The sequence below is a fragment of the Citrobacter werkmanii genome, assembly GCF_008693645.1.
GTDB lineage: Bacteria > Pseudomonadota > Gammaproteobacteria > Enterobacterales > Enterobacteriaceae > Citrobacter > Citrobacter werkmanii.
Genome location: NZ_CP044101.1, coordinates 3159470 through 3217140 on the forward strand (window position 1 = coordinate 3159470; position 57671 = coordinate 3217140).

General features: G+C 48.3%; 56 protein-coding genes, 2 pseudogenes and 1 other annotated feature (2 of these 59 running past the window's edge). Of the genes and pseudogenes, 25 read left to right on the plus strand and 33 right to left on the minus strand.

The features are described from left to right. The 14 genes from pduJ to FOB24_RS16085 all read left to right on the plus strand — a co-directional run. Nucleotides 1–14, plus strand: the end of a protein-coding gene (gene pduJ, locus FOB24_RS16020; protein WP_001057752.1) for a propanediol utilization microcompartment protein PduJ. The gene continues 262 nt to the left of window position 1, outside the view; only the last 14 of its 276 coding nucleotides appear in the window; the start codon falls outside the window, past its left edge; its stop codon occupies nucleotides 12–14. A gap of 24 nt (nucleotides 15–38) precedes the next feature. After that, nucleotides 39–503: a BMC domain-containing protein gene (locus tag FOB24_RS16025; RefSeq protein ID WP_150345154.1), complete on the plus strand. Its 465-nt coding sequence runs from the start codon at nucleotides 39–41 to the stop codon at nucleotides 501–503. Beyond that, nucleotides 503–1135 carry a phosphate propanoyltransferase gene (locus tag FOB24_RS16030; protein WP_038641680.1) on the plus strand — a complete coding sequence of 211 codons (633 nt, stop codon included), beginning with the start codon at nucleotides 503–505 and terminating at the stop codon, nucleotides 1133–1135. Before FOB24_RS16025 ends, FOB24_RS16030 begins: the two co-directional genes overlap by 1 nt. After that, nucleotides 1132–1623, plus strand: a complete 492-nt coding sequence (gene pduM, locus FOB24_RS16035) for a microcompartment protein PduM (RefSeq protein ID WP_150345155.1) — start codon at nucleotides 1132–1134, stop codon at nucleotides 1621–1623. The genes FOB24_RS16030 and pduM overlap by 4 nt, the downstream gene beginning before the upstream one ends. Nucleotides 1624–1626: 3 nt before the next feature. Beyond that, a complete protein-coding gene (locus tag FOB24_RS16040; RefSeq protein ID WP_042307565.1) occupies nucleotides 1627–1902 on the plus strand; it encodes a EutN/CcmL family microcompartment protein in 276 nt (91 codons plus the stop codon). 8 nt (nucleotides 1903–1910) lie between these two features. Then, complete coding sequence (gene pduO, locus FOB24_RS16045) at nucleotides 1911–2918, plus strand: two-domain cob(I)yrinic acid a,c-diamide adenosyltransferase PduO (RefSeq protein ID WP_150345156.1); 1008 nt, start codon at nucleotides 1911–1913, stop codon at nucleotides 2916–2918. Continuing rightward, nucleotides 2915–4300, plus strand: coding sequence for a CoA-acylating propionaldehyde dehydrogenase PduP (gene pduP / locus FOB24_RS16050; RefSeq protein WP_121529220.1), 1386 nt, complete (start codon nucleotides 2915–2917; stop codon nucleotides 4298–4300). Before pduO ends, pduP begins: the two co-directional genes overlap by 4 nt. Nucleotides 4301–4310: 10 nt before the next feature. Beyond that, a complete protein-coding gene (locus tag FOB24_RS16055; RefSeq protein WP_121529221.1) occupies nucleotides 4311–5423 on the plus strand; it encodes a 1-propanol dehydrogenase PduQ in 1113 nt (370 codons plus the stop codon). Next, a complete protein-coding gene (gene pduS, locus FOB24_RS16060; RefSeq protein ID WP_150345157.1) occupies nucleotides 5420–6775 on the plus strand; it encodes a cobalamin reductase PduS in 1356 nt (451 codons plus the stop codon). The genes FOB24_RS16055 and pduS overlap by 4 nt, the downstream gene beginning before the upstream one ends. A 2-nt stretch (nucleotides 6776–6777) precedes the next feature. Then, the gene (gene pduT, locus FOB24_RS16065; protein WP_003030201.1) at nucleotides 6778–7332 is read left to right on the plus strand and encodes a propanediol utilization microcompartment protein PduT; all 555 of its coding nucleotides are present in this window, start codon (nucleotides 6778–6780) and stop codon (nucleotides 7330–7332) included. Continuing rightward, entirely contained in the window at nucleotides 7332–7682 is a 351-nt protein-coding gene (gene pduU, locus FOB24_RS16070) for a propanediol utilization microcompartment protein PduU (RefSeq protein WP_032939586.1), read from the plus strand. The genes pduT and pduU overlap by 1 nt, the downstream gene beginning before the upstream one ends. Before the next feature lie 4 nt (nucleotides 7683–7686). Next, the gene (gene pduV, locus FOB24_RS16075) at nucleotides 7687–8139 is read left to right on the plus strand and encodes a EutP/PduV family microcompartment system protein (RefSeq protein ID WP_061381983.1); all 453 of its coding nucleotides are present in this window, start codon (nucleotides 7687–7689) and stop codon (nucleotides 8137–8139) included. Further along, a complete protein-coding gene (locus FOB24_RS16080) occupies nucleotides 8124–9338 on the plus strand; it encodes an acetate/propionate family kinase (RefSeq protein WP_137347758.1) in 1215 nt (404 codons plus the stop codon). The genes pduV and FOB24_RS16080 overlap by 16 nt, the downstream gene beginning before the upstream one ends. A gap of 92 nt (nucleotides 9339–9430) precedes the next feature. Beyond that, nucleotides 9431–10297, plus strand: a complete 867-nt coding sequence (locus FOB24_RS16085) for a GHMP family kinase ATP-binding protein (RefSeq protein WP_085047966.1) — start codon at nucleotides 9431–9433, stop codon at nucleotides 10295–10297. A gap of 39 nt (nucleotides 10298–10336) precedes the next feature. Here FOB24_RS16085 and FOB24_RS16090 read toward each other — a convergent pair whose 3' ends face one another. From FOB24_RS16090 to phsA, 7 genes are all read right to left on the minus strand, one after another. Beyond that, nucleotides 10337–10672, minus strand: a complete 336-nt coding sequence (locus FOB24_RS16090) for a DUF496 family protein (RefSeq protein ID WP_032939582.1) — start codon at nucleotides 10670–10672, stop codon at nucleotides 10337–10339. A gap of 238 nt (nucleotides 10673–10910) precedes the next feature. Beyond that, the gene (locus tag FOB24_RS16095; protein ID WP_038641701.1) at nucleotides 10911–11969 is read right to left on the minus strand and encodes an FUSC family protein; all 1059 of its coding nucleotides are present in this window, start codon (nucleotides 11967–11969) and stop codon (nucleotides 10911–10913) included. Between the two features lie 86 nt (nucleotides 11970–12055). Continuing rightward, nucleotides 12056–12523: a DNA gyrase inhibitor SbmC gene (gene sbmC, locus FOB24_RS16100; RefSeq protein WP_085047965.1), complete on the minus strand. Its 468-nt coding sequence runs from the start codon at nucleotides 12521–12523 to the stop codon at nucleotides 12056–12058. 124 nt (nucleotides 12524–12647) lie between these two features. Then, the gene (gene dacD / locus FOB24_RS16105; protein WP_069323527.1) at nucleotides 12648–13820 is read right to left on the minus strand and encodes a serine-type D-Ala-D-Ala carboxypeptidase DacD; all 1173 of its coding nucleotides are present in this window, start codon (nucleotides 13818–13820) and stop codon (nucleotides 12648–12650) included. A gap of 139 nt (nucleotides 13821–13959) precedes the next feature. Continuing rightward, nucleotides 13960–14727 (minus strand): thiosulfate reductase cytochrome B subunit, encoded by a 768-nt coding sequence (gene phsC, locus FOB24_RS16110; RefSeq protein WP_085047964.1) that lies wholly within the window; start codon nucleotides 14725–14727, stop codon nucleotides 13960–13962. Beyond that, a complete protein-coding gene (gene phsB / locus FOB24_RS16115) occupies nucleotides 14724–15302 on the minus strand; it encodes a thiosulfate reductase electron transport protein PhsB (protein WP_085047963.1) in 579 nt (192 codons plus the stop codon). Before phsB ends, phsC begins: the two co-directional genes overlap by 4 nt. Before the next feature lie 14 nt (nucleotides 15303–15316). Beyond that, a complete protein-coding gene (phsA, locus tag FOB24_RS16120; RefSeq protein ID WP_150345158.1) occupies nucleotides 15317–17590 on the minus strand; it encodes a thiosulfate reductase PhsA in 2274 nt (757 codons plus the stop codon). Nucleotides 17591–17982: 392 nt separating this feature from the next. Between phsA and sbcB the strand changes: the two genes are divergently transcribed. Beyond that, nucleotides 17983–19407, plus strand: coding sequence for an exodeoxyribonuclease I (gene sbcB / locus FOB24_RS16125; RefSeq protein WP_150345159.1), 1425 nt, complete (start codon nucleotides 17983–17985; stop codon nucleotides 19405–19407). Between the two features lie 59 nt (nucleotides 19408–19466). Here sbcB and plaP read toward each other — a convergent pair whose 3' ends face one another. The 4 genes and pseudogenes from plaP to FOB24_RS16145 all read right to left on the minus strand — a co-directional run bounded on the left by plaP (nucleotide 19467) and on the right by FOB24_RS16145 (nucleotide 22893). Further along, a complete protein-coding gene (plaP, locus tag FOB24_RS16130; RefSeq protein ID WP_003030167.1) occupies nucleotides 19467–20828 on the minus strand; it encodes a putrescine/proton symporter PlaP in 1362 nt (453 codons plus the stop codon). Beyond that, a complete protein-coding gene (gene yoeI / locus FOB24_RS24660; RefSeq protein WP_110498811.1) occupies nucleotides 20818–20880 on the minus strand; it encodes a membrane protein YoeI in 63 nt (20 codons plus the stop codon). Before yoeI ends, plaP begins: the two co-directional genes overlap by 11 nt. A 162-nt stretch (nucleotides 20881–21042) precedes the next feature. Beyond that, nucleotides 21043–22027 (minus strand): annotated as a pseudogene (locus FOB24_RS16140) (LysR substrate-binding domain-containing protein). A gap of 41 nt (nucleotides 22028–22068) precedes the next feature. Then, nucleotides 22069–22893, minus strand: a complete 825-nt coding sequence (locus FOB24_RS16145) for an SDR family oxidoreductase (RefSeq protein WP_038641716.1) — start codon at nucleotides 22891–22893, stop codon at nucleotides 22069–22071. A 174-nt stretch (nucleotides 22894–23067) separates the two neighbouring features. Between FOB24_RS16145 and hisL the strand changes: the two genes are divergently transcribed. The 9 genes from hisL (at nucleotide 23068) to hisIE (ending at nucleotide 30298) form a co-directional block, all read left to right on the plus strand. Further along, the gene (gene hisL / locus FOB24_RS16150; protein ID WP_100250077.1) at nucleotides 23068–23115 is read left to right on the plus strand and encodes a his operon leader peptide; all 48 of its coding nucleotides are present in this window, start codon (nucleotides 23068–23070) and stop codon (nucleotides 23113–23115) included. Further along, nucleotides 23091–23213: a sequence feature (His leader region), on the plus strand. It overlaps the preceding gene by 25 nt. Before the next feature lie 45 nt (nucleotides 23214–23258). Beyond that, a complete protein-coding gene (hisG, locus tag FOB24_RS16155) occupies nucleotides 23259–24158 on the plus strand; it encodes an ATP phosphoribosyltransferase (protein ID WP_038641718.1) in 900 nt (299 codons plus the stop codon). 5 nt (nucleotides 24159–24163) lie between these two features. Next, nucleotides 24164–25468 (plus strand): histidinol dehydrogenase, encoded by a 1305-nt coding sequence (hisD, locus tag FOB24_RS16160; protein WP_150345160.1) that lies wholly within the window; start codon nucleotides 24164–24166, stop codon nucleotides 25466–25468. Then, nucleotides 25465–26544 carry a histidinol-phosphate transaminase gene (hisC, locus tag FOB24_RS16165; protein WP_121529232.1) on the plus strand — a complete coding sequence of 360 codons (1080 nt, stop codon included), beginning with the start codon at nucleotides 25465–25467 and terminating at the stop codon, nucleotides 26542–26544. Before hisD ends, hisC begins: the two co-directional genes overlap by 4 nt. Continuing rightward, entirely contained in the window at nucleotides 26541–27608 is a 1068-nt protein-coding gene (gene hisB / locus FOB24_RS16170; protein ID WP_150345161.1) for a bifunctional histidinol-phosphatase/imidazoleglycerol-phosphate dehydratase HisB, read from the plus strand. The genes hisC and hisB overlap by 4 nt, the downstream gene beginning before the upstream one ends. Continuing rightward, nucleotides 27608–28198 (plus strand): imidazole glycerol phosphate synthase subunit HisH, encoded by a 591-nt coding sequence (hisH, locus tag FOB24_RS16175; RefSeq protein ID WP_038641727.1) that lies wholly within the window; start codon nucleotides 27608–27610, stop codon nucleotides 28196–28198. Before hisB ends, hisH begins: the two co-directional genes overlap by 1 nt. Continuing rightward, complete coding sequence (gene hisA / locus FOB24_RS16180; protein ID WP_150345162.1) at nucleotides 28198–28935, plus strand: 1-(5-phosphoribosyl)-5-[(5-phosphoribosylamino)methylideneamino]imidazole-4-carboxamide isomerase; 738 nt, start codon at nucleotides 28198–28200, stop codon at nucleotides 28933–28935. The genes hisH and hisA overlap by 1 nt, the downstream gene beginning before the upstream one ends. Next, a complete protein-coding gene (gene hisF / locus FOB24_RS16185) occupies nucleotides 28917–29693 on the plus strand; it encodes an imidazole glycerol phosphate synthase subunit HisF (protein WP_038641731.1) in 777 nt (258 codons plus the stop codon). The genes hisA and hisF overlap by 19 nt, the downstream gene beginning before the upstream one ends. Beyond that, nucleotides 29687–30298 (plus strand): bifunctional phosphoribosyl-AMP cyclohydrolase/phosphoribosyl-ATP diphosphatase HisIE, encoded by a 612-nt coding sequence (gene hisIE, locus FOB24_RS16190; protein WP_038641733.1) that lies wholly within the window; start codon nucleotides 29687–29689, stop codon nucleotides 30296–30298. Before hisF ends, hisIE begins: the two co-directional genes overlap by 7 nt. A 76-nt stretch (nucleotides 30299–30374) precedes the next feature. On the opposite strand, the gene wzzB is transcribed toward hisIE, so the two are convergent. Then, on the minus strand, nucleotides 30375–31355 hold the full coding sequence (gene wzzB, locus FOB24_RS16195) for an LPS O-antigen chain length determinant protein WzzB (protein WP_121529233.1): 981 nt from the start codon (nucleotides 31353–31355) through the stop codon (nucleotides 30375–30377). A gap of 402 nt (nucleotides 31356–31757) precedes the next feature. Here wzzB and FOB24_RS16200 point away from each other — a divergent pair, with 402 nt between their 5' ends. Then, the gene (locus FOB24_RS16200; RefSeq protein ID WP_150345163.1) at nucleotides 31758–32762 is read left to right on the plus strand and encodes an NAD-dependent epimerase; all 1005 of its coding nucleotides are present in this window, start codon (nucleotides 31758–31760) and stop codon (nucleotides 32760–32762) included. A 199-nt stretch (nucleotides 32763–32961) separates the two neighbouring features. On the opposite strand, the gene FOB24_RS16205 is transcribed toward FOB24_RS16200, so the two are convergent. The 21 genes and pseudogenes from FOB24_RS16205 to wcaJ form a co-directional block, all read right to left on the minus strand. Continuing rightward, nucleotides 32962–33387 carry a MaoC family dehydratase gene (locus FOB24_RS16205; RefSeq protein WP_110497527.1) on the minus strand — a complete coding sequence of 142 codons (426 nt, stop codon included), beginning with the start codon at nucleotides 33385–33387 and terminating at the stop codon, nucleotides 32962–32964. A gap of 3 nt (nucleotides 33388–33390) precedes the next feature. Continuing rightward, the gene (locus FOB24_RS16210) at nucleotides 33391–34044 is read right to left on the minus strand and encodes an acetyltransferase (protein ID WP_110497526.1); all 654 of its coding nucleotides are present in this window, start codon (nucleotides 34042–34044) and stop codon (nucleotides 33391–33393) included. Nucleotides 34045–34313: 269 nt separating this feature from the next. Next, entirely contained in the window at nucleotides 34314–35480 is a 1167-nt protein-coding gene (gene ugd, locus FOB24_RS16215) for a UDP-glucose 6-dehydrogenase (protein ID WP_150345164.1), read from the minus strand. A 536-nt stretch (nucleotides 35481–36016) separates the two neighbouring features. Continuing rightward, nucleotides 36017–36232, minus strand: a pseudogene (locus FOB24_RS24465) (IS3 family transposase); the annotation flags it as partial. Between the two features lie 343 nt (nucleotides 36233–36575). After that, nucleotides 36576–37703 (minus strand): glycosyltransferase, encoded by a 1128-nt coding sequence (locus tag FOB24_RS16220; protein WP_150345165.1) that lies wholly within the window; start codon nucleotides 37701–37703, stop codon nucleotides 36576–36578. 2 nt (nucleotides 37704–37705) lie between these two features. Beyond that, complete coding sequence (locus tag FOB24_RS16225) at nucleotides 37706–39016, minus strand: hypothetical protein (RefSeq protein WP_150345166.1); 1311 nt, start codon at nucleotides 39014–39016, stop codon at nucleotides 37706–37708. Beyond that, nucleotides 39003–40178: a hypothetical protein gene (locus FOB24_RS16230; protein ID WP_150345167.1), complete on the minus strand. Its 1176-nt coding sequence runs from the start codon at nucleotides 40176–40178 to the stop codon at nucleotides 39003–39005. Before FOB24_RS16230 ends, FOB24_RS16225 begins: the two co-directional genes overlap by 14 nt. 253 nt (nucleotides 40179–40431) lie before the next feature. Continuing rightward, nucleotides 40432–41841, minus strand: coding sequence for an NADP-dependent phosphogluconate dehydrogenase (gndA, locus tag FOB24_RS16235; protein WP_150345168.1), 1410 nt, complete (start codon nucleotides 41839–41841; stop codon nucleotides 40432–40434). A 107-nt stretch (nucleotides 41842–41948) separates the two neighbouring features. After that, entirely contained in the window at nucleotides 41949–43865 is a 1917-nt protein-coding gene (locus tag FOB24_RS16240; RefSeq protein ID WP_150345169.1) for a polysaccharide biosynthesis protein, read from the minus strand. Nucleotides 43866–43948: 83 nt separating this feature from the next. Beyond that, complete coding sequence (locus FOB24_RS16245; protein WP_150345170.1) at nucleotides 43949–45124, minus strand: DegT/DnrJ/EryC1/StrS family aminotransferase; 1176 nt, start codon at nucleotides 45122–45124, stop codon at nucleotides 43949–43951. A gap of 256 nt (nucleotides 45125–45380) precedes the next feature. Further along, on the minus strand, nucleotides 45381–45983 hold the full coding sequence (locus FOB24_RS16250; RefSeq protein ID WP_110497518.1) for a sugar transferase: 603 nt from the start codon (nucleotides 45981–45983) through the stop codon (nucleotides 45381–45383). Between the two features lies 1 nt (nucleotide 45984). Beyond that, complete coding sequence (locus tag FOB24_RS16255) at nucleotides 45985–47193, minus strand: glycosyltransferase family 4 protein (RefSeq protein ID WP_190971839.1); 1209 nt, start codon at nucleotides 47191–47193, stop codon at nucleotides 45985–45987. Nucleotides 47194–47248: 55 nt separating this feature from the next. Then, nucleotides 47249–48379 carry a non-hydrolyzing UDP-N-acetylglucosamine 2-epimerase gene (gene wecB, locus FOB24_RS16260; RefSeq protein ID WP_150345172.1) on the minus strand — a complete coding sequence of 377 codons (1131 nt, stop codon included), beginning with the start codon at nucleotides 48377–48379 and terminating at the stop codon, nucleotides 47249–47251. A gap of 3 nt (nucleotides 48380–48382) precedes the next feature. After that, nucleotides 48383–49495 (minus strand): UDP-2-acetamido-2,6-beta-L-arabino-hexul-4-ose reductase, encoded by a 1113-nt coding sequence (gene wbjC / locus FOB24_RS16265; RefSeq protein ID WP_150345173.1) that lies wholly within the window; start codon nucleotides 49493–49495, stop codon nucleotides 48383–48385. A gap of 1 nt (nucleotide 49496) precedes the next feature. Then, entirely contained in the window at nucleotides 49497–50531 is a 1035-nt protein-coding gene (gene fnlA, locus FOB24_RS16270) for a UDP-N-acetylglucosamine 4,6-dehydratase/5-epimerase (RefSeq protein ID WP_150345174.1), read from the minus strand. Nucleotides 50532–51050: 519 nt separating this feature from the next. Further along, nucleotides 51051–51944, minus strand: a complete 894-nt coding sequence (gene galF / locus FOB24_RS16275; protein WP_087855963.1) for a UTP--glucose-1-phosphate uridylyltransferase GalF — start codon at nucleotides 51942–51944, stop codon at nucleotides 51051–51053. Between the two features lie 165 nt (nucleotides 51945–52109). Beyond that, nucleotides 52110–53504 carry a colanic acid biosynthesis protein WcaM gene (gene wcaM / locus FOB24_RS16280; RefSeq protein WP_150345175.1) on the minus strand — a complete coding sequence of 465 codons (1395 nt, stop codon included), beginning with the start codon at nucleotides 53502–53504 and terminating at the stop codon, nucleotides 52110–52112. A gap of 11 nt (nucleotides 53505–53515) precedes the next feature. Beyond that, the gene (wcaL, locus tag FOB24_RS16285; protein WP_085047930.1) at nucleotides 53516–54736 is read right to left on the minus strand and encodes a colanic acid biosynthesis glycosyltransferase WcaL; all 1221 of its coding nucleotides are present in this window, start codon (nucleotides 54734–54736) and stop codon (nucleotides 53516–53518) included. Next, complete coding sequence (gene wcaK / locus FOB24_RS16290) at nucleotides 54733–56013, minus strand: colanic acid biosynthesis pyruvyl transferase WcaK (protein ID WP_150345176.1); 1281 nt, start codon at nucleotides 56011–56013, stop codon at nucleotides 54733–54735. The genes wcaL and wcaK overlap by 4 nt, the downstream gene beginning before the upstream one ends. A gap of 23 nt (nucleotides 56014–56036) precedes the next feature. Continuing rightward, nucleotides 56037–57515: a colanic acid undecaprenyl disphosphate flippase WzxC gene (gene wzxC / locus FOB24_RS16295; protein ID WP_150345177.1), complete on the minus strand. Its 1479-nt coding sequence runs from the start codon at nucleotides 57513–57515 to the stop codon at nucleotides 56037–56039. Between the two features lies 1 nt (nucleotide 57516). Then, nucleotides 57517–57671 carry the end of an undecaprenyl-phosphate glucose phosphotransferase gene (gene wcaJ, locus FOB24_RS16300; protein ID WP_038641768.1) on the minus strand. The gene runs 1240 nt beyond the window's last position, so the window shows 155 of its 1395 coding nt (coding positions 1241–1395); the start codon falls outside the window, past its right edge; the stop codon is at nucleotides 57517–57519.

Here is a 57671-nt window from a genome sequence, read left to right on the forward strand (position 1 = left end):
CTAAATCCGCATAAGTCGTTGCAACCAAGGAGCACAGCGTGAAGCAATCACTGGGATTACTCGAAGTTAGTGGTCTGGCATTAGCCATCAGTTGCGCGGACGTCATGGCGAAAGCCGCCTCCATCACGCTGGTGGGCCTCGAAAAAACCAACGGTTCAGGCTGGACGGTGATCAAGATAATCGGGGATGTGGCCTCCGTGCAGGCGGCCATTTCTACCGGTGTCAGTTTCGCGGACCAACGCGATGGGCTGGTGGCTCACAAAGTCATTTCCAGACCAGGGGACGGAATCCTGTCACATAGCGTGACACCGGCCCCCGAGCCAACACCCGCCCCCATCCAGGTCGAGCCGCAAGAAGAGATGTTGGTGGACAGCACTGCGTCCGAAGCGCCGCAAAATGCGGAGTTGATTAGCTGCAATCTGTGCCTTGACCCAGCCTGTACCCGCCAGAAAGGTGAGCCTCGATCTCTTTGTCTGCACTCTGGCAAACGAGGTAAAGCGTGATGGATAAACAGCAACTCAAGTCAACGGTCGCCAAAGTTCTGGATGAAATGCGCGAGCGCCCTATTCCGCTGGGGATCTCTAATCGTCATATTCATCTTTGTACTGAAGATTACGTCCGTTTGTTTCCCAATCAGCCTATCAGCAAGAAAAAAGGGCTATTGCAGCCCGGACAATACGCTGCAGAGCAGACCGTCACGCTGGTTGGACCTAAAGGACAGTTAAAAAATGTGCGTTTACTCGGCCCGCTACGAAGCGCCAGTCAGGTTGAAATTTCACGTACCGATGCCCGTACGCTAGGTATTGCTGCCCCGCTGCGTATGTCGGGCAATATCCAGGGCACGCCGGGTATTCGCCTTGTCAGTCCATTTGCTGAACTGGACTTAACATCCGGCGTTATCGTTGCTCAACGGCATATCCATATGTCGCCGCTCGATGCCCTGATTCTGCGGGTTTCCCATGGTGACAAAGTCTCGGTCGCCATTAATGGCGATGAACGCCGGCTGATTTTCGATAACGTCGCCGTACGCGTTTCACCGGATATGCGCCTTGAGATGCATATTGATACCGACGAAGCCAATGCCGCAGGGGCGGATAATCCGCAGGCATTCGCCACACTGGTGACTTCACAATGAACAACGAACTGCTGCAACGCATTATCGAGGAGGTTGTTTCCCGATTAAAAAAACGCGCGGCAAGCACGATCTCCCTCAGCGTCGCGCAGTTACGGGAAGTAAACCCACGGATACTATGCTGCCAATACTCGTCACTGCACATTTTGCAGGCTGACCTGCTCCTGCTGGAGCAAATTGTCGAAAGCAGCTCTGCCAATATGTCGGTAGTCACGATCCACGAAGCGCTGGCATGCGGAGTCCGCGTGAAAATTTCACTACATCACCAATTGTTACCCGCAGTACCCGTGAAAAAACTCGCGCGTCTGCCGCTGGAGTTTGGTGACGAACTGGGGCGAGCCATCGTTCTGCATCCTGACAAACTTCTCAGTTACGCCGACGTCGCCCAATTGCACGATGCGGTTTTAGTGCTACGCCGTCGATGCGTCGTCACTGCGCTGGCTCAGGAAACTGTCAGTACGCGAAATGTCCAATTAATTAAGCAGGAGTGAGCTATGCATCTGGCACGGGTTACAGGCGTTGTTGTCTCTACGCAAAAGTCCCCCTCCCTGGTCGGGAAAAAGCTGTTGCTGGTACGTCGGGTGAGTGCTGACGGAGAGCTGCCAGCCTCCCCGACGACCGGGGACGAAGTCGCCGTTGATTCTGTCGGCGCGGGAACCGGCGAACTGGTTTTACTCAGCAGCGGCTCCAGTGCCCGGCACGTTTTCTCCGGCCCAAATGAGGCCATCGATCTGGCTATTGTCGGCATTGTCGACACGCTTTCTCGTTAGGAGGAACTATGGCGATTTATACCCGCACTGGCGATGCCGGCACAACGGCCCTCTTTACCGGGCAACGCGTAAGCAAAACGCATCCGCGCGTCGAGGCTTACGGGACGCTGGACGAACTCAATGCGGCGCTTAGCCTGTGTATTTGTGCGGCGAAAAGCCCGCAGCACCGCCAGTTACTTGAAAACATTCAACTGCAGCTTTTTTGGTTCAGCGCCGAACTCGCCAGCGAGAGCGAACAACCAAACCCAGAGCAGCGCTACATCAGTTCAGAAGAAATTGCAGCGCTGGAAACCGCCATCGATACCGCGATGGGGAGAGTACCGCCGCTGCGCAGCTTTATTTTACCGGGCCGCAGCGAAGCGGCCAGCCGTCTGCATTTTGCCCGTACGCTGGCTCGCCGCGCAGAGAGGCGACTGGTCGAGCTTTCTGCCGATATTGCTGTCAGACATGTGCTGATGCGTTACATCAATCGTCTGTCCGACTGCTTATATGCGCTCGCACGGGCAGAAGATCATGACGCCCATCAAAACGACATTATTCAGAAAGTGGCTGAGCGTTATCTCGCCGCCATCCGTACATCAGCCATAAAGGAGCCGACTATGTCTCTGTCTTTTCAGGAGCTCCACCAACTGACTCGCGCTGCGGTGACGAGAGCAGAAGAACTTCAGGTTCCGGTCGTCATCAGCATTGTTGATGCGAACGGGACCCAAACGGTGACCTGGCGTATGCCTGACGCATTGCTCGTCAGTAGCGAACTGGCACCCAAAAAAGCCTGGACCGCCGTGGCGATGAAAAGCGCCACGCATGAATTAACGTCAGCGGTGCAACCAGGCGCGGCGCTTTACGGTCTGGAAAGCCATATGCAGGGAAAAGTCGTCACTTTTGGTGGCGGATACGCATTATGGCGAGAGGGTCTACTCCTTGGGGGTCTTGGCATCAGCGGGGGAAGCGTTGACCAGGATATGGACATTGCAGAAACGGCCATTGCGGCGATTAACGTGAGAACACATCAATGAATACTTCAGAACTTGAAACCCTCATCCGTAACATTTTGAGTGAACAACTCGCCCCGGCAAAAACAGAAACCAAAGGAAACGGAATTTTTCCGTCCGTGGGTGAAGCTATCGAAGCCGCGCATCAGGCTTTTTTACGTTACCAGCAATCGCCATTAAAAACTCGCAGTGCCATCATTCACGCCCTGCGAGAAGAACTGACCCCTCATCTTGCTTCCCTGGCCGCTGAGAGCGCAGCTGAAACAGGAATGGGCAACAAAGAGGATAAATTCCTCAAGAATAAAGCTGCGCTGGACAATACTCCAGGGATCGAAGATCTCACCACCACGGCACTGACCGGTGATGGCGGCATGGTGTTATTCGAGTATTCACCGTTTGGCGTGATTGGCTCCGTCGCCCCCAGTACCAACCCGACGGAAACCATAATTAACAACAGCATCAGTATGCTGGCTGCGGGGAACAGCGTTTATTTTAGCCCGCATCCGGGCGCTAAAGTGGTCTCACTGAAACTGATTGCCATGATTGAGGATATTGTTTTCCGCTGCTGCGGGATCCGTAATCTTGTCGTCACGGTCACAGAACCCACTTTTGAGGCTACCCAGCAGATGATGGCACACCCTAAAATCGCAGTTCTGGCGATTACCGGTGGCCCAGGCATTGTTGCTATGGGTATGAAAAGCGGGAAAAAAGTCATTGGCGCAGGCGCAGGCAACCCTCCCTGTATTGTCGATGAAACAGCCGACCTGGTTAAGGCGGCGGAAGATATCATCAACGGCGCATCTTTTGATTACAACCTCCCCTGCATTGCTGAGAAGAGCCTGATTGTTGTTAGTGCCGTTGCCGAACGCCTGGTTCAACAAATGCAGTCTTTTGGCGCACTGCTTCTCACGAGCGAAGAGGTAGACAAACTGCGGGCAGTCTGTTTGCCCGAAGGCATGGCCAATAAAAAGCTGGTAGGAAAAAGCCCGGCCACCTTACTGGAAGCCGCAGGAATACCTGTTCCGGCAAAAGCGCCTCGATTACTGATAGGTATCGTCAAGGCTGACGACCCGTGGGTTACCAGCGAGCAGCTAATGCCAATGCTCCCCATCGTCACGGTGAGCGATTTTGACAGTGCGTTAACGTTGGCTCTGAAAGTTGAAGAGGGATTGCATCACACCGCCATTATGCATTCACAGAATGTGTCGCGTTTGAATCTTGCCGCACGCACGCTTCAGACCTCCATTTTTGTGAAAAATGGCCCCTCTTACGCCGGGATTGGCGTGGGTGGTGAAGGCTTTACCACTTTCACAATTGCGACGCCGACCGGTGAAGGAACAACATCGGCACGTACTTTCGCACGTTCTCGTCGTTGCGTGCTGACAAACGGTTTTTCTATTCGCTAATGGGGCCGTTATGAAAAGCTTTTCACTGCAAACTCGATTATTCAGCGGCCAGGGAAGCCTGGATGTGCTCAAGCGTTTCACGAATAAGCATATCTGGATTATCTGCGATGGTTTTCTGGCGCGTTCTCCTGTGATTGAAAAGCTGCGCAACACGCTTCCTGCGGATAATCGCATCAGCATTTTCAGCGATATTACCCCCGACCCAACCATTAGCACGGTGGTGCAAGGGATTGCGCAAATGCAGTCCCTGCGACCGGATGTTGTCATTGGTTTTGGCGGAGGCTCAGCGCTGGATGCCGCGAAAGCCATCGTTTGGTTCAGCCGACAGTTCGGTATTGAAATCGAAACCTGTGTTGCTATTCCCACCACCAGCGGCACAGGCTCGGAAGTGACCAGCGCCTGCGTGATTAGCGATCCGGATAAAGGCATTAAATATCCCTTGTTTGATAATGCGCTTTACCCGGATATGGCCATCCTCGATCCAACGCTGGTTGTCAGCGTACCTCCTGCCATCACCGCGAATACCGGCATGGACGTCCTGACGCATGCGCTGGAGGCTTACGTGTCCACGAAGGCCAGCGACTTTACCGACGCGCTGGCGGAAAAAGCGGCACAAATCGTCTTCCAGTACCTTCCCGTCGCCGTCAGCAAAGGCGAGTGTCTGGCAACCAGGGGGAAAATGCACAACGCGTCAACGCTCGCAGGAATGGCATTTAGCCAGGCGGGGTTGGGTATAAACCATGCGATTGCCCATCAGTTGGGCGGCCAGTTTCATCTGCCCCACGGACTTGCCAATGCACTGCTGCTGACCCCTGTTATTCATTTTAATGCCCGCGCCCCCAGGGCCGCGAAGCGCTATGCCCGTTTCGCTAAAGCCTGCCATTTATGCCCGGATAACGCGAACGATACGGCTGCGCTGAATGCGCTCATTCATCACATTGAGCTTCTCAAAAAACAGTGTGCGTTACCTTCTTTCGTTGACGCACTCAAAGACGGAAAGCAAAACTGGTCACAGCGTATACCGTCGATGGTTCAGGCCGCGCTGGCTGATGTCACGCTGCAAACCAATCCTCGTGTTGCCGACGCCAGTGCCATGCAGGAACTGCTTGAGGAATTATTATGAATACAGCCATGACGGCAGAGTCCACGCTTTATGATGCGCAGACGATACGCGAACGCGTTCGGGCTGCTGGCGTTGTTGGAGCCGGCGGTGCTGGCTTTCCTGCGCACGTAAAATTACAGGCGCAGGTCGATACATTTCTGGTGAATGCCGCCGAATGTGAACCGATGTTAAAAGTTGACCAGCAATTGATGAGCGTCCAGGCAGGTCGACTTATTCGCGGCGTTAAATATGCCATGACGGCTACCGGAGCCAGTGGCGGTATTATTGCGCTCAAAGAAAAATACCAGAAGGCTATCAATGCGTTAGCTCCTCTGCTACCTGCCGATATCCGGTTACACATTTTACCTGATGTCTACCCGGCCGGTGACGAGGTGCTGACCATCTGGATGGCAACAGGCCGGAGGGTCCCACCTGCCGCACTGCCGGTCAGCGTCGGCGTGGTGGTTAATAACGTCCAGACCGTGCTCAACATCGCCAGAGCGGTTGAACAGCAATATCCCGTTACCCGTCGTACGTTGACCGTCAACGGCGCAGTAGCCAAACCCATCACACTCACTGTCCCTATCGGGATGTCACTTCGCGAGGTGCTGGCGCTGGCGGGAGGCGCAACCGTTGACGATCCAGGATTTATTAATGGCGGCCCGATGATGGGCGGTCTGATTACCTCCCTGGATACCCCCGTCAGCAAGACCACCGGTGGGTTGCTGGTTTTACCAAAATCTCATGCGCTGATTCAGCGGCGAATGCAGGATGAACGCACCGTGCTTTCCGTCGCAAAAACCGTATGCGAGCAGTGCCGTTTGTGTACGGATTTGTGCCCAAGGCACTTAATCGGCCATGAATTATCACCACATCTGCTGGTTCGCGCGGTTAATTATCAGCAGGCGGCCACACCACAGCTGCTGCTCACGGCCCTGACCTGTTCAGAATGCAATGTCTGTGAAAGCGTTGCCTGTCCGGTTGGAATATCGCCGATGCGAATCAACCGCATGCTTAAACGCGAACTACGGGCGCTCAACCATCGTTATGAAGGGCCGCTAAATCCTGAGGATGAAATGGCGAAGTACCGGTTGATCCCGATTAAGCGCCTTATTACCAAACTGGGTCTTAGCGACTGGTATCACGATGCGCCACTGGCTGAGACTGATTTTTCCACCGATGAAACGACGCTGTTGCTACGCCAGCATATTGGCGCCAGCGCCATCCCATGTGTGCAGCAAGGCGATCGCGTTGTTCGCGGTCAATGCGTTGCCGATGTGCCGACGGGCGCATTAGGTGCGACTGTCCACGCCAGTATTGACGGTATTGTCAGCGAAATCACTGAGCAATCCATCACGGTAATAAGAGGTTAATCATGTCTCAGGCTATAGGGATCTTAGAACTCACCAGCATTGCCAAAGGAATGGAAGCTGGCGATGCCATGTTAAAAAGCGCGAATGTGAATTTACTGGTCAGCAAGACCATCTGCCCGGGAAAATTCCTGCTCATGCTCGGTGGTGACGTAGGCGCAGTACAACAGGCGATAGCCACTGGTACATCTCTTGCTGGCGATATGCTCGTCGACAGTCTGGTACTGCCTAATATTCATGCCAGCGTACTCCCGGCAATCAGCGGGTTAAATAGCGTGGATAAGCGTCAGGCCGTCGGGATTGTTGAAACATGGAGCGTGGCGGCTTGTATCTGTGCTGCGGATCGCGCTGTTAAAGCTTCCAACGTCACACTGGTACGCGTGCACATGGCATTTGGTATTGGCGGCAAGTGCTACATGGTTGTCGCTGGCGATGTATCCGATGTGAATAACGCAGTAACGGTTGCCAGTGAAAGCGCGGGTGAAAAAGGCCTGTTGGTTTATCGCTCCGTTATACCTCGCCCGCATGAAAGCATGTGGCGGCAGATGGTGGAGGGATAATGGAAAGACAGCCCACCACGGATCGTATGATCCAGGAATATGTTCCTGGCAAGCAGGTCACGCTGGCGCATCTTATCGCCAATCCCGGAAAAGATTTGTTCAAGAAACTGGGATTACAGGATTCAGTATCCGCAATCGGGATTTTGACGATTACCCCCAGCGAAGCCTCAATTATCGCCTGCGATATCGCCACGAAATCCGGAGCGGTAGAGATTGGTTTTCTCGACCGATTTACCGGCGCAGTGGTACTGACGGGCGACGTCTCCGCCGTTGAGTACGCGCTGAAACAGGTAACCCGAACGCTGGGCGAAATGATGCGTTTTACCGCTTGCCCCATCACCCGGACGTAATCTCATGAAACGCATCATGCTAATCGGACCCAGCCAGTGCGGAAAAACGTCGCTCACACAATGCATGCGGGGAGAAGCGCTTCACTATCAGAAGACCCAGGCCATAGTCTGGTCGCCCACAGCGATAGATACACCGGGCGAATATCTTGAAAACCGCTGTCTGTATAGTGCGCTGCTGGCCAGCTCCTGTGAAGCAGACATCATCGCGCTGGTCCTCAATGCTGACGCGCCGTGGTCGCCATTTTCTCCCGGTTTCACCGGCCCAATGAACCGACCCGTCATTGGCCTCGTCACTAAAGCCGATTTAGCCAATCCGCAGCGCATTTCCCTCGTTGAGAGCTGGTTAGTCGAGGCTGGCGCGCAAAAAGTGTTTGTCACCAGTGCGCTGGAGAATACAGGTGTCGATGAGATGTTCATTTTTCTGAATGCAAAGGAACTTTCATGTCTCACAAAATAATGGCCATTAATGCGGGGAGTTCCTCGCTCAAGTTTCAGCTTCTGGCGATGCCACAAGGTGAAATGATTTGTCAGGGGTTGATCGAGCGTATTGGTATGTCTGATGCTCAGGTCACCCTTAAAACGCCTGCGCAAAAATGGCAGGAAACATTGCCCGTAGCCGATCATCGTGAAGCAGTGACGCTGCTCCTGGAAAAACTGCTCAACCACAATATTATCAGCAGTCTGCAGGAGATCGACGGCGTGGGGCATCGCGTCGCACACGGCGGGGAATCTTTTAAAGATTCCGCACTGGTAACCGATGAAACGCTGGCGGAAATTGATCGCCTTGCGGAACTGGCCCCGCTACATAACCCGGTAAATGCGTTGGGAATTGCAGTATTTCGCCAGCTATTACCCGAAACGCCGGCCGTGGCGGTTTTTGACACCGCTTTTCATCAGACGCTTGACGAGCCTTCTTTCATTTATCCCCTGCCCTGGCGTTACTATTCAGAGCTGGGTATTCGTCGTTACGGATTTCATGGCACCAGCCACAAATATGTCAGCGCCCAGCTTGCTGAAAAGTTAGGGGTGCCCCTCAGCGCCCTGCGCGTCGTTTGTTGTCATCTTGGCAACGGCAGCAGCATCTGCGCCATCAAAGGTGGTCAATCAGTTAATACCTCTATGGGGTTTACGCCACAGTCTGGCGTGATGATGGGCACGCGAAGTGGCGATATTGATCCGTCTATTTTGCCGTGGATTGCCCTGCGCGAAGGCAAGACACCGCAGCAGCTCAACCAATTGCTCAACAATGAATCCGGCTTACTCGGCGTTTCTGGGATCTCACCTGACTATCGCGACGTTGAACATGCCGCAGATACGGGCAATCATCAGGCTGCGCTGGCGTTGACGCTTTTTGCCGAACGAATTCGCGCCACCATTGGTAGCTATATTATGCAGATGGGCGGTCTGGATGCGCTGGTGTTTACCGGAGGCATAGGAGAAAACTCAGCGCGGGCGCGCGGCGCAATTTGTCACAATCTGAATTTCCTGGGACTGGCCGTCGATGAAGAAAAAAATCAGCGAAACGCCACCTTTATTCAGACAGAAAATTCGCTGGTCAAAGTGGCGGTGATCAATACCAACGAAGAGCTGATGATAGCGCAGGACGTTATGCGTTTAGCGATAGCGGAAACTGTGACGTTGGGCATTCCAGCTTAATCCTGCCGCACTGCAAATTGCGGCAAATCATGGTAATAGCGCGATCGCCATGACACTATGCGCCGAGGATTGCTGATCACAAAGGTGAATACGTGGCTATTGCGCAATGTCCCGCATCATGCGGTGAACTTATCCAGGGCTGGATTCTGGGCAGTGAGAAATTAGTCTCCTGCCCGGTCGAATGGTATAGCACCGTTGAGGTCACTTCAGGCTCACCGCTGGCAGAGGAACGTCCACTTTCACGGGCGATGGTTAATCGGCTATTGCAGCACTGGCAATACCCGCCGCAGATGAGTGAGGATATCCGAATTGATGTCCAGTCAACTATTCCTATCGCTAAAGGAATGGCCAGCAGCACTGCAGATATTGCCGCCACTGCTGTCGCCACGGCACATCACCTGGGCCATCACCTGGATGAATCTACGCTGGCGCAACTTTGCGTTTCGCTGGAGCCTACCGACAGCACCGTTTTTCGTAAGCTTACCCTTTTCGATCATAACGACGCCTCCACGCAAATTGCCTGCGAAGCCCAGCCTCAACTCGATCTGCTGGTTCTCGAAAGCCCGGAAACATTGCGCACTGCTGATTATCACCGTATTCCGCGTCATTCCGGGTTACAGGCAGGTGCTCCGGCCCTCAAACGAGCATGGGAAAAGGTACAGGAAGCTTGTATCAGCCAAAATCCTTACCGGATGGGCGAAGCTGCCACGCTAAGCGCAACCGCCAGCCAGTTGCTGTTACCGAAACCAGATTTTGATTCGCTATTAGCGCTGGTAGAGGAATGTGATTTATACGGCGTTAACGTTGCGCACAGCGGCAGCGTTGTCGGCCTGATGCTGGACAGAACGCGTCATGATGTGGATTACATAAAATGGATGCTGACACAGAAAAAACTGACGGTTCACTGGCCGGAACAGCATTTATTGCGAATGGTCGCAGGCGGAGTTGAACTGCAATAAGGGTCGCCGCACAGCAGCGACCCGGACAAGCATAAATCGTTACTCAGCTTTGGCTTCGCCGTTTTTCAGTTCACCCATGGCTTTCAGCTTCTTAGAAATATCGCGGCGCTCTTTTGAGATCTCAGCATTTTTGATGATGTAATCATCAACGCGATCTTCGTAATCGCTTTTCATGCTAGCGATAATGCCCTGAATCGCTTCCACGCTCATGCCTGGCTTGATGTAGTCGCTCAGGTTGTCCAACAGCAGGACACGTTTCTGGTTGTCACGGATCTTTTTCTCAACGTCCTGGATTTCACGTTGCAGTTTGTTTTTACGACGGAACAGACGAACAAATTCCAGCACGTCCTGGAAAGAAGGCTTGGTAGTTTCCATTTTTACACCCCTGATAATGTGAGATTCGGATTCGTTTAAACAACGGCTAAAGTGGGTCAACATTACTTTCATGCCCGCCATACTTCAAGTTGCATCTGCATCGACAATGCATGGTTAAAACCTGAATTATCGAGGGTAAAGCCATTGCAGTTACCAATGGTTTTAGCCTTTTTCAGTATCATACCTCTAATCGTTGCTGAATCGAAGCAGCAGTAGAACCAATCCCCTCATCTGCTTTTTATTTGCGCAGCGCGCGACAGATTAAATGAGAAAGTAACTCCAGCTGTCGCGCCATCTCCATATTCAACCAAACGTAGCCGTGAATAGGCGTTTCTGCGACATTATCGCCCTTATGCTCAGCGATAAGCTGACGTAGCTCTACCACGGTATCATTGAGCTTCTCCGTATTGGCAAGTACTGGCTGCGGATTACCTTCATACAATGCATGCGTTATCGTCAGTAGCGCCTGCTGCGTCCTGAGCTGGGTTTCACGCAAAGTATGCGCATTCAACATAACAAAGTGACTGGTACGGCTGGCCCAGAGCGCATTGATTTGCAACTCGAGCATGCAGACGAGGTTACGATTAACCGTCTGAATAGCTTCAAAAATGGATTTTTGAATGTGGGTTTCTTTACTGGCAGGGACGATGAGCCCGCGCATTTTGACAACCTCGCTCAACAGCTGTTGTAAATGCTTCTCCAGTCGCGGTTGTTCAAGCAGATTGGGGGAGAGCGCCGCCTGGTACACCCGATTGTACCCCGTGACGCAATGCGCCAGTTGAATACGCCAGTGTATAAATGCCCGTTGTGGCCACACGCCGGTAAACAGCATCGCCAGCAACGATCCAAGAATAACGTCGCCGCCACGCCATAACGCCGTATTCATATCCCCAGCGGGAGCACCCACTACAACGGCAAGCGTAATACCAATCAACAGCGCCTGATACGGTTTTTTGCCCAATGCCAGCCAACCGCAGAGAAACATCGCCACCGCGCACCATATCAGCATCAGCGGAAGCGAAAAAAGCTCCAGACGCAGGGCCACCAGCCCAAGCACCGATCCCAGGATCGTGCCGCCAATACGTTCAAAAGCTCTGGGAACAACGTTCCCCCAAAAAGAAATAGGCCCCATGATCACCACCAGCGTGATCAGAGGCCATGTACCTTCAGGAATGTTTAACAGGCGTACCAACAGAAAAGTGAGAATAAACGCAAGCGCAATGCGAATACCGTGCACTACACGATAATGACGATACAAACGAATTTCAAAAGGGCTCAGTGACTTATTGGCACGCACTCATGCACTCCGTCAGCGAATAGCAAATAACAGAATTGTACTCGTTTTTTGCCTGAAAATATCATCCTGATTTGCATCAAAAACAGTTACTTCGACTGTACCGGTATGTACATTTCAATGTCCCAGTAGTCATCCTCGATGCCATTGTTCATGTACACTTCAAAGCAGGGTTTAGCAGCTATTTCGAAAGTCGTATCTTGCATCAGGCAGTCAAAAAACTGGTACCACGGCGTCGCAAAGTCATGATTTTCTACACGCGCAACGGCAACAGCATAGTCGCCACCCGCCACTTCGGTCAGGATCACCCCTTCGCTGTTTTCCGGGATCGCAAAATCTTCAGGCACAGATACCACGGTATCGCAACGCAGTTTCTCCGCCGGGACAACGTCAGGATTGTCGTAATAAACGGCTATCCATTCCAGCGGAACAATTTGCTTCCCGTCGACCCACTTCATTAACTGCTCAAAACCTTGCTTTACCGTTTGTTCCCACGGACCAACCATGTGAAAACCGGCAATCCTGCGTTTATCGACCTGTTTAATCTCGTACTCCATATAACCTCCGTGATTACACTGTATGTATATACAGTGTAATTTTTAGGTATTTCGGCCACAAGTAAATAGTGATTATTATGTGAGCAGATTCGCACTCTTGCCAGTCAGGCATTCCAGGAAATAACTACGCCTTGTGGTGGAAATAATCGCTCAGACGCGAGAAAACGCCACCTTCGCTGACGGACTCCAGCGTAACCAGAGGCCAGTGCGCCACCAGCTTATCCCGATCGTAGAGTTCAATTTCACCCACACGCTGATGTGCCGCGATTGGTGCAACCAGTTCTTTCTTATCAAGGACATATTTTGCTTTAATGTTAGCCACTTCCGCTTTAGGCAGGGCCATCCAGAAATCCTGCTCGGTGCCCAGGCTGATTTTTTCTTTGTCGCCATACCAGATCCGTTCAGTACCGACCTGCTTACCGCTACGCAAAACCTGCACCGTATCGAAGTTTTGTTGTCCCCATTGCAGCAGCTTACGCGCCTGGTCTTCGCGCCCTTTCGCACTCTCTGCTCCCATCACAACCGCAATCAGTCGACGCTGTCCATCAACGGCGGAAGCGATCAGATTGAACCCGGCACCGGACGTATGCCCTGTCTTCAGACCATCCACGTTCATGGTTTTATCCCACAACAGGCCATTACGGTTTTGCTGCGTGATTCCGTTCCAGGTAAGGCTTTTCTCACTGTACATATGGTAGAAATCCGGTTCACCATGGATGATAGCTCGCGACAATACGGCCAGATCGTAAGCAGAGCTATGCTGACCAGGCGCATCCAGACCATGGACCGTTTCAAAATGGGTATCCTGCAGGTTCAGCTTTTGCGCATAGTTGTTCATCATCGCGACAAACTGCGGTTGTCCCCCGGCGATGTAATCAGCCAGCGCCACGCAGGCATCATTCCCGGAATCAACAATTAGCCCGCGGCTGAGGTCGCGCACCGAAACGCGATCGCCTTGTTTCAGGAACATCAAGGATGAACCGACGAATACCGGATTGTCTTTCGCCCAGGCATCGCGCCCAACAGTGACAATATCGGTTGGACTAATGCGCTTACTGTCGATTGCGCGGTCAACAACATAGCCGGTCATCAGCTTGGTCAGACTGGCGGGGTTACGTTGCTGGTGTTCATTACCGGCTGTCAGAATTTGGCCCGTGGTGTAATCCATTAATACCCACGCCCCGGCATTTATCGCAGGCGGCTGTGGGGCGAAGCTGGCGGCATCGGTCGCCCAGGCGGACGTAAAACTCATCGTGAATAGTGAAGCGGCAATAAACAAACGGCGTTTCAACAGCATGTCCTCAGAAAAGGGAGAAATAGCCGTTCTTTTTACGGAAGTTCTGTCGAACAAACTTGAATAAATTGCAAGAAAATGTGACATAAGGCACATTTTCTTGCTGTCATACAAGGCTGTCAGCGACAAACCGCGCGCGAAATTATCCTTTGCGTGGCGCAGTCTCTGCGTGATGGCTGCGATGGCGATGGTAGCCGTCGATCATACTGCGGAAAATTTGCCCTGGCGTGTCGCCCAGCGTGCACAGGTAAATATGTGCGCAGATAAACAGTAAGCCGACAATCGCTAGCGCCATATGCAGCACCAGCATTATCGGCCCTGCCCCTGACACCTGCGGGTAGAGGCATAACAACCCGGTGATGATCAACAGCGGAACCAGCGCGTACATAATGGCCAGGTAGGCCAGTTGTTGCAGTGGGTTAAATTTATCCTTTGCCGTTGCGGCAAACGGATGCGGCTCGCCTTTCATGATGCCATACAGATAAAAGCGCGTTTGCAGCAGGCAGCGTGATATTAACCCGTTTAACTTCACGCGATAATGGCAGCCGTTGCCGCTGGTTGCGTTTATTAACACAAAGCCAATCCAGAAGGCCAGCAATGCGAAGCCGCACCAGGTATGTACCTGCACCATCAACGCTACCGGTCCGACAGAGAAGTGGCCAAACAGGCCGCTCAGCAAAAGCAGAATAAAGAGCAGCGCATTTCCCCAGTGCCAACGGCGAACAGCCAGCGAATAGAGGTACTCCCGGTGCTCCTCTCCGGTTACCGTTTTCGGCGCCAGCATCCGACGTAACAGCGCGTGCGTGACCAGGCCCGCAATCATCAGCACAACAATAACGCCCGCATAAATGAGCCACAGCGGCCAGTAGTCCGGCGCATAGTTAAGTTCCGCTCCCCAGATAGAATTCATACTTTACCCTCCTGATGGATCTCTTTACGCCGATAAACACTCACCTGGCCACTACGCGTATCCTGCTGGCGATAAACCTCTTTTTGATTGATCCAGTGCTGGATTTCCGGGTCATCGCGACGACCAAACTTCAACGCATCCGTCGGACAAACGGAAACGCAGGCGGGCGACTGTTCAACATCCAGACGGGTATCCGCGCAGAAATTACATTTGTCTGCGATTCCCGTTTGTGGATTAAGGTAGCGCACATGGAACGGACAAGCAGCGACGCAGTAGTCACAGCCAATACAGCGGGACTTATCCACCTGCACAATGCCGTTTTCATCGCGGAATGATGCACCGGTTGGACAAACGCTGACGCACGGCGCATCTTCACAATGCTGGCAAGAAACACGAACAAACTGGAAATGGGAAAGCGCCTCGGGTTCATGTTCCGGTGAACGGATCTGCACCTGTAAGCGGCTAAAACCTTCAGGCACGTCATTCAGTACCTTGCAGGCAACCGTACACGCCTGACAACCAATGCAGCGTTTTTCGTCATGCAGCATGACATAAGGGTTTGTTGATTGATTCATGATGTACTCCTTTCTCATGCCCGACGAAGCGTAACGCCAGCGGTGTGGACCACCGTACCTGACACCGGACTGGTGACATGTGGAAGCAAATTACCGCAATGAATACCGTGCGTCGTCGCGGCTGTTTTGGCTCCTGCCTTGGCGCCAAATCCCATATAGACGAATAGCGTATCGGGTCGAATACCGGCGGTGACCAACGCTTTGCCTTTTTCCTTACCGGTTGCATTTTCCAGCCAGATGTCATCGCCGCTTTTGATGCCTTTTTCACGGGCCGTTTGCGGGTGGATCCACACCGCGTTGTCCCACATCAGCTCACTCAGCAGTGGCACATATTGCGTTGCGCCATTGGTATGAACCGCCACTTTCCCCTGAATAAAATAGAGTTCATTGTCGCCTTTGAGCGCAAAATTGCGGGCGCGAGGAACACCGTAGCCTGGCAGGAGTGTTTCCAGCTCGGCAGAGTAGAGTTCGATTTTTCCTGACGGGGATTTAAAACGCAGCTGCTCACCATAAGTGCCGTCGCTATCAACCGCTACCGCGCCCGGATAGCGTGCCACAAATTGACGCACCGCTTCGGGTTCGCGCAGCAATAGCGGAACGCCCCACTCGCGATACCCTTTCTGACGCAGCTCAGCAGATAACGCATGATCGCCATTAAGCTGGTACAGCTGGCGCGTTTGCATATCCTGCCATGGGTAGAATTGCCCAAGGCCTAACTGAACAGCCAGTTCTTTCCAGATTTGCCAGCTCGGACGCGCGTCACCGATAGGCTCAACCACCTGCTGACGCAAGGCATAGGCTGGATTCAGGCCCGACATATCAGAAACTTCTTCATCGCGCTCAAGGTAAGTACATTCAGGCAAAAGATAATCGGCATACGCCGCGCTTTCGCTTAAATAGACATCGCAACTGACCACCAGGTCGAGCTGTTCAACGGTCTTGACCAGGTCTGGTCGACAGGTCACGGTCTGGAAAGGGTTGTGTCGGGACATGATCCATCCCTTCACCGGATACGGCGTTTGCTTTAAGACGGCATCAATAATGCTTTGCACTACGCCGCCGCCGGCCGCGATGTACTTGAACTGCGGGGCCACCAGATCGATACGCTGCGCCGTTGGCTTGGGTAATTTGGCATCGGGTTTTGCCAGCACGGGAGCGACTTTCTCTCCGGCCAGCTTATTGTACGTTGCCGCCGCTTTTTTCTGATACAACCCACCCTCACGCTCAATATTTCCAAGTAACACATTGAGGGTGAAAATCATGCGCCTCATATCAATTTCTTCTTGCGAAAACGTCGCACGATGACCCGGACTGACAATGGCGTGAGGGGCGCTGGCTGCCATTTCGCGGGTGACCCGGATAATCACATCGGCAGGCACATCAGCGAGCTTTTGCGCCCATTCCGGCGTGGTCTCCTGGACCGCCTCAGCCAGTTGGTCAAACCCTGTGGTGTAGCGTGTAACAAAGTCTGCGTCATACAGCTTTTCTTTGATCATGACGTGACACATGGCCATCAGCACCGGTAGGTCGCCGCCAGGCTTAAGCGCATGCCATTCATCCGCTTTGCTGGAGAAGACGGACAAACGGGGATCAAAGCTGACCATTTTCGCGCCCTTTTCCTGCGCGGTCATCAGTTCATGGGTGTCGGCGACTTCAATACCTTCATAGAGGTTATGGCCAAAAGAGACCATATAACGGGTATTGACGATATCCATGGCTAAATCGCCACCCATCATAACTTTAGCGGCAATCGCTTTTCCGGCGGGGCATGTCGAGGCGTGAGTAAACGTGTTCGGCGATCCAAAAGCCGTCGCGAGGTGAAATAAATGGCCGGAAAGCGAACCGGACTTGGAAGAGAATACGACCCCCTCAGGACCATGCTGCGCTTTTATTGCCGTCATTTTTTCGGCAATTTCTTTATATGCCTGCTGCCAGCTAATTACCTGCCACTCACCGCTCCCGCGAGGTCCTGTGCGTTTCATCGGTTTAACAATACGATGCGGGTCGTTGACCAGGCTAACACCGCTGCCTCCGCGCGCGCAGACACGCGTCCCCTGCTGAGGCGCATTAGGGTTTCCTTGAATAAAAACCGTCTTATTATTTATTACCTGAGCCTGAATTGGGCAGCGAAAAGAACACATTTCGCACAAACTTGGCGTCAGGGATGTTTTCCCTTTTATGTGCTCGGGAGAATTCCGCGCCAGTGCGCCTGGTGGAAAACTGCCTATCGCACAGGCTGAGCAACCTATACCCACCCCTCGTAAAAAATTACGCCGACTTATGCTCATATAACCTCCTGTTATTAGATATATCCAATTATTATATGGAGTTTATATTATTAATTTTTAACCTCACTCACATTTTATTACAATGCATACAAGCGCATTAATAGAAATATAAGGTCGTTGTTTTTAAAAGACTTTTAAAACATCCAGAAAACAGAAAATGAAATAACAATAATGGTTATCAATTAACTTACTTCCCAGGGTGTGATTTTAAGAAAGTTTATTCCAGTAATTTCCTTTAACGGTAAGAAAATAATTAATCATTCGTTCGAAGCCGTGTTCAGCGCAATTTTCTTGCGTAGGCCATTCCGCATCGATAATCCTCTTGCTGATTACCTCGCTATTTTTTGGTATTCTTGGATAAGCGCTAAATTGATCCCGGACATAACTGAACAATGAATGACGGCAAGCAGCAACCTGGTTTTCTCTTCCACGATTACGAGACTTTTGGTACCCATCCGGCGCTGGATAGACCCGCGCAATTTGCGGCTATCCGCACAGATAATGACTTCAACATTATCGGTGAACCTGAAGTCTTTTATTGCAAACCCGCAGATGATTATCTGCCACAGCCCGAGGCGGTGCTGATTACCGGCATCACCCCGCAAGAAGCACGTGAAAAGGGAGAAAATGAAGCTGCTTTTGCTGCGCGTATTCACGCCCTGTTTACCGTACCGAAAACCTGTATTCTGGGCTATAACAACGTGCGCTTCGATGATGAAGTGACGCGAAATATCCTGTATCGCAATTTCTATGATCCCTATGCCTGGAGCTGGCAGAACGATAATTCGCGCTGGGATCTGCTGGATGTCATGCGTGCCTGCTATGCCCTGCGTCCTGAAGGTATTAATTGGCCGGAAAACGACGATGGCTTGCCCAGCTTCCGCCTGGAACATTTGACCAAAGCGAATGGGATTGAGCATGCCAATGCCCACGATGCAATGGCCGATGTGTATGCCACGATTGCGATGGCGCAATTAGTCAAGTCACGCCAGCCTCGTCTGTTTGAGTATCTCTATAGCCATCGTAATAAGCACAAACTGGCGGCGCTAATTGATGTGCCGCAGATGAAGCCGCTGGTCCATGTCTCGGGCATGTTCGGCGCATGGCGCGGTAACACCAGTTGGGTGGCGCCACTGGCCTGGCATCCGGAAAATCGCAACGCGGTTATCATGGTCGATCTGGCCGGTGATATTTCACCGCTGCTCGAACTGGACAGCGACGCGCTGCGTGAGCGGCTCTATACCGCTAAGGCAGTTCTGGGAGATAACCCCGCAGTGCCGGTTAAACTGGTGCACATCAACAAATGTCCGGTACTGGCACAGGCGAACACCCTGCGCCCGGAAGATGCCGATCGTCTCGGTATTAACCGCCAGCATTGTCTGGATAATCTCAAAATTCTGCGCGAAAACCCACAGGTACGCGACAAAGTCGTGGCTATCTTTGCCGAGGCGGAACCCTTTGCGCCATCGGATAACGTAGATGCCCAGCTGTACAACGGTTTTTTCAGCGATGCCGACCGCGCCGCGATGAAAATCGTTCTGGAAACCGAACCGCGCAATTTACCAGCGCTGGATATCACCTTTGTCGATAAACGCATTGAAAAGCTGCTGTTTAACTACCGCGCGCGTAACTTCCCTGGAACGCTGGATGAAGCCGAACAACAGCGCTGGCTAGACCATCGTCGTCAGGTATTCACGCCGGAGTTTTTGCAAAATTACGCCAATGAATTACAGATGCTGAGTCAGCATTATGCGGATAACAAAGAGAAGCTGACGCTGCTGAAAGCACTCTGGCAATATGCGCAAGAGATTGTCTAAATCCCACGTATAAAAAAACGGAGAACATGTCTCCGTTTTTTTTCAGCTAAATGCAGTTATTACGCGATATCTTCGTCGTACTGCGGTACCGGGTTGCGGAAGCTTTTGGTCACGCACGCCAGGTAGATCAGACCGATACCCGCCCAGATCAGGCCCAGAACCATTGAGCTTTCTTCCAGGTTCACCCACAGCGCGCCAACGGTCAGCGCACCGCACATTGGCAGGAACAGGTACTGGAAGTGATCTTTCAGCGTCTTGTTACGCTTCTCACGGATCCAGAACTGGGAGATTACCGACAGGTTAACGAAGGTAAACGCCACCAGCGCACCAAAGTTAATCAACGCCGTCGCCATCACCAGGTCGAAGTTGATTGCCAGCAAAGCAATCGCCCCAACCAGAATGATGTTCATGGACGGAGTACGCCATTTCGGGTGTACATAACCGAAGAAACTTTTCGGGAATACGCCGTCACGACCCATCACGTACATCAGACGCGCAACGCCTGCATGCGCCGCCATACCGGACGCCAGTACGGTAATGGTAGAGAAAATCAGCGCGCCGACCTGGAAGAACTTACCAGCAACATACAGCATGATTTCCGGCTGCGAAGCATCCGGATCCTTAAAGCGCGAGATATCCGGGAAGTACAACTGCAACAGATAGGTGGAGACGATAAAGATCAGGCCACCAATCAGCGCAGTCAGGAAAATCGCACGCGGGATCACGCGTTCAGCGTCTTTGGTTTCTTCTGACAGGTTGCTGATACCGTCAAAACCGGTGAACGAGAAGCACAGGATGGTAGCCCCGGTGATCATCGGGATCACGTGCGCATCACCCGACCAGAACGGACGGCTGCTCGCCAGCGTACCGGCGCCTTCCCCTTCGAACACGCCATAAACGACCATGCCGAGGATCACTGCAATCAGCACCACCTGCAACAACACGATCACGGTGTTGAAATTAGCGACGGACTTGAGGCTACGCAGGTTGAAGGCGGTCATAAAGGCCACCAGCGCCACCACGAACATCCACGATGGAATCGAAGGCACCAGCGCTTCAAAATAAATTTTCGCCAACAGAATGTTGATCATCGGCGCGAACAGGTAGTCCAGCAGCGATGACCAGCCAACCATAAAACCAACGGTCGGGCTAATGGATTTCTGAGCGTAAGTGTAGGCAGAGCCTGCGGACGGATAGCGGCGTACCAGTTTACCGTAGCTTAGTGCGGTAAAGAGGATGGCGATCAGTGCGAAGGCGTAAGCTGTCGGGACGTGACCATCGGTCATTCCTGAGACGATACCGAATGTATCGAACAGCGTCATCGGCTGCATATAGGCAAGGCCCATCATGACAACCGGAACCAGCGTAAGCGTTTTACGTAATTCCACGCGAGAGGTGTTTGGAGTAGCGTTATGCGACATGGTTATCCTCCATTACGGCGAAAACCGTCGCGTAAGCAAAAAATTGCCCCATTTTTTGTTAATCCTCAGCGACAACAACTGTCGATTTTTAAGTAAGTATCTATCCGGTACGAAGCCCGGCCTCTTTTATGAATGATTGGTTTGATGCAAAAAAATAACCGACGCGTATTAAAACGTCGGTTAATGTCATTTTTTGCAAGCGGCGTATTTTGCACTAATTTGGGGAGAAATAACAAGAGATTGAAGCAACTGTAAAAAAATATTTTTTCTCAACTGATTGATTTATCAGCATCCGTTTTAACGTACACCCCGGCAATAGCACTATTTGCTAAAATCTCGTCCCGCCACCAGGCGCTGGCAAGCCCGGCGGTCTGTTCATTCCACCCTATCCACACGGGTTCAAACAGAATTTGTCCGACCACTTTCTTCTCAATCAGCGCGCCGCTGTCCAAAAATCGCTGCGCCAGATAACGGGGAATATATCCGCATCCCAGACCACTGATTTGCAGCTCCAGCTTGGTTTTGAAGTCAAAAACGGTAATCGCTTCCTGATCGTCCAACACCTGAACGCCGGAGATGTTCGCTTGATGCGCATTCTCTCCCACCACGATGGCGCGAAATCGTCGAATAGTACGCCGATTTAACGGTTCCTGTTCCTGCGCCAGCGGATGATGCGGCGCAACCACAAACACCTGTTCCAGCGCGCCAAGCCGCGCAAAACCAAATTCGCTCCCCGCCGGCGGTTCGTGCATAGCGCCGACAATAATATCCGCCCGCCCCTGAGTAAGTGCATCCCAGGAACCACCCAGCACGCCGTTAATAAACTTCAGGCGCGTCACACTGTGATGTTGATAGAAGGATTCGATAAGGGGGGCCAGCAGTGAAAAGGGAAATGTATCATCGACGCCGATGACCAGTTCATTCTCCCAGCCTTCATGAAGTTTAATGGCTTGCTTTTCGAGTTCGCGGACGGAGTGCAATACCTCTCGCCCCTTTTCCAGCAGCATTTGACCGGTGCGGGTAAACTTAGCCCGGTGCCCACTGCGATCTAATAACTGAATATTAAGATCGCTTTCCAGTTTATGGACGGTGTAGCTAAGCGCAGACGGCGTCTTATACAATTTTACCGACGCCGCCGCGAAACTGCCCTCTTTTTCTAACGCATCGAGGATGATAAGAACGTCCAGCAGTGGTTTCATACTCGCCCCCTGGCGGTATACAGCGACACTCTGCTGGCCTGTCACTCCATCGGCATCACCAGCGGATCGGGATACTGGTACTCAAATCCAAGCTCATTACAAATACGGCTGCCATCAATGACTTTACCTTTACCGTTATCCGCACCGCCGCGAAATTCCGGCGGTTCCATCCCCAACTGGCGGGCCATCTGCGGATAGAACACGTTACGCGCCGGATGCATAGGCGCACATATATTATAGATGTGTCCCCCTTTGGGCGCTTGCAGCAGCAACGTGATGGCAGAAACGACATCATCCAGGTGCACCAGATTGACGCCATGGTTTCCATCTGGCGCCGTCTTGCCAGCGAAAAAGCGGCCGGGATGTCTTCCCGGGCCAACCAGTCCGGCCAGACGCAGAATATCTACCGAGGTGCCAGGCAGGTTATGCAACCAGTCTTCAAGATCTTTCAGAACACGCCCGCTGGCGGTGACCGGGTTACGCGGCGTCCCCTCTTTCACGATACCCTGGACATCGCCATAGACCGACGTCGAGCTGGTAAAAATAATCCGCGGGATCCGGTACGCCAGCGCACTGTCAACCAGTTCCTGCATGGCCTGCAGGTAAAATGTCTCCCCCGGCCCGCTACGGCGCGCAGGTAGCGTTATAACCAGTGCATCAGCGTCCATGAGCGCGTCGAGATCGTCAGCCTCACAGACCAGTTCAGGCTCCAGGCGCAGCGAGTAACTCTCGATACCGCTCATACGGGCCGCTTCTACCCCATCTAGTGTGGTTTTGCTGCCGGTAACCTGCCAGCCTCTCGCCGCCAGCGACATGGCTAACGGCATGCCTAACCAACCTAACCCGACAATTGCGACCTTTTTCATGCCTTCTCTCCTGACTTTTGGCCTATAACGCAAGGCTACGCCAGCCCACGGTGGCTGACAATTCATAGTATCAATATGAAATGAATTAATGATCAAAAAAAGCCCTTGCTTTCCGTAGCTAAAGTGGTTTAGGTTAAAAGACATCAAATGAATAAACATTCATCGAGAAAATTTATGACACGCGCTCAATTTAAACACCATCATCACCATCATCCTGACTAGTCTTTCAGGCGATGTGTGCTGGGAGACATTTAAATCTTCCAGCGGTGCATGAGCGTATGAGAAAGCCCCCGGAAGATTTCTTCCGGGGGCTTTTTTTTGTGCGTGACCCAAACTGATTCAGACAGGATAACGAGGAACAAACAATGTTAGACAACACCCGTTTACGCATAGCTATGCAGAAATCAGGCCGTTTAAGCGACGATTCACGCGAATTACTGGCCCGTTGCGGCATTAAAATTAATCTTCACACCCAGCGCTTAATTGCGATGGCAGAAAATATGCCGATTGATATCCTGCGCGTGCGTGATGACGATATCCCAGGTCTGGTGATGGACGGCGTCGTTGATCTGGGCATTATTGGGGAAAACGTTCTGGAAGAAGAGCTGCTCAACCGTCGGGCACAGGGTGAAGATCCTCGCTATTTTACCCTGCGTCGTCTGGACTTCGGCGGCTGCCGTCTTTCGCTGGCGACGCCGGTTGATGAAGCCTGGGATGGCCCGGCAGAACTGAACGGGAAGCGTATCGCCACCTCTTACCCACACCTGCTCAAGCGTTACCTCGATCAAAAAGGGGTGTCATTTAAATCCTGTCTGTTAAACGGTTCTGTCGAAGTCGCACCCCGCGCGGGTCTGGCCGATGCAATCTGCGATCTGGTGTCAACCGGCGCGACGCTTGAAGCCAATGGTCTGCGTGAAGTGGAAGTGATTTACCGCTCTAAAGCGTGTCTGATTCAGCGCGATGGCGAAATGGCCGCAGCCAAACAGCAACTGATCGACAAACTACTGACCCGCATCCAGGGGGTTATTCAGGCTCGCGAATCCAAATACATCATGATGCACGCACCGAGCGAGCGTCTGGACGAAGTTATCGCCCTGCTGCCTGGCGCTGAGCGCCCAACCATTCTGCCACTGGCGGGTGATCAGCAGCGCGTGGCCATGCACATGGTCAGCAGCGAAACCCTGTTCTGGGAAACAATGGAAAAACTGAAAGCGCTCGGCGCCAGCTCTATTCTGGTGCTGCCGATTGAGAAGATGATGGAGTAACGACCATGAGCTTCAATACCCTGATTGACTGGAATAGCTGTAGCCCTGAGCAGCAGCGCGAATTACTGATGCGCCCGGCGATTTCCGCCTCTGAAAGCATTAGCCGTACGGTGGCCGAGATCCTTGAAAATGTCAAAAACAACGGCGACCAGGCATTGCGCGAATACAGCGCGAAGTTTGATAAAACCGAGGTCGGCGCGCTGCGCGTCACTGAGGAAGAAATTCAGCAGGCCGGGAATCGTCTGAGCGACGAGCTGAAACAAGCCATGCAGGCGGCAGTACGTAATATTGATACTTTCCACAGCGCGCAGATCCTGCCGCCGGTGGATATCGAAACCCAGCCGGGCGTGCGCTGCCAGCAGGTTACCCGCCCCATCGCTTCCGTGGGCCTGTATATTCCAGGGGGATCGGCACCGCTGTTCTCTACTGTATTAATGCTGGCGACCCCGGCGCGTATCGCGGGCTGTAAAAAAGTGGTGCTGTGCTCGCCGCCGCCGATTGCCGATGAAATCCTCTACGCCGCGCAACTCTGTGGCGTGAAAGAAGTGTTTAACGTGGGCGGCGCACAGGCCATTGCCGCGCTGGCACTGGGCACGGAGTCTATTCCAAAAGTCGATAAAATCTTTGGGCCGGGCAACGCCTATGTGACCGAAGCCAAGCGCCAGGTCAGCCAGCGTCTTGACGGCGCGGCAATCGATATGCCTGCCGGACCGTCCGAAGTATTGGTTATCGCTGACAGCGGCGCAACGCCGGATTTTGTCGCCTCCGACCTGCTCTCTCAGGCCGAGCACGGCCCGGACTCGCAGGTGATCCTGCTAACGCCGGACGCTAAGCTTGCCGAAGGCGTGGCCGAAGCCGTTGAACGCCAGCTCGCCGAGCTGTCCCGCGCCGACACCGCGCGTCAGGCGCTCTCCGCCAGCCGTTTAATCGTGGCGAAAGATCTGGCACAGTGCGTTGAAATCTCCAACGCCTACGGTCCGGAGCACCTGATCATTCAGACCCGCAACGCACGTGAGCTGGTGGAAGGCATAACAAGCGCCGGTTCGGTGTTCCTTGGTGACTGGTCGCCGGAATCCGCAGGCGACTATGCTTCCGGTACTAACCACGTGCTGCCAACTTACGGCTATACCACAACCTGTTCCAGTCTGGGGCTGGCTGATTTCCAGAAACGGATGACCATACAGGAATTAACACCACAAGGTTTCTCTGCGCTGGCCGCCACCATCGAAACCCTGGCCGCGGCTGAGCTGCTGACCGCCCACAAAAATGCCGTCACCCTGCGCGTTAACGCCCTGAAGGAGCAAGCATGAGCACTGACAACTTTCTCAGCGTCACTGATTTAGCCCGTAAGAATGTCCGCGAGTTAACGCCTTATCAGTCTGCCCGCCGTCTTGGCGGTAACGGCGACGTCTGGCTCAATGCGAATGAATATCCCACCGCCGTTGAGTTTCAGCTAAGTCAGCAAACGCTGAACCGCTATCCGGAGTGCCAGCCGAAAGCCGTGATTGAGAATTACGCGCAGTATGCAGGCGTCAAGCCGGAGCAGGTGCTGGTCAGTCGTGGCGCAGATGAAGGGATCGAGCTGCTGGTGCGCGCTTTTTGCGAGCCGGGTAAAGATGCGATTCTGTACTGTCCGCCGACTTACGGCATGTACAGCGTCAGCGCTGAAACGATTGGCGTTGAATGCCGTACCGTCCCGACACTTGACGACTGGCAACTGGATTTACAAGGTATCGCGGACAAGCTTGATGGTGTGAAGGTGGTCTACGTATGCAGCCCTAATAACCCAACGGGCCAGTTGATTAAGCCACAGGATCTGCGTTCGCTGCTCGATATGACGCAGGGTAAAGCTATCGTGGTTGCCGATGAAGCGTATATCGAGTTTTGCCCGCAGGCCACGCTGGCGGGCTGGCTGTCTGAATATCCGCACCTGGTAATTTTACGCACACTATCCAAAGCGTTTGCTCTCGCCGGTTTACGCTGCGGGTTTACGCTGGCAAATGAAGAAATTATCAATCTGCTGTTAAAGGTGATCGCCCCTTACCCCCTCTCTACACCGGTGGCGGATATCGCCGCCCAGGCGCTGACGCCACAAGGCGTTGCCGCCATGCGCCAACGCGTCCAGCAGATCCTGCAAGAGCGTCAGTACCTGGTGGAGAACCTGAAAACAATTCGCTGTGTAGAACAGGTTTTCGATTCTGAAACCAACTATGTTCTGGCGCGCTTCACCGCCTCCAGCAGCGTATTTAAATCTTTGTGGGATCAGGGCATTATCTTACGAGACCAGAACAAACAACCTTCGTTAAGCGGCTGCCTGCGTATTACTGTCGGAACCCGTGAAGAGAGCCAGCGCGTCATTGACGCCTTACGTGCGGAGCAAGTATGAGCCAGAAGTATCTTTTTATTGACCGTGATGGAACCCTGATTTCCGAACCGCCAAGTGACTTTCAGGTCGATCGCTTTGACAAACTGGCTTTTGAGCCGGAAGTCGTTCCCGTTTTACTGAAGCTGCAAAAAGCGGGTTTTAAGCTGGTGATGATCACCAACCAGGATGGACTGGGAACCCAGAGCTTTCCACAGGCCGATTTTGACGGCCCGCATAATCTGATGATGCAAATATTCACCTCTCAGGGCGTTGCGTTTGACGAGGTACTGATCTGCCCGCACCTGCCAGCAAACGAGTGCGATTGCCGTAAGCCAAAAGTGAAGCTGGTTGAGCAATATCTGGTTGAACAGGCTATGGACACCGAGAACAGCTACGTCATTGGCGACCGGGCGACCGATATTCAGCTCGCTGAAAATATGGGCATTAGCGGATTGCGCTATCACCGGGACACCCTGAACTGGGCGATGATCGGCGAGCAGTTGACCAAACGTGACCGCTACGCGCACGTTGAGCGCAATACCAAAGAAACGCAGATTGACGTCAAAGTCTGGCTGGACCGCGAAGGCCAAAGCAAAATCAATACTGGCGTTGGCTTCTTTGACCACATGTTGGATCAAATCGCCACCCACGGCGGTTTCCGTATGGAGATAGCCGTCAAAGGCGATCTGTATATTGACGATCACCACACCGTAGAAGATACCGGTCTGGCGCTGGGTGAGGCCTTAAAGCTGGCATTAGGTGATAAACGTGGTATCAACCGTTTTGGTTTTGTCCTGCCGATGGACGAATGTCTGGCACGTTGCGCGCTGGATATCTCCGGACGTCCGCACCTGGAATACCGCGCTGAGTTTACCTACCAGCGCGTGGGCGATCTGAGCACAGAGATGATTGAACACTTCTTCCGCTCACTCTCCTACACCATGGGCGTCACCCTGCACCTGAAAACCAAAGGAAAAAATGACCACCACCGAGTGGAAAGCCTATTTAAAGCCTTTGGCCGCACGCTGCGCCAGGCGATTCGCGTAGAAGGCGATACGCTACCCTCCTCAAAAGGAGTGCTGTAATGAACGTAGTGATCCTGGATACCGGGTGCGCCAACCTGAATTCGGTGAAATCCGCCGTTGCGCGCCATGGATACGACCCGGTTGTCAGCCGCGATGCGGATGTGGTGCTCCGGGCCGATAAGCTGTTTCTACCCGGCGTTGGTACTGCGCAGGCGGCTATGGACCAGTTGCACGAGCGTGAACTTATTGAACTAATTAAAGCCTGTACGCAACCGGTGCTCGGGATCTGCTTAGGCATGCAACTGCTTGGTCGCCGCAGCGAAGAGAGTAACGGTGTCTCCCTGCTGGGCATTATTGAACAAGACGTCCCCAAAATGACCGATTTTGGCCTGCCGCTGCCGCATATGGGCTGGAACCGTGTGTATCCACAAGCAGGCAATCGTCTGTTCCAGGGTATTGACGATGGGGCCTATTTCTACTTTGTCCACAGCTACGCGATGCCAGTGAACCCATGGACCATCGCCCAGTGTCATTACGGTGAACCGTTTACCGCGGCAGTCCAAAAGGACAATTTCTTTGGCGTGCAGTTCCACCCGGAACGTTCGGGTGCGGCTGGGGCGCAGTTGCTGAAAAACTTTCTGGAGATGTAATGATTATTCCGGCATTAGATTTAATCGACGGCACGGTGGTGCGTCTTCATCAAGGTGATTACGCACAGCAACGTGATTACGGCAACGATCCACTGCCCCGCCTGCAGGATTACGCGGCACAAGGCGCACAGGTACTGCACCTGGTCGATCTGACCGGGGCAAAAGATCCGCAGAAACGACAAATACCGCTGATTAAAACGCTGGTCGCGGGCGTCAATGTTCCGGTGCAGGTTGGCGGCGGTGTGCGTACTGAAGCGGACGTTGCGGCACTGCTTGACGCCGGCGTGGCACGCGTGGTGGTCGGTTCGACGGCGGTAAAATCCCCCGAGGAAGTGAAGAGCTGGTTTACCCGTTTTGGCGCCGACGCGCTGGTGCTGGCGCTGGACGTACGCATTGACGAACGCGGTAATAAACAGGTTGCGGTCAGCGGCTGGCAGGAAGATTCAGGGGTTTCACTGGAAGATCTGGTGGAAACCTATTTACCCGTTGGTCTGAAGCATGTGCTGTGCACTGATATCTCCCGCGACGGTACGCTGGCGGGTTCAAACGTCGCGCTTTATGAAGAAGTGTGCGCTAAATATCAGCAGGTGGCGTTTCAGTCATCTGGCGGTATAGGTGGAATTGAGGACGTAGCCGCCCTGCGCGGGACTGGGGTTGGCGGCGTGATCGTCGGACGAGCCCTGCTGGAAGGTAAGTTCACCGTTGAGGAGGCCATCCAATGCTGGCAAAACGCATAATTCCTTGTCTGGACGTTCGCGATGGACAGGTGGTAAAAGGCGTCCAGTTTCGCAATCACGAGATTATTGGCGACATCGTTCCGCTGGCAAAACGCTATGCCGATGAAGGCGCAGATGAACTGGTCTTCTACGATATCACCGCCTCCAGCGATGGCCGTGTAGTCGATAAAAGCTGGGTATCGCGCGTGGCGGAAGTGATCGACATTCCGTTCTGCGTTGCCGGTGGGATTAAGTCCATTGATGATGCGGCGCGTATTCTCTCCTTCGGGGCGGATAAAATCTCCATCAACTCCCCGGCGCTGGCTGACCCGGAGCTTATCACGCGTCTGGCGGACCGCTTTGGCGTACAGTGCATTGTGGTGGGTATCGATACCTGGTATGACGCCGCAACCGGTAAATATCACGTTAACCAGTATACCGGTGATGAGAGTCGTACCCGCATCACGCAGTGGGAAACGCTGGATTGGGTGCAGGAAGTGCAGAAACGTGGCGCAGGCGAAATCGTGCTGAACATGATGAATCAGGACGGTGTGCGTAACGGCTACGACCTGGAGCAGCTGAGAAAAGTGCGCGACGTTTGCCACGTACCGCTGATTGCCTCCGGTGGCGCAGGCACCATGGAACACTTTCTCGAAGCCTTCCGTGATGCTGACGTTGACGGCGCGCTTGCCGCTTCCGTTTTCCACAAACAAATTATCAATATTGGCGAGTTAAAAACGTACCTGGCAACACAGGGCGTGGAGATCAGGATATGTTAACGAAGCAACAATGTCGCGAGCTGGACTGGGAAAAAACCGACGGATTGATGCCGGTTGTGGTGCAGCATGCGGTATCCGGCGAAGTATTGATGCTGGGTTATATGAACCCTGAGGCGCTGGATAAAACGCTTGAAAGCGGTAAGGTAACCTTTTTCTCGCGGACCAAACAACGGCTGTGGACCAAAGGTGAAACCTCTGGCAACTTTCTTAATGTGGTTAACATCGCGCCTGACTGTGACAACGACACCCTGCTGGTGCTGGTTAACCCGATTGGGCCAACTTGCCACAAAGGCACCTCAAGCTGCTTTGCTGACACCAGTCATCAGTGGCTGTTCCTGTATCAACTAGAACAACTTCTGGCTGAGCGTAAAACCGCCGATCCGGCAAGCTCTTATACGGCCAAGCTGTATGCCAGTGGCACCAAACGCATTGCGCAGAAAGTGGGGGAAGAAGGCGTGGAAACCGCACTGGCCGCCACCGTGCACGATCGTTTTGAACTGACGAATGAAGCTTCTGACCTGATGTACCACCTGCTGGTTCTGCTACAGGATCAGGAGCTTGATCTGACCACCGTGATTGAGAACTTACGTAAGCGTCATCAGTAATCGGCAGACGTAAAAAAACCGGGCGCTGTGAACTGCCCGGTTTTTTTGTGCTCAGAATAAAACTGCCTTCGACCTGCTACGCTCTGGCTTTGTAACCACGCAGCGCATTTCGCCCCAGCACGATACCTGCACCAATCATTCCCCCCAGCAGAACGGCCAGTACCAGGGTAATGGCTTTTTTCGGACTGTCACGACGAATCGGTAACGTTGGTTTCATCACGTAGCGATAAGAGTGCAACTCTGCCCCTTCAAGCTTAAGATTTCTGATATCCAGCAGTTTTTGCTTGGTCTGGAAGTAGTTATCAGACAATATCAAAGGACGCGTAGCCTCGTGTTCAACCATAGATTTCAGGGCATCGCTACCCAGCAACAGCATGCTGTCCTGCGTAACATCCTGGGTTTGTTGAATTTGCGGCTTAATCACACCCGCCTGTTCAGCATAACGCAGCGCTTCCTGGATTTGCTTAATTCGCAGATCTTTTTGTTCCTGAGCGACCACTTCCTGAGTCTTCAGAGAATCTTCAAGAGTACTGGTTTGCAGCTTGATGTTATCAGCCAGGTCAAGCTCCAGCTCTTTAGCAACATTTTCATCTGTTTGTTGAATGTATTCAGCCAGCTGACGCTGAGCATCTTCTGGAGAACTCGCCACATAGGAGACCTCTAACGGCAACTGTTGGCCTTTAACAGACTGCTCAATCGACAGTTTCTGTGGTTTTTCCTGATTAGCAAGCGTTTCTGCCAATGCAGAAAAAGAGGTACTGAAACGACCAACCACATTTGTCTGAAGTTCAGTCGCCTTAGGCGCGTTAGTGCCATACAACACGTTGAGGGCATTGTTATAGGTGGCAATTTGTCCAACATCCGGTTGAGTAATAATTGCGGTAGAGGTCCATTTCTCTTTAGCAACCGCCAGATAGCCCACCGCCAGAACAATGGCAACAACAATCGCGACAACGATAGTGACTTTCCCACGCCATAACTGCATCAGCAAATCAATCAGATCAATCTGTTCCGGATCGTTACCGCGCCCGGACATGTTGTTATCACTTACAGACATAGATACCCTAATTAAGGAAGGAAGGACTTAAACTCGAATTAGTTTAGCTAAAAATTGAAGCAATTCCATAGGATTAATGATAAAAAATCAAATTGATTGAGAGATTTTGATTGGTATTTTAGTCACTTGAGAAAAAAGGAAGGAATTTAAAAAAAGTGTCAATACTGAATGGCCACTCTTTGCAGGAAAAGCGTCAAACAGCGGGTTAAATGTCATCAAGCGTAAATGCCAGACATTCTCGTTAATTAAAAATTCACGGCATGAATATTTATTAACTTACCACTAAAAATGGCATGCGTAAAAAGGATAACCATTAGCTTTTTTGCCATCTGACGGTATTATTTCACTTTTCGTCGCACCAGATAGTGCCTGGCTGCTTTTTAGCCGAAAAGAGGAACGAACATGAAATACCTGGTTACGGGGGCTGCTGGTTTCATCGGCTTCCATGTTAGCAAACGCCTCCTTGAGGCTGGCCATCAAGTCGTCGGTATCGATAATCTGAACGATTACTACGACGTGAGTCTAAAGCAGGCCCGTCTGGAGCTGCTGGTACACCCCGGCTTCCAGTTTCATAAGAGTGATTTAGCCGACCGGGAAAGCATGTCAGCACTCTTCGCATCCGGGCATTTTGATCGTGTGATCCATCTCGCTGCACAGGCTGGCGTACGCTATTCACTCGAAAATCCTCATGCTTACGCAGACTCCAATCTCACAGGTTTTCTGAACATACTGGAAGGTTGTCGGCATAATAAAATTCAGCATTTACTTTATGCCTCTTCCAGCTCGGTATACGGCATGAATCGCAAAATGCCTTTCTCAACGGACGATTCCGTCGATCACCCCGTATCCCTGTATGCTGCAACCAAAAAAGCCAACGAACTGATGGCCCATACGTATTCTCATCTGTACGGATTGCCCACAACCGGCCTGCGTTTCTTTACCGTATACGGTCCGTGGGGTCGCCCGGATATGGCGCTGTTCAAATTCACCAAAGCGATGCTGGAAGGGAAAAGTATTGACGTCTATAACTACGGCAAAATGAAGCGTGACTTTACCTATATTGGTGATATCGCAGAAGCAATTATTCGCTTGCAGGATGTCATTCCTGCGCCCAACGGGGAGTGGACTGTTGAAAGCGGTTCTCCGGCAACCAGCTCCGCGCCGTATTGCGTCTACAATATCGGCAATAGTTCACCGGTTGAACTGATGGATTATATCAAGGCTCTGGAAGAAGCTCTTGGCATCGACGCGACAAAAAATATGCTCCCGCTACAACCCGGTGATGTGCTGGAAACCAGCGCGGACACCAAAGCACTGTATGACGTTATTGGTTTTAAACCTACAACAACGGTTAAAGATGGGGTTAAGAACTTTGTTGACTGGTACCGTGTGTTTTATAAAGTGTAACGTAATGAAAGGTAAAAGCTAAGTATTTACTAAATCCCAAATACCCCTGATTGTGCAAAAATCCGTAGCCTCTATGGGATAACGGATTTTTGCTCTTTTGCATAGTCTGAATTCTATCTTATGATAAGCATTATTAATTTTCTCTGTACTTAGTTGTCTTTTTACATTCAGTACAAATTTAAGCTCTGAAGCATGTCCATTATTTCTTTTCAGGGATATAGATTTCTGCTTCTCCAGTAATTACTTTTTTCCTTCCAACTTGACAGATGGTATCAAAAGTAATCTTCCTCTTTTCTATATCAACTGATTTTACAGTGACAGTAGCTAGTACCGTATCACCAATAAAAACAGGATATTTGAAATTGAGTGTTTGTGAAGCATATACACAACCATAACCTGGTAATCTGGTTCCGAATAATGCAGAAAAGAACCCTGCTGATATTAAACCATGCGCAATCCGTTTACCAAACCTGGATTCTGAAGCATAGGTATCGCTGACATGTACAGGATTATGATCCCCAGATACTCCAGCAAACGCTTTAATATCAGCATCAGTTATAGTTTGAGTATAACTTGCGCTCATGCCAACTTCTATTTCCTCAATTGAAACACTATTACTAATCATTGTTCATCCCTTTCCAAGAGGCTTAGCTGGATTGCCAAAAACTGTAACCCCAGGTGGGACACTTTTAGTAACAACAGCCCCCATACCTACAATAGCCCCCTTCCCAATAACAATAGGACGCTTAGGAGTACCTTGTTTTATGACTACTCCAGTACCTATATACGCATGATCCTCTACGACAACACTGCCATTACATTTTACCGAAGGTGCAAAAGTAACGTAGTCTCCTATAATGCAATCATGAGCAACATAGGAATAAATATTGGCATGGAAGAATTTACCTATCTTCGCGTTTGATGTCACAGTAACGAACGGACATAATATCGAACCTTCACCAATTATTGTATTATCAAGAATAACAACATTATCATGAGCAATAGAGATAGCTTTGGCCCCTCTGGCGATCATTTCAGCCGAAATTCTTTCGCGTATCTGGCTATCGCCGATTGCAATATTGAATAACTTTTCTTCAAAATCTGAATCAAGGAAGTCCTTTAAGGACATAACATTATAACCATTGACCTTATCAAGTGCATCGTTATCATCAATAAAAACGAGCTCAGAGATTTCCCCTGAATCGTCGATCATTTTCTTTACAAGAGGAATAACTTCACGCCCAAAGCCTCCTGCACCCACAACGCCATAAATTTTTTTCATTGCCGCCTCCGTAAACCAACGATAACAGGATATTAAAGCCACTAACGAGTTATAACAAGTAGCAGCAAAAATGAAACCATGTTTAGAAATCATTTGTTTAAAATTCAAGCACTTTTTAGCCCTATTGACAGGGCTTTAAACGTGTGTTCATAACTACAGAAGGAGATGACCGCAACGTTAACCGTTGAGGCCATTTCTAAAAGTTGGTAAGACTCGCAAAAGGCATACCATGAGACCATCTGGTAGGATTGAAGGAAGTCTGCTCAGGTTTAGTCACTACCGAACAAATCGCGGGTATAGACTTTTTCTGCAACATCAGCCAATTCAGACGTCATTCGATTAGAAATAATAACATCTGCTTCATTTTTAAACGCGTTAAGATCGCGAACTACCCGAGAGTGGAAAAATTCATCCTCTTCCATGACCGGTTCATAAATAATAACGGGTACGCCCTTGGCTTTAATACGCTTCATGATCCCCTGAATAGAGGATGCGCGGAAGTTATCAGAGCCACTTTTCATGATCAATCGGTACACGCCAACCACTTTAGGCTTACGCGCCAGGATGGAATCTGCAATAAAGTCTTTACGCGTACGGTTAGCATCGACGATCGCGCCGATAATGTTATTCGGCACAGACGCGTAGTTCGCCAACAGCTGCTTAGTATCTTTCGGTAAGCAGTAGCCACCGTAGCCAAAGGACGGATTGTTGTAATGATTACCAATACGCGGATCCAGACATACGCCTTCAATAATTTGCCGGGTGTTCAGACCAAGACTTTCGGCATAGCTATCAAGCTCGTTAAAATAGGCCACGCGTAACGCCAGGTAGGTATTAGCGAACAGCTTGATGGCTTCGGCTTCAGTAGAATCAGTAAACAGCATCGGAATATCTTTCTTCACCGCACCTTCCTGCAACAGCGCGGCAAACCGTTCTGCACGTTCGGAGCGTTCACCTATAACGATACGCGACGGATGCAAATTATCGTATAGAGCACGACCTTCACGCAGGAACTCAGGCGAGAAGAAAATATTATCAATGCCAAACTGTTCTTTAATTGAATTGGTAAAACCAACCGGAATGGTGGATTTGATGACCATCACTGCATTTGGGTTAATTGCAACCACATCGCGGATAACAGACTCGACGCTGGAGGTGTTGAAGTAGTTAGTTTTCGGATCGTAATCAGTCGGTGTCGCGATGATCACGTAATCCGCAGCACGATATGCATCATACTTATCAGTCGTTGCACGAAAATTCAGCTGTTTTGTCGCCAGGTACTCTTCGATCTCTTTGTCAACAATCGGCGATTTTTTCTGATTCAGCATCTCGACCTTCGCCGGGACGATATCAAGAGCAACCACTTCATGGTGCTGGGCAATCAGAACACCGTTCGACAGACCTACATAACCGGTACCGGAAATTGTTATTTTCATTCGATAGTAACTTTTTTGAGTTAAACCACGATGACAGCCGATCGGCCACCACAAGAATGGTAGGTTTTGTACCTCTTACACCAAGTTAGTGTCAAGGAAGAGTCGCCCTAAGAGCTATAACGTGGCCCCCCAATTGACGGAGCACTATCTCAGCCATAACGCCCGATTTCAGAGATCTTGAGCGCAAAAAAGCTCTAAAATAAGCTTTGGGCCAAGAAAATTATGGATGATTAAATCGGATTAATCCACGGGTAACAGTTACGTAACAGTTCGCTGCGGTTTCGAACGTTAGACATCTGATCTTTTCACGACATTAGAAAGATACCAATCATAAGCAGCCTTCTTCGACGATACAGGCAGATACTTTATCGGCTTCAATAATATTTTGGCGTGTGTATAGCCCAGTCAAGGATAGCCTCATAATTATGACAGACAAGAGTTCATGCCGCATTATAAATATAATTGGTATCGCAAAAAACCAACTAAATTCACGTTGAAGCGTTTGGAGTGACCACGATACAGTAGACAGTGCAGTCTCACGGAGATGCCTTTTCGGAGGTATCCGGGCTGACACAACCGAGGTGGCTGTGCGTCAGGTAAGGTTGTGGTATATCGAAGATATCCGCATGGGCCATGTCCAAGGTTTTATATATCCGCTTCCTGATGCGCTCTTTGGTGAGTGAACTGAAGAATGATTCTGCACCCGCATTATCCCAGCAGTCACCACGACGGTTCATAATGGAGGCAAGATGCTCGTTGATATTGCGATACTTCAGCTTGACTCCCTTGCAATGTAACGCGCTGACTTTTACAGAATATCCCGTTCTTCCTCAGTGCGTTTAAGTTGCGCTTACAGTCTGAGAGTTTCTGTTCAGACATCCAGTAAATCCTATCCCTGCTGTCCAGAGCTATCAGGCTGAATTGATAAAGCAGGCATCCTTAGCAATAAGGGTTTTCATGCATATTCTCTATTGCAAAATTATTCTAACTCAAGCTGATGATAATTTCACATGGGAAGTTTTATTTCAACAAAAGTTAATTTAGTATTATAGCCAAGGGACAATCAAAAAGTGTCGCCACTTGATGAAAACATTATTAATCTAAAATTATCCAATCGGGTTTATTTGTTTTGCTAAACAACCATTCATAGCTAGCATGCATTTTTCCAACAACTCCACGCCAGCAAAAGTCACGTTGCATCCATTCTCTACCTGATATTCCCATTTCAGATAAAACAGTATTATCGAGTCGCATAGCTTTCTGCAAAGTCCTAACTAGTTCTTCAACACTATTATCAACCCACCAACCACAATTATTTTTTATAACATCTTCCCAAGGTGCCCCTTTTCCAACAACCACAGGAACACTACAAGACAAAGCCTCTGCTACCACTATACCAAAATTCTCTGAGAAAGTTGGCAAGATAAATAAATCAGAACTTAAATAGAGATTAATTTTATCAGTCCCATATACTGGCCCACAAAACTGAACTCTTTCCAAATCCAATTTTTTTGCCAAACATTTAACTTTATCAACATAATTCTCGTCGCCCTTCCCGACAATTTTCAAGTTCCAACAAGGAAATTCACCTTGTAATTCTTTCCAGGAAAGAAGCAAGTTATCAACACCTTTTTTCTCATGAATACGACTCAAAAAGAGAAGCGTTTTTGAATTCGAGCAAGATTTATCTTCGGCAAAGTCAGGAAGCGAAATCCCCAAATTAATGAGAGCTATTGGATTTTTAAATCCCAACCGACGAACATCCAAATATTCACTTTGGGAAGTAACATGGATTAATGAAGCATTTTCTAAAACTTGCCTCTGTAGAGGCCATAGAATCTTTTTTTTCCTAGCTGAGTGGTTCATCGCCCATTCTGTTAGTGTACCATGAGGAGAACAAACCAATTTGCATCCATGTCGAGGTATTAGATAGCCAGCAGCAATATTAACCGGGTTCCAAAGCCCATGATTGTGGATTATATCAAACTCATTAGAAAAGGTTTTTAATTTAGAGATCAATCCCCAATTAAGATCCCAGCGAAATAAATTAGTTGAATTTGCTGTTAAAGCCCCAGATGGAAGCATCCTATTATTTTTAGGTATTGCACATGCGAGTCTAGCATCGCACCCTTCATTCTGCATATTGTTAGTCAAATCTAACACCGCCGAAGCGACGCCATCAGCCTCTTCGTCTACTCGAGAAACTAATTGCAAAACTTTCATTTTTATTCCTTTGACTGCTGGCCCACTTTATTTGCGGACGATAATACTGCTATTTTTAAAACTAACATCACTAAAAGAATACTTATAAAAGTATACATTGATGAACGAAACGTACTACCAAAATCATTTCGGACAAGAACAAATGCTCCGGCGTAGACTGTTGATAAAAAGGCCAGACTATAAAAGCCACTTTGTATGCGTCTGATACTTGTTAGTAAATAGCCAAAGAACAGCATGGCCAGTAATCCGAAAGATACACCAAAGTTTAAGAGGAAGTCAGATGTAATAAAAAAGCCGAAGCCGCCTCCTGCATTAAAGTAATCCAGATCGATAGATTTTGCATATTCATTCGTCATAGGCTCAGCAAGGCCAAAGAAACTATTGAGAAACCCCGCCCCTCCCATAATGCCATTACTATCGATGTAATGCTTGGCAAAAATCATCGAATCTACCTGCCCCCCCAAACCGACAATCATATCGAGCAAACCAGTTCCGACACCACTTTCAGTTAAACTGCTATCACGAATTAACGCAATGCCAGCAAGGGAGATAACACCAATAACACCAATTAGAATAAGGCTTCTTAAACGTAATCTTCGTCCATGAACAAATAGCAACAACAATAAGTAATACATTAAAGGAGACCTTAGCTTATATAAAACCCCATAAACAAATATGAGAGCAAAGGTTAATAAAATTAGTTTCCATTTGTATTTATTAAAATCATCTTCTAAAACCCCTACAATAAAAACAATAGCACATGAGACATAGATGAATTTCAAACCATACCCCCACCCCCCGCCCCCATCAATATGTAACGCTACATAGGGCTGCGTTCGGAAATATGCAAAATAAGCAATTATAGATAATATAACTGGAAACCATGCGATGAAGAATAATTGCCCAATAATTTTCCTCGACAAATGAAGGGGGCGGTTAGCTTGAAATTCTCTATACATTTCTCGAGGCGGTGAGAAAAATACAGAAAGTAATCCACCCAATATTAAAGCATTTACAAAAAATAAACTCAGTAATGTTGCCTCGTACCGCTCAGATAACGTAGCCTTGAGAAGAAATGGCATTGGTACTATCGCATCAAACATTATGTGATACATTAGTATAAAAAAATAACTGAGACTGGCAAAAATGAGTGCCGCATTTTCTGTATAAGGGATTCCTCTTTTATTGGCTGAATACCCTAGTATTAAGAGGGCAATAGCACTTTCACATAAAAATGCGAGCAAACCACCATTATCAATTAGAGTAATGATAATTGTTACTAGCAACAGAATTACATAATTAATCAGAAACATTTTTCGTCAAATCTCTCTGAACAAAGAAGATCCGCGGCACCAATATTAGAGACGCAAACACAGATGAAAAAATCGCCGCAGCAAACATGCCAACATGCGACCATTGGTTTGAAGCAGTAAAATAAGCAATAGAAAGAGCTAACGGTAATAATCCTGCGGTCCACCACGCCAATTTCTGCACCATACTTTCTTCTAACCTCCGTTGAACATAGGCTGCTGCAGGAAAAGCAACAGCGGAGTATACAGTGTACCAACCTGAAACCAGAAGCCATATAGGAACAAAATCAGCTGATGATTTAAAATATGGAACCTGAACTATTTTATCAGTTATTGCAACCACTAAGATGATATATGTTGTATTAACAACAAGCAAAATAAGATTTTTTTTGAAAAGTGCTTTCAACGAAAACAAATCAAAATGAGAAATAATAAACTGTTGGTAAATATTCCCTATATACATAATAGGTACTGCCCATGTAGTAACAACTATATACTTTGAAAACTCGGTTGATACAAGATTCTGCTGAGCCATTAATCTATCAAGTATGATTGGTAACACTGCCACTCCATTTATAATAAAAAATGGCATACTTGCTTTAATTAGGTACTTGAAGTCATAATTTTTTTCATTTAATGAGACCTTAATATTCTTATTAACCAATAATAAGGAAACCGAAAAACCTATAATAGTCGCAACTCCATAAGACAATACTACTTCAACCTTCCACTTTAATAAGATAATTAGTGATACAAGCATAATACTTGAGCGCAGTAACCCATATAGACCATATATTAACGCTTGCCCCCTAAAAAGAAAGTAAGATTGATATACCGTAGAAAGTACAGTTGTAAATGCAATGCACCAGACAATTAATTTTTGTTCAGAAGTTGTGCCGGGAAATATAATAAAAAGTAATACCGAAGATATCGAAGTTGTCAGCAATATTATTTTCGTGACACGAACAATCGCAATATTAAATCTGGCACCTGCAATTTCCAACCCTAATCCACTAACTAATGCTAACATCTGCGAAAAGGTTAGAACCTTAGCAAAATTGGCATACGAATCAGCCGGCATTATATAAGGTAACAGGAATATAACTCCTGGACCTGCTAAGAAACCTACAGCTATCAACGAGAATTTTAAAATTATTCTCAGCATATAACTAAACCACCTTGTGCCGCAATGCTAAAATAAGAAAAAAAACGTTCGTCATTATATTGAAAGCGGATTTTTTAAGCATTTGTAGCCAAAGCTCATTAATATATGTTAATTAATAATAACTCCGACTACCGAGAATGATAACAATCAATATTTATATTTTATAAACCGAACTGAGAGATACTCTTGAAGGTAAAGTGCTATAAAGCAGCCAATAAGTGAATTTTCATCCACTTATTGGCTATATCACAAGTTAGTTCTGCAGCCACTCAGTGTGGAACACACCTTCTTTATCAGTACGTTTATAAGTGTGCGCACCGAAGTAATCACGCTGGGCCTGGATTAGGTTCGCCGGCAGTACCGCAGAACGGTAGCTGTCGTAGTAAGCTACAGCAGCGGAGAACGTTGGTACAGGAATACCGTTCTGCACAGCGTAGGCCACGACATCACGCAGCGCCTGCTGGTATTCGTCGGCAATGTTTTTGAAATACGGTGCCAGCAGCAGGTTGGCGATGCCTTTGTTTTCAGCATACGCGTCCGTGATTTTCTGCAGGAACTGCGCACGAATGATGCAGCCCGCGCGGAAAATCTTCGCGATCTCGCCGTAATTCAAATCCCAGTTGTACTCGTCAGACGCAGCACGCAGCTGAGAGAAGCCCTGCGCGTAGGAGACGATTTTGCCCAGATACAGCGCGCGACGCACTTTCTCAATAAACTCAGCTTTATCGCCAGCCAGTTTGGCCTGCGGACCGGACAGTACCTTAGATGCAGCCACGCGCTGATCTTTCAGAGAAGAGATGTAACGCGCGAATACGGACTCTGTTATCAAAGACAGCGGTTCGCCCAGATCCAGAGAGCTCTGGCTGGTCCATTTACCGGTACCTTTGTTCGCCGCTTCGTCCAGGATCACGTCAACCAGGTATTTACCGTCTTCATCTTTTTTGGTGAAAATGTCTTTGGTGATGTCGATCAGGTAGCTGCTCAGCTCACCTTCATTCCACTCGGTGAAGGTGGTTGCCAGCTCTTCGTTAGACAGGTTCAGGCCACCTTTCAGCAGAGAATAGGCTTCCGCAATCAGCTGCATATCGCCATATTCGATCCCGTTGTGCACCATCTTCACATAGTGACCCGCGCCGTCAGCGCCGATATATGTCACGCACGGTTCACCATCTTCCGCCACAGCAGCGATTTTGGTCAGGATCGGCGCAACCAGTTCGTAGGCTTCCTTCTGACCACCAGGCATGATGGACGGGCCTTTTAGCGCCCCCTCTTCACCGCCGGATACGCCGGTACCGATGAAGTTAAAGCCTTCTGCGGACAGTTCACGGTTACGACGAATAGTGTCCTGGAAGAAGGTGTTACCACCATCAATGATGATGTCGCCTTTATCCAGATACGGCTTCAGTGAGTCGATGGCAGCATCTGTGCCTGCGCCCGCTTTCACCATTAACAGGATACGACGTGGGGTTTCAAGAGACTCGACGAACTCTTTCACCGTGTAATAAGGAACCAGTTTCTTACCCGGATTCTCGGCAACAACTTCTTCAGTTTTTTCGCGGGAGCGGTTGAAGATGGAGACGGTATAACCGCGGCTTTCGATGTTGAGCGCCAGGTTGCGCCCCATCACTGCCATACCGACGACGCCGATCTGTTGCTTAGACATTACATACTCCTGTCAGGTGTGGTCACCGCGCAAGGTATGCGCGGCTTGAATGTGTTCTAGATGTTAACCCAGGATACTTGAAAGTAGATAGCGGTTGATGTGCTAACTCAACATGTCACATTCAAAGTGCATCCGGAGACATTATGCTTTGCATGCCATACCAGGTCACAAATACCATCGGTGGGTTGAAAACCTGTCGGTATTTTCAGTAAGAGATCACGAATGATATCATGCTCAAAATTAGTACATGCCTCATCCATTTGCTTCAGGTAACTCTCAAGTTCTTCCCAACTGAGCATATCTTCATGTGCCGTCATAATTCTCGGGTGAGATGTACCAAGAACTTGCTCGCCAATCAGCAATTCTTCGTAGAGCTTTTCTCCTGGACGCAACCCAGTGACACTAATTTCTATATCACCATCCGGATTTGATTCATCTTTAATCTTTAAGCCGCATAGTTTGATCATACGAGTTGCCAGGTCATATATTCGAACAGGATCGCCCATGTCGAGCACAAAGACATCTCCACCTTTAGCCATGGCACCGGCCTGGATAACCAACTGAGAAGCCTCTGGTATTGTCATGAAATAGCGGATGATATCTTTATGCGTCAGAGTAACAGGCCCACCTTGCTCGATTTGCTTTTCAAACAATGGGACAACCGACCCTGATGAGCCTAAAACGTTACCAAATCTGACCATACTGAAACAGGTTGATGACTGCTCTTGCGCTAAAGCCTGTAAAACCAACTCCGCAACACGTTTCGTCGCCCCCATCGTATTAGTCGGTCTAACAGCTTTATCAGTTGAAACCAAGATAAAAGTCTCAACATTAGATGATATCGCTGCTTGAGCACAATACAGTGTCCCAAAAATATTATTTCTAACACCTTCTACTACATTATATTCAACCAGCGGGACATGTTTATATGCTGCAGCGTGATAAACAGTATTAACATTAAAAACACGCATAATAGTTTCTAAACGATGTAGTTTTTGAACTGATCCCATTAGCGGGATTATTACAACATCATTATTATCATTATGCGCGAGCATAGTTAGTTCTTTTTCGATAGAATAAAGCGCGAACTCAGACACTTCAAACAAAATCAGAATCTTGGGGTGTTGTAAAATAATTTGTCGACATATCTCAGAGCCAATTGAACCACCAGCCCCAGTAACCATGACAACTTTATTACGAATATTTTTCGCTAATAATTCTGCATCAGGTGAAACAGGTTCCCTTCCGAGGAGATCATCAATAGATACTTTTTTGAGAGCCATAATTTGAGCCTTTCCTTCAACAAGATCTACCATACCAGGTATGGATAAAACTTCACATGGAAAGTCCTCTAAATATGTAATAACTTCTTTTCGTTTTTCAATTGAAATAGAAGGCATCGCTAATAGTATTTTTTTAATGCCATAGCGATGAACTAATTTTTCAATATTTTTTCGAGAATAAACAGTTACACCATGAATAACGACTTTATTCAATAAAGGATTGTCATCAATAAATGCAACCGGGAAATATTCATCTACCTGCCTTAAGGCGGTTAAAAGTTGTCTACCGGAAGCTCCTGCTCCATAAATAATAACTGGCGTTCGTCCACGCACAGCATAAGTAAGCAACATTCTAAATAATAGTCTTGAACCGCAAATTAATAATAATGAGAAAGCAAAATAAATTATTGGTATTGTTCTGGGAAGAAATATGTCAAAAAAATATGATAATATTATAAGCAGCACTGTTGATATGCAAAGGCCTAGCAGGACCGTTACAAATATCTTGGCTGTGACATATCTTAGAACCGTGCGGTATAACCCCATCCTTGCAAAGACAAATACAGTAACAACAATAAGACAAGCTAGTAACTTCCAGTGCTCGTAGCTAGTATAAGGTGCAGAAACATCCATTCGGACCCAAAAAGCGCCCCAGAAAGCGAACAACAATAGAACAAAATCTATTGCCACCATGATCATGCGTTTTATATGACGAGGCAAGCTGAGTAGTTGCGTTAACATTCTGTACCACATTTTGTAATGATGAGGTGACATGCTTGTCACCTCAGGTAAGGTTAATCTTTATTTATCAGTTGCAATAACTCTCAAATAAGAGCATTTTTCAGAACCTTACGTGCAACTTCACATGTAAAATCAATCTCGGATTGCGTTAACGTCGGATGTACAAGAAACATCAGGCTAGTCTCACCAAGTTCAACCGCATTAGGTAAAGAAGTTGCTGGACGCCATCCTGTATTATCAAATGCCTTCTCAAGATATATCTCAGAGCAGCTTCCCTGATAACAAGGTACCCCTGCATCATTAATTTCTTTAATGATACGATCACGAGTCCAGTCCGCTTTTAATGCCGTTGGCTTGATAAATACATAATGTTTGTATTCAGCATGTTCAATATACTTAGGTATCTGAACTAACCTTACACCCCGGAGATCTTCTAGCGCAGCATCGATAGCTCTACCATTTTTTTGGCGTCGTTGAGTCCACTCTGCCATCCGTTTTAATTGAATTCGACCAATCACACCCTGCATTTCCAGCATGCGCCAGTTGGTACCAAATGATTCGTGTAACCAGCGGAAACCAGGTTGGTGTTCACGATTATAAACAGCATCATAGCTTTTGCCATGATCTTTATAACTCCACATAGCAGACCATAAAGACTTATCATTGGTGGTCACCATCCCACCTTCACCGCCGGTTGTCATAATCTTATCCTGACAGAATGACCATGCAGCGATATGACCGATACTACCCACACGTTTTCCTTTGTAACTTGCGCCATGTGCCTGAGCGCAATCTTCGATTACATAGAGATTGTGTTTTTCAGCTAAACTCATAATAGGATCCATTTCAGCTGGCATCCCGGCTAAATGTACAACAATGACTGCTTTAGTATTAGGTGTTAAAACAGCTGAAATGGTCTCAGCTGTAATACACTGACTGTTTAGATCTACATCCGCAAATACAGGATTGGCACCCGCTGTAACAATACATGATGCTGATGCTAAAAATGTACGAGAAGTGACGATCACATCGTCACCAGCACCGATATTTAACGCTTTAAGGGCTACATCTAACGCTAATGTCCCATTACTTAATGCAACGGCATATTTCGTCCCCACCCACTCAGCGAATTCTTTTTCAAACAAGCGACATTCGTTACCTGTCCAATAATTCACTTTGTTTGATAATAATACCGAGGACACCGCATCTGCTTCTTCTTGTGTAAACGAAGGCCATGGAGAAAAATTAGTATTTAACATAGAAACACCCTTTAATCTTTAAAATTGAACTTATGTGACATACAGAAGCAATTATGATTAGTTCAGATATAGATATTATCTCATCATAAGTATTCTATATGTTTTCCCAAAATTATTGGAGATATGAACTCTCTTTAATTTTTAATCTTACATAAGCATATCCACAAATTTCATATCCAATACATTTTAATTAACATAAAGATTTTATATAAGACCAAGGTACGGTTTTATAAAGACTCAATAAAGAGTTTTAGTATTACTTATCAGATGATTTTCCTTTAAACTCTGGCATCGTTGAGTGACCCTCAGCAGATATGCCTTCTCTAATTACAACTTTTTTGACTGTAAGAAAGAGAATTTTAATGTCTAACCACATTGATTGATGGTCTACATACCAAACATCAAGTTTAAATTTTTCATCCCAACTAATAGCATTTCTACCATTAACTTGCGCCCAGCCAGTTATGCCTGGTCTTACCTCATGGCGACGATTCTGTTCCTGGTCGTAACGTTCAAGATAACTCATAAGAAGTGGTCTTGGGCCGACAAGACTCATGTCTCCTTTAAGTACATTCCATAACGCAGGCAATTCATCAAGACTGAGCGCCCTCAGCTTTTTGCCAAACTCCGTAAGTCTTTCTTCATCAGGTAGTACATTCCCTTTGGAGTCAGTGGCATCTTTCATACTGCGAAATTTTATCATCTTAAAGGGGAGGCCATCTTTTCCGGGCCTAACTTGTCTAAATAATACAGGTTTACCCAATTTTTTTCTAACAAGAAGGTAGGTAACGCCAATAATGGGAGATAAACATATTAGTAGTATTGAAGATATTAATACATCAAAGAAACGTTTAATCATATTATTGGATAACCTTTTTAAATATAGTGATGAATTTTTTCACACCTTCCTGAAGACTTAATTCAGAGTAATAGTATTTAGCTCCGTTTTCTCCCATCTCTTTTAATTCATTTTTAGATAATAATGTGAGCTGTTCAATTCCTGAAGATATTGAAATCGGACTATCAGAAGAGCAAATAATCCCGGCGCTGGCATTTCTGACGAGGTCTGCAGCATCGCCATCAACAGCCATTACAATAGGTTTACCACATGCCAGATAGGCTTGAGTTCTGGAGGGTATTGTGATAGTAAAAAGATCATCTTTAATAAGATGAACCAATAATGCATCAGCTTGTTGAAGAATATCTCCAATCTCGGTAATTGGTACGCGAGGTAGAAAAATCACATTATCGATATTATTCTCTTTAGCAAATGTCACTGCTTCGGCCTTTGCTAAACCAGAACCTACAATGATAATATTGGCCTTGACACCGTTATTCTTTAAAATTTGTGCAGCAGATAAAATGGAAGGTAATCCTTGCGCTAAACCGAGATTTCCCGCAAAAACAACATTGAATTTATCAGATGGAAGAATCACGTTACTTTTTTTATTACTTCTAAGGTTCTCTTCATCACACCAGTTATAGATAACCTCGATTTTCTCCTCAGGTACACCGCGGGAGATCAACTTCGCCTTAAAACCAGGAGAGAGGACAACAATTTTTGCTGCGCGCCTGTATACAAAGTTGCACAAATAGTTAAGCGTATTTAATATTTTTTTGTTCGTTAACATTCCTGTGGAAGCTAATGTATCTGGCCAGAGATCCTGAATATCCACAATGAATGGTTTTCTTCTGAAGAAAGAAATCAGTGATGCAGAAAGCGCTGTTGTTAGGGGAGGATGGTAAGCATAGATAACATCTACCTTCTGTCTGGATAGAATTCCAAAGACCATGCTCGTGAAAAAAAACGAACCGTAATTGAGCATTCTCTTTAACGCAGAAGGGCCGTGATTCGGATATAGAGGTACCCGATTAATTGTTATATCGTCATGGCTATCTTTTTGGAAAATCTTAATCTTATATCCATCGTAAATCTTTCCCCCTGGGTAATTAGGGAAACCTGTAATGACTTCAACCTCAACATTTTGCCTTCTCAATTCTTTTGCAAAAGCAAGACCTTTAAAGGTAGGTTCAGGATCAAACCATTGTGTCAACAATAAGACTTTCACTTTAATCTACACACCATTAAAAAGTCACTCTGGACTGGCCAGAGTGATTAACTTATTAGTATTTACGCCAAACGACACGTTTAACATAATCAGTATAGGAGAGAATAATTCTTGCCACTTTATCAGAGACATTTGGCATTGAATAATCATTCACCTGGCGCAGGAGTCGTTCGTTATCACGTGGCTGATTTTTTATCATCTCTAGAGCCTGAAGAATACGGTCAGGCTCGACACCAGTCATTATTACAGTGCCTTCTTCCATTCCTTCAGGGCGCTCGTGCGCCTCACGAATATTGATAGCAGGAAAATTAAGAATAGATGACTCTTCCGTAATTGTACCACTATCAGAAAGGACTGCTCGCGCTTCCTTCTGTAATTTCACATAATCTTTAAAACCAAGCGGCTTTAACAACTGTATGTGCGAGTTAAAAACAATCCCTTTCGCATCAATCCTTTTCTGGGTTCGCGGATGAGTAGATACAATGATCGGCAACTGGTAAGTATCTGCTACTTTATTTAACGACTCGACAAGATTCATTAAATTTTTATCTGAATCGATATTTTCTTCACGATGAGCACTAACGACAAAATATTCGTTTCGTTTTACATTAAGCCGCTCAAGCACATCTGATTGCTCAATACCTTCAGCATAATGAGTTAACACTTCAAACATCGGACTGCCAGTCTTGATAACCCGATCTGCAGGCAAGCCCTCAGCCAGAAGATACTCTCGAGCGATATCGCTATATGTCAGATTAATATCGGCTGTATGATCGACAATACGGCGATTAATCTCTTCTGGTACTCGCATATCAAAACAACGATTTCCCGCTTCCATATGGAAGATAGGAATCTTGCGGCGTTTTGCCGGAATAGCAGCTAAGCAACTATTTGTATCACCAAGGACTAGAAGAGCTTCTGGTTTGATGGATTCCAGCACTTCATCAATTTTGATGATAATTTGCCCAATAGTCTCAGCAGCATTTTTACCTGCTGCATTCAAAAAGTGGTCAGGTTTGCGGACGCCAAGATCGTCGAAAAAAATTTGATTAAGTTCGTAATCGTAGTTTTGGCCGGTATGAACAATCGTATGTTCATAATAATCATCAAGTTTAGCCATAACACGTGACAATCTGATAATTTCTGGTCGTGTACCTACGACTGTCATAACATGCATTTTATTCATCTTTTACTCTTCAGCGATTTTGTAGTTAACCGTATCGGGATTCTCAGGATCAAAAATTTCATTTGCCCAGAGCATAACTATCATTTCATCATCACCAATATTCGTGATGTCATGCGACCATCCGGGAACAGTTTCGACTATTTTTGATTCATCACCATCAATAAAAATTTCATAATAGTTATTCGAATCAATATGTCTAAAAGCAAATTTTGCTTTGCCTTTAATGACCAGAAATTTCTCATTTTTTGTATGATGATAATGCCCCCCTCTTGTAATACCGGGATGTGCAGTAAAAAATGAAAACTGACCAGACTCTTTTGTTTTGAGCATTTCAACAAACGTCCCACGAGGATCGCTATGACGTTTGACAGAATAGGCAAATTCTGAAGGAGAATAATAGCTCAGATAGGTCGCATACAGTGTCCTGGTTAAACCAGTACCAACATGGTCAATTAACAAGCTATGTTGTTTATCCTTAAATGACCTGATAATGTCAACAACTTCACCGACTGTCGTACTATAAACTGGTGTGACCTCTGCATTTTTTTCATCTATATTACCTGTTAAGCAATCAACGAATGACTTGCAGACGTCATCAATATAAACAAGTTTTAGAGGAGCATCAGAATTATTGACAGTAACCTCTAACCCATTGAGTATATTATAGCAAAACGTTGCGACAGCAGAGTTGTAGTTTGGTCTACACCATTTACCGAATACATTAGGCAAGCGATAAATATAAGTTTTTGCGCCAGTCTCTTCAGCATATTTGCTTACTAAATTCTCAGCTGCCGCCTTGCTTTTTCCGTAGTGATTATCCAGTTCAGCCTGAATTGATGAAGTAATGAGTAAAGGGGTTTTATTACCAAACTCAACTAATTTATTAACAATATGCTCTGTTAAGTTGGCATTACCTTCATAAAATTCAGAGTCGCATGTTGGACGGTTAATCCCAGCAAGATGGAAAACAAATTCTGCAGATTGCAAAGCTTCATTAAGTTGCTCAAGAGAATTATCTCGATCGATACAAATAATATCGTTATACCCATTTTCGCGTAAATGGACACGGAGATTTTTGCCGATGAACCCATTAGAACCCGTAATAACAAGCTTCATATTATTCATCCAGTTGATATTCTTTTTTGTCACAAATGGCTCTAATAAACGCCAGTTTTAGCAATAATTTTTTCATACCTTCAACATCAAGACGTTCTGTGTTATGCGAATTATAATCTTCAACTTGAGAAATTCGCTGATCGCCCTGCTCTACATATTTTCCATAATTAAGATCGCGTAGATCAGGTGGAACACGGTAATATTCACCCATATCTTCAGCAGCGACCATTTCTTCACGGCTCAGTAATGCTTCATACAATTTTTCACCGTGACGAGTACCAATAATATTCACAGGATGTTCGGGAAGATCCATCAATTCTTTCAGAGCTACTGCCAATGTTTCAATTGTCGCGGCTGGAGCCTTCTGAACAAAAATATCGCCATTATTTCCATGTTCAAATGCATAAAGAACCAAATCAACCGCATCATCCAAAGTCATCATGAAGCGTGTCATATTAGGGTCAGTGATCGTCAGAGGTTTCCCCTCTTTAATCAAGTCCACAAATAGTGGGATAACCGATCCACGCGAAGCCATAACGTTGCCGTAGCGAGTCCCACAAATAACGGTTTTGGTCTTATCGACGTTACGTGATTTGGCAACAATAACTTTCTCCATCATAGCTTTGGATATACCCATAGCGTTGATCGGATAAACCGCTTTATCTGTACTTAAGCACACAACACGTTTAACACCATTCGCAATGGCCGCTTCAAGCACGTTTTCAGTACCAAGTACGTTCGTTTTCACCGCTTCCATAGGGTGAAATTCGCAGGAAGGCACCTGCTTTAATGCTGCGGCATGATACAAAAAATCAACACCACGCGTGGCGTTTAAAATTGATTGATAATCACGTACATCACCTATATAAAACTTCAATTTAGAATTATTATATTTTTTACGCATGTCGTCTTGTTTTTTTTCATCACGACTGAAAATTCGGATCTCAGCAATATCCGTATCTAAAAACCTTCTTAAAACCGCATTACCAAAAGAACCTGTGCCACCTGTAATTAACAAAACTTTATTTTTAAACATATAAACTTTCTCTCATTAGCTTTTTAGACGCTTCAAATCTTTTATACAACGCTTTGACTGTAGCAAATTAAATATTTATCTTATAAAAATAAATTATACTGAAAGCAAATATATTTTTTCCAAATCATTTCTTTATAATTTTCCAAATCATTTCTTTATAAATAACAACCCAGAATTTTGAAGTACATTATGTTCAGAATGATACAGCAACAACAAGCATTCAAGAGCAAGCACGCTACCGCCCCTGGCTTTACAGCAACCAGAGCACTAACTCTATCCCAAAGATGATGATAACTGCCGATCCAGGCAGAGACGCAAACGCTAATTGTCTTACCAAATGCTTACAGAAACAAGAAAAAATCCAACAAAAAACAGATTAAACTTAGTAGGTTAACTTGTTGTAATTCTTTATTTTTAATATGAAAAACGACAGTAACACTCCGCTGCATAAATCATAGGCGTTGGGGTGTTAGCTGCCGCTATTTTTTCTGGCTGACCGTCACAAAGTCCTGTGAATCTCTACTCGTTAAGTAGCTTTTCGATGCTCTTACGGAACTTAGCCCCTTCCTTCAGATTACGCAAACCATACTTAACGAACGCCTGCATATAACCCATTTTTTTACCGCAGTCGTAACTGTCGCCCGTCATTAACATGGCATCGACAGACTGTTTTTTCGCCAGTTCTGCAATCGCATCTGTTAACTGAATACGTCCCCACGCGCCAGGTTGTGTATGCTCTAATTCAGCCCAAATATCAGCAGACAGTACATAGCGCCCTACCGCCATCAGATCGGAATCCAGCGTTTGCGGCTGATCTGGTTTCTCAATGAATTCAATGATACGGCTGACTTTACCTTCGTTGTCCAAAGGCTCTTTGGTCTGAATAACGGAATACTCGGACAGATCGCCATCCATACGCTTAGCCAGCACCTGACTGCGCCCGGTTTCATTAAAACGAGCAACCATGGCAGCCAGATTGTAGCGCAGAGGGTCCGCACTTGCGGTATCCAGAACGACGTCCGGTAATACGACGACGAACGGGTTGTCCCCGATAATTGGGCGAGCACAAAGAATTGAATGACCAAGACCGAGTAATTGCGCCTGGCGAACGTTCATGATAGTCACGCCGGGAGGACAGATGGACTGCACTTCAGCCAGCAACTGGCGCTTGACGCGCTGCTCAAGCAACGATTCGAGTTCATAAGAGGTGTCAAAATGGTTCTCAACGGCGTTCTTTGACGCATGCGTTACCAGAACAATTTCTTTAATGCCAGCAGCTACAATCTCGTCGACAATGTATTGAATCATCGGCTTGTCTACGATTGGCAGCATCTCTTTCGGGATTGCCTTCGTGGCAGGCAACATGTGCATCCCGAGGCCCGCTACCGGAATAACTGCTTTCAAATTAGTCATTAAGTCATTCACCTATTCAATTGTTGCTGAATTATAGCTTTTTAGCTTGTTTTAGCCAGTATGAATTACATTGCATCGATACAGCGCATGTTACGCCGCTTATCTGCAGAATGCAGTAATCTTAAGCTCAAGTGGGTTCAATTCGAGCCAGGAATGGTCGCAAAGTTACCTCCCCTGTCCCGGTAGTTGGAAATTCACCGCTGCAACATTCACCACCTGATGGTTTATACGGTCAATGTCAACTGAACTTTGCCCGGTTTCATTTACCGCATGGATATTCGCCAGTGATAGCAAGGTATCCTGTTTAGCCATAAATTTACCGCGTACATCCTGGCGAAGATCAAAATGCATCTTTAGCGCGGGTCCCGTCGTGGATTGCTGCATGACCTTGATGTTACGTAAGAAAAGGTGTTGCGGTTGGTTGTGCAACTCCAGCGTGGCGCGCTTCATCGCCACATTAGTGATGGCGACAAATGACGTGGCATTGCCCGAGGATATCTGCATGCCGCGTAATTTATATTCCAGTTTTGAGTTATCCAGATGAATATTATTTAATTTAAAGTTTTGCGGAATGGATAAATATCGTCCTTTGATGACGCCATAGCCAATGAGCATACCGGCGCTATTCTCCATATTGATATTATCAATAACGAAATTATCACACCCATAAATCGCGACCGTTGCATTATCAATGCCCGCTTTCTTACTGAAATCCGGAGTGATATTTCGCGCGGTAATATTACGAATGACAAAATGTTTGCCGTTCTCCACATGGACTAACTGTCGGCAGTCGGAACCGGTGATGTTCGCCACCACAAAGTTTTTTACCGCCAGTTCCTCGGGATAGCTATTGTCATAAGTACTCCCCGCCAGCCCGATACCGATACCCCAGTTCACATTGCCGTTAGTACAGTTGATACGTTCGATAACATGATCAGAAATGAGGATATTGCTGTCATTTATCGCCACATTCCACTCGATAGCGTCACCCTGCAAATCGCTAAAACGACTGTTCGTGATCTTTACGCCGTCCATGCGGTTATGAAAGCCCTGACGCAGGATCCCATAGTTAGCGCGCGTGACGGTAATATCATCGATCGTCAGATTGCGCATCAGCCTTGAGGTTTTGCCGCCAATGTAGATTTGCGTCACCGGAGCAAAACCACTCATGGCAATCCCTTTTATCACGCAGTCCGAACCCCGCACATCGAGAGTAACGTTCCTCAGGCTACCGCCCTGCTCGCCCATGACCTTGCATCCATCCTGCAGAACAAAGCGCCCACGCCCCTTGCCGCTGATGCGGCCTTGCACCGATAGCGTTTTGCCTGGCGGAATAATAATCGCGGTATTGATATTCTTACATTCCAGCCCTTCGGGTACGACTACCGTTTGCCCTTCCGTGAATGCCTGCCTGAAAGATGCGACCCAATCCTTTGGGTTGTAATCCTGAATATTGACGCTGCCAGATGATTCAAGCGCCCGGCTAATGGGAGAGTGCAGCACGACAAGCGCAGAGCCTGCCGCCAGAAAACTACGACGTGAGAGTTTTTTCTCTGACATACAACCTCGATTTACATCGTTTGCAGCAGGCTGGCTAACTGTTTATTGATCGCTAACTGATTAAATTCAGCTTCAATTTTTTCTCGCGCGCATTGCACAATCGGCTGCACCTGTTCGCTGTCGAGCAGGCTGAATGCAGCTAACCGTTCAGCCAACGCCTGGGCATCGTTTTCCGGTGCCAGCCAGCCAGATTTACCCGACTCCACCAGCTCAGGGATCCCGCTATGAACCGTCGAAATGACCGGGATCCCCACCGCCATCGCCTCCATCAGCGCTACCGGGATCCCCTCCATATCGCCATCCCTGCCGGTAATCGAAGGCAGCAGAAATACATCTGCTTGCTCAAGCATCTCCTTCACCTGATGACTGGGTTTAAAGCCAGGCATCTCAATCACATCATCGAGTTGGTATTGTTCGATCAGCGTCCGCAGACGACGTTCCCAGGGACCAATGCCAAGAATGCGATAGCGAAATAAGACGCCCTGCTCTTTCAACTGCCGACAGGCTTCGATGGCGACGTGCAGCCCTTTTTTCTCGGTTAAGCGCGCGACAGAAATAATCTCCAACGGCGCGGCTGGCGATTTCAGTTGGCGCGGGGTAAAGCGCGTCATATCGATTCCCATACGCGAGACGGCAATTTTCTGCGGCGGACATCCCATGTTTTTTAAACGTCCGGCCCAGAGATTGCTGATGGGCAGCATCAAGTCACCGCGCTGAAACAGCTGCTGATATTCGGAGGTATAGCGGGCCAATACATCCCGGTGCGAAACATCAACACCATGAAATACCGTGGCGATTTTCCCGCGGATCATTCCAAGCTCACGCAGTTTGGCAGCCGTCACGCCTGCCGGGCCAAAGTGCGCAATAAAGACATCCGCCTGAAATGCCTGCGGATTCCCACCGCAAATAGCCGCCAAAATCAAATTGCGCGCCTCGTCGCCATAGCGAGAGATATTCAGTGCTTTCCAGGTGGCTGCGCGGGTGATGCCCTGCAATGCAGCAGCCGCCCTGAATTTGAGCTTTGCCAGTTTGCCGTCCGGTTCATTCAGCAACCAACGCGTTTTGTCGCCCAATTGGTAGGTATTAAATGAGGCATGCGTATTTTCAAGGTCGCCCTTATGCATCGCGACAATCTCCACCTCATAGCCCATATCGATGAACGCAGTGATCTGATTTAATACGAAGGTCTCTGAGGAGAGTGGAAATTTAAGCAGGAAAAAACCAATCTTCATTTTTCCCCCTCAATGCGCGTTAATACCGACTGCACCATACGCACCCCACGTTCGCGTTCACGCATAACCGCGTCCCCTACCCGTATGTTCAGGTCAGGAAGCTGTCCGAGAATATCGGCGACTTTGCCCTCAAGGCTGCCATCCAGCAAATGGCGAATATCGACGGCCATCTCCGGTAGCCCCAGTTGCTGCATGATCCCTGCCGATTTATGCTCATAGTTAATGGCGATGGCGGGCGTCATAAAATTCATCGAGATGATGGCTGAGTGCAGGCGAGTGCCCACCGTCAGGTCGCATGCCCCGAGAATTTTTCCCATCTCAAGGTCGTTGAGTTCATCCATTACCACATGATAACGGGCCGGGTCGTTAACATGCTGACGCAGGTTCAACGCCACCATACGGTCATCTTTGTTGTAACTATCGATACCGGTACAGGTTGACAACGCTATCACCTGGTACCCTTCATCGAGAATGCGGTTCACTACCCCGGCAAAGGCTTGTTCATAAGCCTGTTGCGTCGTCCCCAGACGCTTATCAAAGGGCGCCAGCTCACGCAAAGTAATGGCCACAGTCTTCTGCTTTGCCACCATTTTCAACCAGTGCTGTACGGCATAGCCTGGCTCAAAATCCTCATGATGATTGTCGACCAGCCAGGCGGTATCCACGCCTGCCTCAACCTTTTCCGCGGTTATTGCGCTGCGTTTCATCAGTTCCAGACTAACTGATTCGCGCAAAATCAGCGCGTTACAGTGGCCAAAAACGTAGTTTGCCAGTTGATTAAACTGCTCATCCTGGAATGGCCCCACGCTGTGCCCAATCATGTACAGCGGTTTTTTCGCCATAAATGAACACAGGGCATGTTCGAACTGCGGCACGCCATACAAATCAACAAAAAACGATCCGCCGACCTGGATGATGGCGTCATAGCGCGACAACAGACGGACAAAATCGGTAAATCCCTGGGCGATAGCGATGTTGCGCAGATTACCGGAGTCGGTGACGCGCGAGAGCAGCACTTGGTGCTGATAGCGACGGCGCAAGACCTTCTTCACCCGTCCCATGACACCCGCGGCGTTGTTGTGTTGCTTCATCTGCGAATATAATGGATCGCCCATCACCGGACGATTGAGTAACCATGAGGAGCTTACCGGGTAGCGGCTCATAACATCGACTTCAGTCTCGGGACGCTGCGCGTTAATGGCATCCAGCAAACCGCGCAGAATAGCGCTATCCCCTCGGTTCCCGCAGGTATGGTTGCCCAAAATTAATAGTTTCATTATGACCTCTTAAAGCGTTGTTCTTATCCTGCACGGAGCAAGGTTTTCATTTTTTCACTGCGACAGAGCTGGCGTTTTATTTCCACCACCAGCGGGTGGCGCGACAGCACAATCATCACCGTAAACGCCAGCGTTCCCGCCGCGATTTGCAACCCCAGCACCGCGCTTAACGGCAGTTGGTTGCGCAGGGTAAAACCCAGCGCATAGCTCACAACAACGGTTGGCAAGGAGAGATACAACGGTAGCCACAGACTGAGCATGTACTGACGGTAGCTGGAACCCAGAACAGGTTTGATCATCACGAAATAACTGAGGATGGTGTTAATCACCTGAACCAGCAAAAAGCCCAGCGTCACGCCTGTCGCCCCCGCCAGATGTCCACCGATGAAAATGGCCGGAATAAACAGAAAGGTTTTGAACACATTGAATTTGAAGCTGATATCAACCCGCGCCTTCGCCATCAGCAGTGAACCGATCGGATTCCCGACAGAGCGCAGTAGCCCGACAATGCACAACAATTGCAGGACGGGGACAATACCGTTCCACTTCTCGCCAAATACCAGCGGCACCAGATTGTTCGCTACCACCATTAATCCCAGCAGCGCCGGAAAATTGATGATCCCGACCACCGACAGTAGTTTGTAAAAATTCACCCGCAATTTTTCGCTATCGTCCTGAATTTTGGCAAACGCCGGAAACAGAACGCGGGTAATGATCGGGTTCAGTTTGATTGGCGGTACAACCGCCACGTTCCAGGCAAGATTGAATCCCCCCGCGACGCTTGCCCCCAACGTTCTGGCCAGCACCAGCGTAGAAAGATTGGTATTGATATAATTAATAATGCTATCCGCCGTCAGCCATGCGCCGAAACGTAGGTTTGACGAAACGGAAGCCAGCGAGAAATGCAGCCCCGGACGGTAAATCTGGCGACCAAAATAGCCGAACAGCAGCGTACGTAGCGTACTGTTCACCAGATACCCAAGAATAGCCGTCAGCGCGAGCGGCCAGAAATGGGCGCTCACCACGGTAAAGGTAAAGCCGGCCAGCACCGAACTGGTCTCAATCATGCCGATTTTGTTAAAGGCCAGTTCTTTTTGCATCAGCGCGCGAAACTGCTGGCCGTGCGGTATCACCACAAACGCCAGTGATAACGTTTTGATGAGCGGAGCCAGTTCGGGGTTATTGAGTACGCTGGCAATTGTCTCGCTAAGCAGAAACATCGTCACGCATACCACAATACCGAGTCCGACATTGAGCCAGTACAAGGTGGTCAGTTCAAGGTAGCCAATCTCTTTGCGCTGAATAATGGAGTTGGCAATGCCAAAGTCAGACAACGTGTCGGCTAGGGCAATGATCACCAGCGCCACGGTTAACAACCCGAACTGGTGATTATCAATAATCCGCGCCAGGACGGTCATCTGGACAAGTCCGAGGCCAATAATGATCACCGTGGCAATTGCCGACCACTTCGCGCCATTCAGCGTTTTTTCTCGTAAACTCATGTTAATACGCCGCTTTGTTCACAAAGCCTTTAAATATCGTCAGAAAAACAATTTTGATATCGAACCATAAGCTCCACTCGCGAATATATTCGAGGTCAAATTCCACACGTTTTTCCATTTTTTCCAGCGTATCGGTTTCCCCCCGCCAGCCGTTGA

Coding starts and splice junctions, on each gene's coding strand:
- wecB (WP_150345172.1), bottom strand. CDS start 48,379: ATGAATAAAATGCATGTTATGACAGTCGTAGGTACACGACCAGAAATT.
- ugd (WP_150345164.1), bottom strand. CDS start 35,480: ATGAAAATAACAATTTCCGGTACCGGTTATGTAGGTCTGTCGAACGGT.
- plaP (WP_003030167.1), bottom strand. CDS start 20,828: ATGTCGCATAACGCTACTCCAAACACCTCTCGCGTGGAATTACGTAAA.
- hisD (WP_150345160.1), top strand. CDS start 24,164: ATGAGCTTCAATACCCTGATTGACTGGAATAGCTGTAGCCCTGAGCAG.
- pduO (WP_150345156.1), top strand. CDS start 1,911: ATGGCGATTTATACCCGCACTGGCGATGCCGGCACAACGGCCCTCTTT.
- pduU (WP_032939586.1), top strand. CDS start 7,332: ATGGAAAGACAGCCCACCACGGATCGTATGATCCAGGAATATGTTCCT.
- pduS (WP_150345157.1), top strand. CDS start 5,420: ATGAATACAGCCATGACGGCAGAGTCCACGCTTTATGATGCGCAGACG.
- FOB24_RS16250 (WP_110497518.1), bottom strand. CDS start 45,983: ATGATTAAACGTTTCTTTGATGTATTAATATCTTCAATACTACTAATA.
- galF (WP_087855963.1), bottom strand. CDS start 51,944: ATGACTAATTTGAAAGCAGTTATTCCGGTAGCGGGCCTCGGGATGCAC.
- hisIE (WP_038641733.1), top strand. CDS start 29,687: ATGTTAACGAAGCAACAATGTCGCGAGCTGGACTGGGAAAAAACCGAC.
- FOB24_RS16055 (WP_121529221.1), top strand. CDS start 4,311: ATGAAAAGCTTTTCACTGCAAACTCGATTATTCAGCGGCCAGGGAAGC.
- pduP (WP_121529220.1), top strand. CDS start 2,915: ATGAATACTTCAGAACTTGAAACCCTCATCCGTAACATTTTGAGTGAA.
- FOB24_RS16225 (WP_150345166.1), bottom strand. CDS start 39,016: ATGTTTCTGATTAATTATGTAATTCTGTTGCTAGTAACAATTATCATT.
- hisG (WP_038641718.1), top strand. CDS start 23,259: ATGTTAGACAACACCCGTTTACGCATAGCTATGCAGAAATCAGGCCGT.
- FOB24_RS16090 (WP_032939582.1), bottom strand. CDS start 10,672: ATGGAAACTACCAAGCCTTCTTTCCAGGACGTGCTGGAATTTGTTCGT.
- hisB (WP_150345161.1), top strand. CDS start 26,541: ATGAGCCAGAAGTATCTTTTTATTGACCGTGATGGAACCCTGATTTCC.
- phsC (WP_085047964.1), bottom strand. CDS start 14,727: ATGAATTCTATCTGGGGAGCGGAACTTAACTATGCGCCGGACTACTGG.
- hisA (WP_150345162.1), top strand. CDS start 28,198: ATGATTATTCCGGCATTAGATTTAATCGACGGCACGGTGGTGCGTCTT.
- fnlA (WP_150345174.1), bottom strand. CDS start 50,531: ATGTTTAAAAATAAAGTTTTGTTAATTACAGGTGGCACAGGTTCTTTT.
- FOB24_RS16040 (WP_042307565.1), top strand. CDS start 1,627: ATGCATCTGGCACGGGTTACAGGCGTTGTTGTCTCTACGCAAAAGTCC.
- sbcB (WP_150345159.1), top strand. CDS start 17,983: ATGAATGACGGCAAGCAGCAACCTGGTTTTCTCTTCCACGATTACGAG.
- sbmC (WP_085047965.1), bottom strand. CDS start 12,523: ATGGAGTACGAGATTAAACAGGTCGATAAACGCAGGATTGCCGGTTTT.
- wbjC (WP_150345173.1), bottom strand. CDS start 49,495: ATGAAGCTTGTTATTACGGGTTCTAATGGGTTCATCGGCAAAAATCTC.
- wcaL (WP_085047930.1), bottom strand. CDS start 54,736: ATGAAGATTGGTTTTTTCCTGCTTAAATTTCCACTCTCCTCAGAGACC.
- pduM (WP_150345155.1), top strand. CDS start 1,132: ATGAACAACGAACTGCTGCAACGCATTATCGAGGAGGTTGTTTCCCGA.
- FOB24_RS16245 (WP_150345170.1), bottom strand. CDS start 45,124: ATGTTAAATACTAATTTTTCTCCATGGCCTTCGTTTACACAAGAAGAA.
- hisH (WP_038641727.1), top strand. CDS start 27,608: ATGAACGTAGTGATCCTGGATACCGGGTGCGCCAACCTGAATTCGGTG.
- wzxC (WP_150345177.1), bottom strand. CDS start 57,515: ATGAGTTTACGAGAAAAAACGCTGAATGGCGCGAAGTGGTCGGCAATT.
- hisC (WP_121529232.1), top strand. CDS start 25,465: ATGAGCACTGACAACTTTCTCAGCGTCACTGATTTAGCCCGTAAGAAT.
- FOB24_RS16200 (WP_150345163.1), top strand. CDS start 31,758: ATGAAATACCTGGTTACGGGGGCTGCTGGTTTCATCGGCTTCCATGTT.
- pduT (WP_003030201.1), top strand. CDS start 6,778: ATGTCTCAGGCTATAGGGATCTTAGAACTCACCAGCATTGCCAAAGGA.
- hisF (WP_038641731.1), top strand. CDS start 28,917: ATGCTGGCAAAACGCATAATTCCTTGTCTGGACGTTCGCGATGGACAG.
- pduV (WP_061381983.1), top strand. CDS start 7,687: ATGAAACGCATCATGCTAATCGGACCCAGCCAGTGCGGAAAAACGTCG.
- FOB24_RS16230 (WP_150345167.1), bottom strand. CDS start 40,178: ATGCTGAGAATAATTTTAAAATTCTCGTTGATAGCTGTAGGTTTCTTA.
- FOB24_RS16240 (WP_150345169.1), bottom strand. CDS start 43,865: ATGTTAACGCAACTACTCAGCTTGCCTCGTCATATAAAACGCATGATC.
- phsA (WP_150345158.1), bottom strand. CDS start 17,590: ATGAGCATAAGTCGGCGTAATTTTTTACGAGGGGTGGGTATAGGTTGC.
- wcaK (WP_150345176.1), bottom strand. CDS start 56,013: ATGAAACTATTAATTTTGGGCAACCATACCTGCGGGAACCGAGGGGAT.
- wcaM (WP_150345175.1), bottom strand. CDS start 53,504: ATGTCAGAGAAAAAACTCTCACGTCGTAGTTTTCTGGCGGCAGGCTCT.
- phsB (WP_085047963.1), bottom strand. CDS start 15,302: ATGAATCAATCAACAAACCCTTATGTCATGCTGCATGACGAAAAACGC.
- FOB24_RS16205 (WP_110497527.1), bottom strand. CDS start 33,387: ATGATTAGTAATAGTGTTTCAATTGAGGAAATAGAAGTTGGCATGAGC.
- wzzB (WP_121529233.1), bottom strand. CDS start 31,355: ATGTCTGTAAGTGATAACAACATGTCCGGGCGCGGTAACGATCCGGAA.
- FOB24_RS16080 (WP_137347758.1), top strand. CDS start 8,124: ATGTCTCACAAAATAATGGCCATTAATGCGGGGAGTTCCTCGCTCAAG.
- FOB24_RS16030 (WP_038641680.1), top strand. CDS start 503: ATGGATAAACAGCAACTCAAGTCAACGGTCGCCAAAGTTCTGGATGAA.
- FOB24_RS16220 (WP_150345165.1), bottom strand. CDS start 37,703: ATGAAAGTTTTGCAATTAGTTTCTCGAGTAGACGAAGAGGCTGATGGC.
- dacD (WP_069323527.1), bottom strand. CDS start 13,820: ATGCTGTTGAAACGCCGTTTGTTTATTGCCGCTTCACTATTCACGATG.
- FOB24_RS16145 (WP_038641716.1), bottom strand. CDS start 22,893: ATGAAAAAGGTCGCAATTGTCGGGTTAGGTTGGTTAGGCATGCCGTTA.
- FOB24_RS16210 (WP_110497526.1), bottom strand. CDS start 34,044: ATGAAAAAAATTTATGGCGTTGTGGGTGCAGGAGGCTTTGGGCGTGAA.
- gndA (WP_150345168.1), bottom strand. CDS start 41,841: ATGTCTAAGCAACAGATCGGCGTCGTCGGTATGGCAGTGATGGGGCGC.